Annotated in this window: 47 protein-coding genes and 8 pseudogenes (1 of these 55 only partly in view); 27 read left to right on the top strand and 28 right to left on the bottom strand. The window is 69.1% G+C overall.

All coding sequences use genetic code 11. From position 1 onward, the window contains the following. Positions 1-636: the start of an IS256 family transposase gene (locus OG819_RS34160; protein WP_266647762.1), read on the bottom strand. It extends 726 nt beyond the left edge of the window; 636 of the gene's 1,362 nt are visible here — the first part of the coding sequence; its start codon is at positions 634-636; the stop codon falls past the left edge of the window. A gap of 146 nt (positions 637-782) precedes the next feature. On the opposite strand from OG819_RS34160, the gene cpt reads away from it, so the two are divergent. After that, on the top strand, positions 783-1,313 hold the full coding sequence (gene cpt, locus OG819_RS34155; RefSeq protein ID WP_266652460.1) for a chloramphenicol phosphotransferase CPT: 531 nt from the start codon (positions 783-785) through the stop codon (positions 1,311-1,313). 45 nt (positions 1,314-1,358) lie between these two features. On the opposite strand, the pseudogene OG819_RS34150 reads toward cpt, so the two are convergent. Then, positions 1,359-2,473, bottom strand: a pseudogene (locus OG819_RS34150) (IS630 family transposase). A gap of 312 nt (positions 2,474-2,785) precedes the next feature. Here OG819_RS34150 and OG819_RS34145 point away from each other — a divergent pair. After that, positions 2,786-2,943: pseudogene (locus OG819_RS34145) on the top strand (DDE-type integrase/transposase/recombinase); the annotation flags it as partial. A 143-nt stretch (positions 2,944-3,086) separates the two neighbouring features. On the opposite strand, the gene OG819_RS34140 reads toward OG819_RS34145, so the two are convergent. Further along, a complete protein-coding gene (locus OG819_RS34140; RefSeq protein WP_266638767.1) occupies positions 3,087-3,518 on the bottom strand; it encodes an MEKHLA domain-containing protein in 432 nt (143 codons plus the stop codon). A gap of 68 nt (positions 3,519-3,586) precedes the next feature. Beyond that, positions 3,587-4,585: a ketol-acid reductoisomerase gene (gene ilvC / locus OG819_RS34135; protein WP_266628917.1), complete on the bottom strand. Its 999-nt coding sequence runs from the start codon at positions 4,583-4,585 to the stop codon at positions 3,587-3,589. A 437-nt stretch (positions 4,586-5,022) separates the two neighbouring features. Between ilvC and OG819_RS34130 the strand changes: the two genes are divergently transcribed. From OG819_RS34130 to OG819_RS34115, 4 genes are all read left to right on the top strand, one after another. Beyond that, positions 5,023-5,454, top strand: a complete 432-nt coding sequence (locus OG819_RS34130; protein ID WP_266638465.1) for a cupin domain-containing protein — start codon at positions 5,023-5,025, stop codon at positions 5,452-5,454. A gap of 293 nt (positions 5,455-5,747) precedes the next feature. Continuing rightward, on the top strand, positions 5,748-6,062 hold the full coding sequence (locus OG819_RS34125) for a hypothetical protein (protein ID WP_266638466.1): 315 nt from the start codon (positions 5,748-5,750) through the stop codon (positions 6,060-6,062). A 378-nt stretch (positions 6,063-6,440) separates the two neighbouring features. Further along, entirely contained in the window at positions 6,441-7,031 is a 591-nt protein-coding gene (locus tag OG819_RS34120) for a hypothetical protein (RefSeq protein WP_266638467.1), read from the top strand. 326 nt (positions 7,032-7,357) lie between these two features. Then, on the top strand, positions 7,358-9,325 hold the full coding sequence (locus OG819_RS34115; RefSeq protein ID WP_266638468.1) for a prolyl oligopeptidase family serine peptidase: 1,968 nt from the start codon (positions 7,358-7,360) through the stop codon (positions 9,323-9,325). An 85-nt stretch (positions 9,326-9,410) separates the two neighbouring features. Here OG819_RS34115 and OG819_RS34110 read toward each other — a convergent pair. After that, positions 9,411-9,713: pseudogene (locus tag OG819_RS34110) on the bottom strand (DDE-type integrase/transposase/recombinase); the annotation flags it as partial. A 588-nt stretch (positions 9,714-10,301) separates the two neighbouring features. On the opposite strand from OG819_RS34110, the gene OG819_RS34105 reads away from it, so the two are divergent. Beyond that, positions 10,302-11,246 carry an alpha/beta fold hydrolase gene (locus OG819_RS34105; RefSeq protein WP_266638469.1) on the top strand — a complete coding sequence of 315 codons (945 nt, stop codon included), beginning with the start codon at positions 10,302-10,304 and terminating at the stop codon, positions 11,244-11,246. Between the two features lie 110 nt (positions 11,247-11,356). On the opposite strand, the gene OG819_RS34100 is transcribed toward OG819_RS34105, so the two are convergent. From OG819_RS34100 to OG819_RS34090, 3 genes are all read right to left on the bottom strand, one after another. Then, positions 11,357-11,701 (bottom strand): hypothetical protein, encoded by a 345-nt coding sequence (locus OG819_RS34100; RefSeq protein ID WP_266652458.1) that lies wholly within the window; start codon positions 11,699-11,701, stop codon positions 11,357-11,359. A gap of 760 nt (positions 11,702-12,461) precedes the next feature. Continuing rightward, on the bottom strand, positions 12,462-13,817 hold the full coding sequence (locus OG819_RS34095) for an NAD(P)/FAD-dependent oxidoreductase (protein WP_266638471.1): 1,356 nt from the start codon (positions 13,815-13,817) through the stop codon (positions 12,462-12,464). A 163-nt stretch (positions 13,818-13,980) separates the two neighbouring features. Beyond that, the gene (locus tag OG819_RS34090; protein WP_266652456.1) at positions 13,981-14,370 is read right to left on the bottom strand and encodes a VOC family protein; all 390 of its coding nucleotides are present in this window, start codon (positions 14,368-14,370) and stop codon (positions 13,981-13,983) included. Between the two features lie 2 nt (positions 14,371-14,372). Between OG819_RS34090 and OG819_RS34085 the strand changes: the two genes are divergently transcribed. Further along, positions 14,373-14,558 carry a hypothetical protein gene (locus OG819_RS34085; RefSeq protein WP_266638473.1) on the top strand — a complete coding sequence of 62 codons (186 nt, stop codon included), beginning with the start codon at positions 14,373-14,375 and terminating at the stop codon, positions 14,556-14,558. 133 nt (positions 14,559-14,691) lie between these two features. On the opposite strand, the gene OG819_RS34080 is transcribed toward OG819_RS34085, so the two are convergent. Then, entirely contained in the window at positions 14,692-15,588 is an 897-nt protein-coding gene (locus tag OG819_RS34080; RefSeq protein WP_266638474.1) for a polysaccharide deacetylase family protein, read from the bottom strand. A 713-nt stretch (positions 15,589-16,301) separates the two neighbouring features. After that, positions 16,302-17,222: pseudogene (locus tag OG819_RS34075) on the bottom strand (ADP-ribosylglycohydrolase family protein); the annotation flags it as partial. A 105-nt stretch (positions 17,223-17,327) separates the two neighbouring features. Here OG819_RS34075 and OG819_RS34070 point away from each other — a divergent pair. Together OG819_RS34070 and OG819_RS34065 are read left to right on the top strand one after the other, a co-directional pair. Then, on the top strand, positions 17,328-17,849 hold the full coding sequence (locus OG819_RS34070) for a hypothetical protein (protein WP_266652930.1): 522 nt from the start codon (positions 17,328-17,330) through the stop codon (positions 17,847-17,849). Between the two features lie 248 nt (positions 17,850-18,097). Continuing rightward, on the top strand, positions 18,098-18,562 hold the full coding sequence (locus OG819_RS34065) for a DUF5709 domain-containing protein (protein WP_266638475.1): 465 nt from the start codon (positions 18,098-18,100) through the stop codon (positions 18,560-18,562). 338 nt (positions 18,563-18,900) lie between these two features. Here the strand turns inward: OG819_RS34065 and OG819_RS34060 are convergent, their stop codons facing one another. Continuing rightward, positions 18,901-20,286, bottom strand: a complete 1,386-nt coding sequence (locus OG819_RS34060) for an FG-GAP-like repeat-containing protein (protein WP_266638476.1) — start codon at positions 20,284-20,286, stop codon at positions 18,901-18,903. Between the two features lie 382 nt (positions 20,287-20,668). On the opposite strand from OG819_RS34060, the pseudogene OG819_RS34055 reads away from it, so the two are divergent. From OG819_RS34055 to OG819_RS34045, 3 genes and pseudogenes are all read left to right on the top strand, one after another. Beyond that, positions 20,669-21,461 (top strand): annotated as a pseudogene (locus tag OG819_RS34055) (hypothetical protein); the annotation flags it as partial. 102 nt (positions 21,462-21,563) lie between these two features. Beyond that, on the top strand, positions 21,564-22,931 hold the full coding sequence (locus OG819_RS34050; RefSeq protein WP_266647750.1) for an IS701 family transposase: 1,368 nt from the start codon (positions 21,564-21,566) through the stop codon (positions 22,929-22,931). A gap of 49 nt (positions 22,932-22,980) precedes the next feature. Beyond that, positions 22,981-23,343 (top strand): annotated as a pseudogene (locus tag OG819_RS34045) (hypothetical protein); the annotation flags it as partial. On the opposite strand, the pseudogene OG819_RS34040 reads toward OG819_RS34045, so the two are convergent. Then, positions 23,340-23,810: pseudogene (locus OG819_RS34040) on the bottom strand (hypothetical protein); the annotation flags it as partial. The pseudogenes OG819_RS34045 and OG819_RS34040 sit on opposite strands and share 4 nt — an antisense overlap. Before the next feature lie 300 nt (positions 23,811-24,110). Further along, positions 24,111-24,395 (bottom strand): hypothetical protein, encoded by a 285-nt coding sequence (locus OG819_RS34035; protein ID WP_266652454.1) that lies wholly within the window; start codon positions 24,393-24,395, stop codon positions 24,111-24,113. Positions 24,396-24,654: 259 nt separating this feature from the next. Between OG819_RS34035 and OG819_RS34030 the strand changes: the two genes are divergently transcribed. From OG819_RS34030 to OG819_RS34015, 4 genes are all read left to right on the top strand, one after another. After that, entirely contained in the window at positions 24,655-27,516 is a 2,862-nt protein-coding gene (locus tag OG819_RS34030) for a SpoIIE family protein phosphatase (protein ID WP_266638478.1), read from the top strand. Positions 27,517-27,721: 205 nt separating this feature from the next. Beyond that, positions 27,722-29,275, top strand: a complete 1,554-nt coding sequence (locus OG819_RS34025; RefSeq protein ID WP_266652452.1) for a sugar ABC transporter ATP-binding protein — start codon at positions 27,722-27,724, stop codon at positions 29,273-29,275. Further along, a complete protein-coding gene (locus OG819_RS34020; protein WP_266652450.1) occupies positions 29,272-30,411 on the top strand; it encodes an ABC transporter permease in 1,140 nt (379 codons plus the stop codon). The genes OG819_RS34025 and OG819_RS34020 overlap by 4 nt, the downstream gene beginning before the upstream one ends. Positions 30,412-30,480: 69 nt before the next feature. After that, entirely contained in the window at positions 30,481-31,644 is a 1,164-nt protein-coding gene (locus tag OG819_RS34015; protein ID WP_266638481.1) for a substrate-binding domain-containing protein, read from the top strand. A 54-nt stretch (positions 31,645-31,698) separates the two neighbouring features. On the opposite strand, the gene OG819_RS34010 is transcribed toward OG819_RS34015, so the two are convergent. From OG819_RS34010 to OG819_RS34000, 3 genes are all read right to left on the bottom strand, one after another. Beyond that, positions 31,699-33,789 carry a SpoIIE family protein phosphatase gene (locus OG819_RS34010; protein ID WP_266638482.1) on the bottom strand — a complete coding sequence of 697 codons (2,091 nt, stop codon included), beginning with the start codon at positions 33,787-33,789 and terminating at the stop codon, positions 31,699-31,701. 192 nt (positions 33,790-33,981) lie between these two features. Then, entirely contained in the window at positions 33,982-34,218 is a 237-nt protein-coding gene (locus OG819_RS34005) for a hypothetical protein (RefSeq protein ID WP_266638483.1), read from the bottom strand. A 44-nt stretch (positions 34,219-34,262) separates the two neighbouring features. After that, positions 34,263-35,303, bottom strand: a complete 1,041-nt coding sequence (locus OG819_RS34000; protein WP_266652448.1) for an NAD(P)-dependent alcohol dehydrogenase — start codon at positions 35,301-35,303, stop codon at positions 34,263-34,265. A gap of 95 nt (positions 35,304-35,398) precedes the next feature. On the opposite strand from OG819_RS34000, the gene OG819_RS33995 reads away from it, so the two are divergent. From OG819_RS33995 to OG819_RS33985, 3 genes are all read left to right on the top strand, one after another. After that, positions 35,399-36,016, top strand: a complete 618-nt coding sequence (locus OG819_RS33995; RefSeq protein ID WP_266652446.1) for a TetR/AcrR family transcriptional regulator — start codon at positions 35,399-35,401, stop codon at positions 36,014-36,016. Between the two features lie 173 nt (positions 36,017-36,189). Beyond that, positions 36,190-37,395 carry an NAD(P)/FAD-dependent oxidoreductase gene (locus OG819_RS33990; RefSeq protein ID WP_266652444.1) on the top strand — a complete coding sequence of 402 codons (1,206 nt, stop codon included), beginning with the start codon at positions 36,190-36,192 and terminating at the stop codon, positions 37,393-37,395. Positions 37,396-37,821: 426 nt separating this feature from the next. Continuing rightward, a complete protein-coding gene (locus OG819_RS33985) occupies positions 37,822-41,562 on the top strand; it encodes a S8 family serine peptidase (RefSeq protein WP_266638487.1) in 3,741 nt (1,246 codons plus the stop codon). A 137-nt stretch (positions 41,563-41,699) separates the two neighbouring features. Here the strand turns inward: OG819_RS33985 and pgm are convergent, their stop codons facing one another. Beyond that, a complete protein-coding gene (gene pgm / locus OG819_RS33980; protein ID WP_266638488.1) occupies positions 41,700-43,340 on the bottom strand; it encodes a phosphoglucomutase (alpha-D-glucose-1,6-bisphosphate-dependent) in 1,641 nt (546 codons plus the stop codon). Between the two features lie 232 nt (positions 43,341-43,572). On the opposite strand from pgm, the gene OG819_RS33975 reads away from it, so the two are divergent. Continuing rightward, positions 43,573-44,391: an SAM-dependent methyltransferase gene (locus OG819_RS33975; RefSeq protein ID WP_266652442.1), complete on the top strand. Its 819-nt coding sequence runs from the start codon at positions 43,573-43,575 to the stop codon at positions 44,389-44,391. A 102-nt stretch (positions 44,392-44,493) separates the two neighbouring features. On the opposite strand, the gene OG819_RS33970 is transcribed toward OG819_RS33975, so the two are convergent. Further along, positions 44,494-45,414, bottom strand: coding sequence for a helix-turn-helix transcriptional regulator (locus OG819_RS33970; protein ID WP_266418931.1), 921 nt, complete (start codon positions 45,412-45,414; stop codon positions 44,494-44,496). 98 nt (positions 45,415-45,512) lie between these two features. Continuing rightward, complete coding sequence (locus tag OG819_RS33965) at positions 45,513-45,743, bottom strand: DUF397 domain-containing protein (protein WP_266418929.1); 231 nt, start codon at positions 45,741-45,743, stop codon at positions 45,513-45,515. 202 nt (positions 45,744-45,945) lie between these two features. Here OG819_RS33965 and OG819_RS33960 point away from each other — a divergent pair, with 202 nt between their 5' ends. The 5 genes from OG819_RS33960 to OG819_RS33940 all read left to right on the top strand — a co-directional run bounded on the left by OG819_RS33960 (position 45,946) and on the right by OG819_RS33940 (position 48,656). After that, positions 45,946-46,521: an ATP-binding protein gene (locus tag OG819_RS33960; RefSeq protein WP_266638491.1), complete on the top strand. Its 576-nt coding sequence runs from the start codon at positions 45,946-45,948 to the stop codon at positions 46,519-46,521. Between the two features lie 84 nt (positions 46,522-46,605). After that, positions 46,606-47,079: a hypothetical protein gene (locus OG819_RS33955; protein WP_266638492.1), complete on the top strand. Its 474-nt coding sequence runs from the start codon at positions 46,606-46,608 to the stop codon at positions 47,077-47,079. Between the two features lie 182 nt (positions 47,080-47,261). Continuing rightward, on the top strand, positions 47,262-47,897 hold the full coding sequence (locus OG819_RS33950; protein WP_323139379.1) for a ParA family protein: 636 nt from the start codon (positions 47,262-47,264) through the stop codon (positions 47,895-47,897). Beyond that, entirely contained in the window at positions 47,894-48,118 is a 225-nt protein-coding gene (locus OG819_RS33945) for a hypothetical protein (RefSeq protein WP_266652439.1), read from the top strand. Before OG819_RS33950 ends, OG819_RS33945 begins: the two co-directional genes overlap by 4 nt. Positions 48,119-48,215: 97 nt before the next feature. Further along, positions 48,216-48,656, top strand: coding sequence for an OsmC family protein (locus OG819_RS33940; RefSeq protein ID WP_266638495.1), 441 nt, complete (start codon positions 48,216-48,218; stop codon positions 48,654-48,656). A 63-nt stretch (positions 48,657-48,719) separates the two neighbouring features. On the opposite strand, the gene OG819_RS33935 is transcribed toward OG819_RS33940, so the two are convergent. The 5 genes and pseudogenes from OG819_RS33935 to OG819_RS33915 all read right to left on the bottom strand — a co-directional run bounded on the left by OG819_RS33935 (position 48,720) and on the right by OG819_RS33915 (position 53,508). Beyond that, positions 48,720-49,175 (bottom strand): (2Fe-2S)-binding protein, encoded by a 456-nt coding sequence (locus OG819_RS33935; protein WP_266638496.1) that lies wholly within the window; start codon positions 49,173-49,175, stop codon positions 48,720-48,722. Positions 49,176-49,196: 21 nt separating this feature from the next. Continuing rightward, a complete protein-coding gene (locus OG819_RS33930; RefSeq protein ID WP_266652928.1) occupies positions 49,197-51,284 on the bottom strand; it encodes a molybdopterin cofactor-binding domain-containing protein in 2,088 nt (695 codons plus the stop codon). Between the two features lie 129 nt (positions 51,285-51,413). Continuing rightward, entirely contained in the window at positions 51,414-52,046 is a 633-nt protein-coding gene (locus tag OG819_RS33925; protein WP_266652437.1) for a LysR substrate-binding domain-containing protein, read from the bottom strand. 265 nt (positions 52,047-52,311) lie between these two features. Beyond that, positions 52,312-52,440, bottom strand: a pseudogene (locus tag OG819_RS33920) (LysR family transcriptional regulator); the annotation flags it as partial. A 72-nt stretch (positions 52,441-52,512) separates the two neighbouring features. After that, positions 52,513-53,508: an EamA family transporter gene (locus tag OG819_RS33915; protein WP_266652435.1), complete on the bottom strand. Its 996-nt coding sequence runs from the start codon at positions 53,506-53,508 to the stop codon at positions 52,513-52,515. Between OG819_RS33915 and OG819_RS33910 the strand changes: the two genes are divergently transcribed. Then, the gene (locus OG819_RS33910) at positions 53,457-53,837 is read left to right on the top strand and encodes a MarR family winged helix-turn-helix transcriptional regulator (RefSeq protein WP_266638499.1); all 381 of its coding nucleotides are present in this window, start codon (positions 53,457-53,459) and stop codon (positions 53,835-53,837) included. The two genes, OG819_RS33915 and OG819_RS33910, sit on opposite strands and share 52 nt — an antisense overlap. Before the next feature lie 472 nt (positions 53,838-54,309). Here the strand turns inward: OG819_RS33910 and OG819_RS33905 are convergent, their stop codons facing one another. From OG819_RS33905 to OG819_RS33890, 4 genes are all read right to left on the bottom strand, one after another. Further along, on the bottom strand, positions 54,310-54,687 hold the full coding sequence (locus OG819_RS33905; RefSeq protein WP_266652433.1) for a zf-HC2 domain-containing protein: 378 nt from the start codon (positions 54,685-54,687) through the stop codon (positions 54,310-54,312). A 147-nt stretch (positions 54,688-54,834) separates the two neighbouring features. Beyond that, positions 54,835-55,518, bottom strand: coding sequence for a response regulator transcription factor (locus OG819_RS33900; RefSeq protein WP_266418907.1), 684 nt, complete (start codon positions 55,516-55,518; stop codon positions 54,835-54,837). Continuing rightward, positions 55,490-56,719: a sensor histidine kinase gene (locus OG819_RS33895; protein WP_266652431.1), complete on the bottom strand. Its 1,230-nt coding sequence runs from the start codon at positions 56,717-56,719 to the stop codon at positions 55,490-55,492. Before OG819_RS33895 ends, OG819_RS33900 begins: the two co-directional genes overlap by 29 nt. 453 nt (positions 56,720-57,172) lie before the next feature. After that, a complete protein-coding gene (locus tag OG819_RS33890) occupies positions 57,173-57,544 on the bottom strand; it encodes a hypothetical protein (RefSeq protein ID WP_266652429.1) in 372 nt (123 codons plus the stop codon). Positions 57,545-57,671: the final 127 nt, after the last annotated feature.

Below are 57,671 nucleotides of genomic sequence, written 5' to 3'. Positions count from 1 at the left end.
GACGAAGACGACCGGGTAGACCGCGTCGAGCGGGCGGGTGCGCCACTCGTTCATCGAGTCCAGGGCCTTGTCGGTGATCGTGGAGATCGTCTCCTTGGACGTCTTCATCCCGTACACCTCCTCAAGGTGCGCGACGATCTCCCCGGAGGTCATGCCGCGGGCGGTCAGCGAGAGCACCATCTCGTCCAGAGCACCGGTGCGACGGGCACCCTTGGGCAGGATGCGGGGCCGGAAAGTGCCCAGCCGGTCACGGGGGATCTGCAGCGTGATCGGCCCGACCTCACTCATCACCTTCTTCGTGCGATACCCGTTACGGCCGTTGCCGCCCGAACGCGAGCCCCGCCCGCCGCCGCGCTCGGCCTCGGCGGCCAGATGCTCATCCAGCTCGGCCTCCAGGGCGGCCTGCATCAGGTGCTGCGTGATCGCGGGCAGCAGACCGTCCTCACCGACCAGCCTCAGCCCACCACCGCGGACCCTGTCCTGGGCCAGCAGCGTCAGCGCGTCCAGCAGGTCCAGGCCCAGCCCGTCCACGGACTCCTGCGTTCTCCTCATGCCCGCACCGTCCGCGGCCGCCCCGTCAGTGGCAAGCGACACGCCGCCCACCGTCTCGAGAGAGTGAGTCTTCTGGATCGTCATCAGGTGTCCCTTCCGGTGAAGTTCCCACCTAATTCATGACACTCCCTAGTGCTCTGACCGGGAAGGTTCACCGGGTTGTAGGAGGCGGCAGCGTTCGCGGAAATCCGTTTCGGGGGTTGCTGCGGTGCCTCTACTGTGGCGCGGTGATGACTGAGGTGATCGTTCTCAACGGTGGTTCCAGCTCCGGGAAGTCCGGGATCGCCCGGTGTCTGCAGGCGGTGCTGCCGGATCCGTGGCTGGCTCTCGGGACCGACACGCTGGTTGACGCGATGCCCGCGTCCATGCACGCGTCGGATGCGGGGATCGAGTTCGCTCCGGACGGAGAGGTGGTCGTCGGGCCGGAGTTCCGGACGCTGGAAGCGGCATGGATCGAGGGAGTCGCCGCGATGGCCCGTGCGGGCGCCCGGGTCATCGTCGATGAGGTCTTCCTCGGCGGAGCGGACTCGCAGCAGCGGTGGCAGAAGACTTTGCGTGACCTGCGGGTGCTGTGGGTCGGCGTCCGGTGTGACGGTGCGGTTGCCGCAGGCCGTGAGGTCGCACGAGGCGATCGGGTCATCGGGATGGCCGTGTCCCAGGCGGATGTGGTCCACCGGGGCGTGGTCTATGACCTGGAGGTGGACACCACGCATGCCGAGTCGATGGAGTGCGCACGGGCCATCGCCGCACGTGTCAGGTGATCGACAGCGCGGCTGTCTGCCGCTATGACCGGGGCGCCGTGATGATCAGGCCGCTGTTGCCAGGGGTCGTCGTCCCCAGCGGATGCCCTTCTCGCTGCGGATCCGGGCGCGTTCGCGGCGTTGGGCGGCCAGCAAGTCGGGGTGGCGGGCGGCGCCAGCGCAGGTAACGGTGCAGCTCGCGGGTCTGGACGGTGTGGTTGGGGTGGTGGAAGTTGGCGAGGGGTGAACTGTCGCAGCGGTCCGAAGTGCGCTTCGATCGGGTTGGCCCATGAGGCGTTGGTCGGGGTGAAGCACAGTTCGACCTTGTTCTTCTTCGCCCAGCGGCGGATCTTGTTGCCCGTGTGGGCGGAGAGGTTGTCCAGGATGATGTAGATCGGGGCGCCGTCGGGGCGGGCGGCCCGGATCGACTTCAGGGCCGTGAGGGTGTTGGCCGTGCCTTTGCGGCGGCGGTTGACGCCCCACAGGGTGTCGTCACCGACGGAGTAGCAGCCGTGGAAATAGGTGATGCCGTGGGTGCGGTGGTACGTCGCCGGCAGCCGGTCGGGCCGGCCGCGTTGGGCCCAGCAGGATCCTGCGGTGGGCCGGATGCCCAGCGGGCCGAACTCATCGAAGGCGAACGTGCGGTCCGGGAAGTGCTCCAGGACGTGCTCGATCCGGTCGAGCTTGGCGTCGCGGGCGGGGTCGGTTGACTCCTTCCACGTCTTGGTGCGCTGGAAGGTGACCCCGCGGCGGGCCAGTAGCATTCGCAGAGCCTCACGGCCGATGCGGATCACCCTGCCGTGGACTTTGCGCAGATAGGCGGCGAGTTTGCGGATGGACCAGCGGGTGAAGGGCTGGTCGAGTCTGCGGGGGCGGGTGGTGGCCGTCTGGATGACGAAGTCCTCGTCGTCAGGGCTGAGCAGGCGGGGACGGCCTCCCGCCCACTGAGGGTCCAAGCAGGCCAGGCCGATCTCGTTGAACCGGTGGATCACATCGCGCACCGTGTCCTCGTCGGCTTGGACCAGCTGGGCGATCACCGGAACCCGGTTACCTCCGGCCGAGGCCAGGATCATCATCGCGCGCCGGTAGCGCACCGTACTGGTGCTGCCCCGGCGCACGATCTGCTGAAGCCTCTGCCCTTCCTGGTCGGTCAGTCTGCGGACCTTGACTGGCTCTGCCACCGCGCCTCCACGCACCAGATTGGATGTCGGTACACATCCAACCGCGCGCAAGTCCCGCACCGCGAACGGCAACCCGGTGAACCTTCGCGGTCAGAGCACTAGGTGAAGGAGAGCGACCGGTGAGCGAAATATGCCGGTTCATTCATACAGAGAAGGCGCACATCACCATCATCCGGCTCGCCTGATGCACGAGTACCGTGTCGCCGGGCGCAGCCTCCGCACCGGACGTCGCAGCCTGACCTGCGCCGACCACAGGCCGCACCCACCCCGGACCTCATCGGACGCGATTTCACCGCACCCGCACCGGCCTGCGCGTGGTCGGCGACATCACCTACCGCCCCACCGCCGAGGGCTGGCAGTACCTGGCGACCTGGCTGGATCTCGCGACCCGCGAGATCATCGGCTACTCCATGGCCGATCACCACCGTGCCGACCTGGTCGTCGACGCTCTGGACATGGCCGCCGACCTGGGCCGACTCGGCCCACGCCGCATCATCCACACCCACCGCGAAACCGAACCCACAACGCGCTCCTCCCGCGGCAGGCGGGCTGCCCCGTGCGGTGAGCGCCCGCCCGCCGCACGGGCGGCGGGCGGACGCTCACCGCGCGTCCATCACCTTGGCCGCACGGGCGGGGACCAGTCACGGAAGACCGCGGCCTGCCCTTGTCCGTCTCCCGCAGGATCAGCGAGGTCCCACATCGTCACGTCTCTGATCCAGAACTCTTCGCCGCTCCTGGTCCTACGCAGCCCGTCGTAGCCATCGGCGAAGCCGTGTTCACTCACGGACCGTACGAAGGTGTCTCGGTCTTCCTGATGGTGAGAGGACGCCGACAAACGGGACGGCATGCCGACGAACTCCTCCCACGGGTAACCGAAGCACCGCTGAGCCGTTCGGTTGGCGTAAGAGAACTTAGGGTCGGGGCCCGTGCCGTGGGCCAGGAGCCCAAAGGGCGCCTCGGCGTAGAGCCAATACGCCGCTTCTTGCAGCGACGCCCAGTGCGGTAAGCACAAAGGACGGCCGGTGAGGGTCAGATGACTGCTCATCAGCAGTTGCGCGAAGGCAGGGCCGCCCGCAGCGGGAACTGTTTCAAAAGGGCTGTCGGCCATGAGGCTTACGCCTCGTCGTTGACCCACGACATGAGCTTGCGGAGCTCCTTGCCGGTGGTCTCCAGGAGGCTGTTCTCGTCCTGCGTCTTGTACTCGTTGTACTTCTTCAGACCCGAGTGGTACTCCTCCATCCAGTTCCGGGCGAAGGTGCCGTCCTGGATCTCCGCGAGGACCTTCTTCATCTCGGCCTTGGTGGCGTCGGTGATGATCCGCGGGCCGGTGACGTAGTCGCCCCACTCGGCGGTCTCGGAGACCGACCAGCGCATCTTCTCCAGACCGCCCTCGTACATGAGGTCCACGATCAGCTTCAGCTCGTGCAGGCACTCGAAGTACGCGATCTCCGGCTGGTAGCCGGCCTCGGTCAGCGTCTCGAAGCCCGCCTTCACCAGCGCCGCGGTACCACCGCACAGCACGGCCTGCTCACCGAACAGGTCGGTCTCGGTCTCCTCCGTGAAGGTCGTCTTGATGACGCCCGCACGGGTACCGCCGATGCCCTTGGCGTACGACAGGGCCAGCGGGAACGCGCCGCCCGTCGAGTCCTGCTCCACCGCCGCGATGCAGGGAACACCGCGACCCTCCTCGTACTGGCGGCGCACCAGGTGGCCCGGCCCCTTGGGGGCGACCATGCACACGTCGATGCCGGCCGGGGGCTTGATGAAGCCGAAGCGGATGTTCAGACCGTGGCCGAAGAACAGCGCGTCGCCGTCCTTCAGGTTGTCCTTGATGGACTCCTCGTAGACCTGCGCCTGGATCGGGTCCGGCACCAGGATCATGATGACGTCGGCCTCGGCCGCGGCCTCCGACGGCGTCACCACACGCAGGCCCTGCTCCTCGGCCTTCGCCTTGGACTTGGACCCCTCGTGCAGACCCACGCGGACGTCGACACCCGAATCGCGCAGCGACAGCGCGTGGGCGTGGCCCTGGCTGCCGTAGCCGATGACCGCGACCTTGCGGCCCTGGATGATGGACAGGTCGGCGTCGTCGTCGTAGAACAGCTCGGCCATGGGAAACACCTTTCCCTCACGATGGAAGAAGTTCCCCCCGGGCGGCGTCTGTGCCAGGACTGAGATGGGTGGCACCGCGCCTTCGGGGAGGAAGAAAAAAGGAAACGCCGGGCAAGAGAGCGCCCGTCCACGCTTGATACTGCTCGTGCGGGCGTGTCGGGTATCTGCCCGGCTGACTATGTCCGGCCAACAATGGCCCCAGCCCTCATGGATGGGACCAACTCGGGTTGCGCCCGTTGTTCACCGGCGGAGAAAACACTATCTCACACGTTGCTGTGATGGCCTGGTGAACACTTCAACCATGTGCTCGGTCGTGGCCTAGGGTGAGGCGCGGGCCGGTCGGTCAGCTCCGGATAGCAACCGTGTGACGTCATCGACCGGGCAGTGATCTGCATAGAACCCGACATTCACCGTACTCACCGTGAGATGGAGAGAACATGCGCAATCTTTCCCGCATAGGAGCCGTTGGCGCTCTTATCGCCGGTCTGTCCCTTCCTGGGGTCGCGTACGCCACCCCAGGGGGTCCCGGCGTGACTGGCAAGGTCATCGCCCAGTCCACGATCGGCGGGAACGACTACATTCTGCGAGAAGTCACCATCCCGCCGGGCCAGGCGACCGGTTGGCACTTCCACGACGGCACTCTGTATGCGTACGTCGAGCAGGGGACCCTCAGTCACTTCGATTCCACATGCGCGTCCGACGGCGTGTACGCCAGGGGGAGTTCCCTGGAGGAGCCTTCCGGTAGCGACCACGTGCACATCGGCCGGAACCTCGGCACCACGGACGTCGTCCTGGAGGTTCTCTACGTCCTACCGCACGGCGCGCCCTTCTCCCGCGACGCCGCCAACCCAGGCTGTGGCTTCGAGTAGTCCTTCTCCGTAGCTGTACCGGTGCGCCGGTGTCCACGGCGCGCCGGTACAGCTGCCGGTGCCTGGTCCCCCACGGCACGCGGCTGTCACACCTCCCACGGCTGTTCGGTCAATTCGGGTGGCGGCTTGCGCGCCGTTCGCACGTCCCTCGCAGCCAGAAAGGGAGCACGTATGGCCTCCGGAACCAGAGACTACCTATGCGTGGAGCGGCCCGGCCGCGCGGTGTTCTTGTGCCCGTCCTCACCGACTCCGGTTTCGTACGACTCCCGGCTTGAGCCGCAGAAAGACGTCTGATGCCACGACGAGACCCTGACAAGCACTCCGACCCTGTCGCCGCCAGTGTGTCCCTGGCAACCGAGGCCGCGCTGCTGGAGGCCCGTCTCCGCATGCTCCAAGAGGAAATCGACACGGTCGACGCACGCATCGAGGCCGTCTCCGAGTCGCTGCGTCTGCTGGGCCGCGCGCCATCCGCCTCCGCCGAAGCCGGGGACAGTGTGGACCACGACGGATCACCCGGCCGGAAGGATGTCGACGGAGCAACAGACGGCGCGTGCCGGGACGACGCGTGCCGGGATGGGGCAAAACGTTCCATGCCCTGCTGGCCGTGAACGGGCGGACCGGCAGGCAGAAGAGCTCAAATTGCCGACAGCAAGTGTTTTCATATCCATTGCGTTTGCCACGAACAGTGGCAATAATTGGTCCGATCCTGGTCAGTACGTGCCGGACCATCCTCAGCTTCCCCGGTGGCTCCGCCGTCCCTACCACCTCTGGGGCAGCCTTTCAGCGGCACGTGACCTGCCCTGTTTCGTGCCCCGTCATCGGTGAGGTCAGTCTCTTGTCGAATCCGTGGGGCCCGTCCGATGCATCTACATCCCGGATGAGCCACTGCATATGATGTCGTAGGGGTACCCATTCCCGCGTCCATACCGAGCGACACCGCAGGTGAGCCGGGGCGCGGCACAAAGGGTTGAGGATGAGAGGATCACATGGTCTCTGTAACCCGTACGGCGCATAACATCGAGATCACCGCTGAGAGCCTTCAAGAGGACCTCGCTCGCCTGCAGGTCCAGAAGCAGGCGCTGGAAAGAGAACTGGCCGCGGTCGTGGCGCATCTCGGCTCCGTGCAGCGGGCCCTCAGCGCCCTCGAGGTCTTGATGCTCACGCCGGCCGCCGCGGCCTCGACGGACACGGCCGGCGTCGCGGTCCCGGAACGAGGCCGAACTGCGACGCCGGTCGCACCGCAAACAGACAGCGCCTCCTTTGAGCCCGCGGACGTCACAACGAAGTCCGCGCCGCGAGCTCAGAAGCCGGAGACCGGCAAGGGTGTCGAACGTCCTGCTGCCACCGGCTCCGACTCGGACAGGCAGAAGCAGTACGGCAAGCTCACCGAGCAGATCATGGCGTACTTCGCCGAAGTCGGCGACGTCGACGTACGGGCCCGGGATGTCGCTGCGGCTCTCGGTCGTGACTGCGACAGCGGAAGCATCAACGGGGTCCGCAGCACACTCGACCGTCTCGTCGGTACGTCCCGTGTCCAGCGAACCGGCCGAGGCCTCTACCGCGCCAAACGTTCCTAGGGCCTGACCGTCGCAGGGCCGCAGACAGCAGGCGGTTCCCGCTGCCCGAGTGTGGCATGCGCGGCGTCCGCGAAGGTGATGACCACACCTTTGCCGACGTGGCCTCGATGCGTGGCTCAGTCGTTGCCAGTCGTTGCGGATGGCTCCCTTTCGTACCGTCCATTGCCGGCTTGCGAGGAGGAGGCCTCGGCCTGCGCGGAAGCCGCCGGCAGGAACCGTATCCATGAATGCGCTGCAACCCGGCAGGCATGATCGAGTTGGAGCCCCATGAACATCAGTGCCCGGTCCACCGCGGTCTCTCGCCGGGTGGCTGCCCTGTGAGGACGGTGGCACCCTTCGGATCGTGGCACTCGCCCATCAGCGGTCGGACAGCCACGGCAGGTCTGGCCGCCGGTCAGATCGCGGCACCGTCGTACGTCGGCTTGGTCGGCGACGAGGTGTGGTGGGTGGAACCCCGTCCCGAGGAGGACGGCCGCACGGCGCTCGTACGCCGACGCGCGGACGGTGTGACGGAAGCGCTGCTGCCTCCGCCCTGGGATGTACGCAGCCGCGTCATCGAGTACGGCGGCCGCCCCTGGGCCGCCGCGGGAAGCGGGACAGGAACGCTTGTTGTCTTCGTCCATTGCGGGGACCAGCGGCTGTACGCCTTCCGTGTCGAGCGGGGTGTGCGCAGCGTGCCCTTTCCGCTGACCCCGGTGTCGTCGGTAGGTGGAGGGCTTCGCTGGGCCGAGCCCATCCTTGATCTCCAACGGGGTGAAGTCCGCTGTGTGCTGGAGGAGTTCACCGGTGAGGCTACCGGTGACGTCCGGCGAGTCCACGTCGCGGTACCGCTGAACGGGTCGGCGGCCGCGGACCGCTCGGCCGTCAGAGAGCTGTCGCCCGCAGCACATCGCTTTGTCTCCCAGGCGCGGTTCTCTCCCGACGGACGGCGTGCCGCATGGCTCGCCTGGGATCACCCCCACATGCCCTGGGACGCGGCTGAACTGCGCATCGCCGAGGTGACCGACGACGGCTTCATGCGGCAGGCTCGGACACTGACGGGCGGGCCCGGCGATCCGGTGGCCCAGGCGGAATGGTCGCCGAACGGCACCCTGGTCGCGGCCTGTGAAGACACCGGGTGGTGGAACCTGTACGCGGTGGACCCGGACACAGGTGACAGGCGGTCGCTCTACCGGGCGGACGAAGAGTTCGCCGGCCTTCAGCGCTTGGGACTCCGGTGGTTCTGGCCGCTGTCCGACGGCCGCCTCGCCGTCCTGCACGGAGTGGGAGGGCAGCGGCTCGCCGTCCTGGACCCCGATCGCGGGGAACTCCTCGATGTACCGGGGCCCGCAAACGAATGGCTGCCCCACCTCGATGCCGCCGGGGACCGGATCGTCGGCGTGGCCGCCGGACGCCACTTCCCCTATGAGGTTGTGGAGGTGAACTCGGCTTCGCTGACGGTCCGGAGCGTGGGTCCTGAGCCCAGCTTCACGGTGGGCGCCGAATACCTGCCGGCATCCGTACCCCGGGTCTTCGCAGGCTCTGATGGCCGTGCGGTCCATGCTCAGGTGCATCCCCCACGCAACCCTGGATTCACTGGCCCGCGGAACGAGGTGCCTCCGCTGGTGATCTGGGCGCACGGTGGTCCAGGTCTCCGAGCTCCCCTCGCTCTCAATCCGGAGATCGCGTACTTCACCTCGCGGGGCATCGCAGTGGCGGAGGTCAATTACGGGGGCACCCCCGGATACGGCCGCGTCTACCGTGAACGGCTGCGCGGGCAGTGGGGCGTGGTGGACGTCGAGGACTGCGCAGTCGTCGCGCAGGCCCTGATCGATGAGGGCACGGCAGCCGCCGGACGAGTGGCGATCCGTGGCGGCAGCGCCGGCGGGTTCACCGCCGTACTCTCGGTCGCGGCGTGCGATCTCTACGCGTGTGCCACCCTCTTCTATCCCGTGGTGGATCTTCTGTCCCTCGCCGCAGGAGAGACACACGACTTCGAGTCGCACTACCTGAACACACTCATCGGCCCGAAGCACCGAACGGACCTCTACCGTGCCCGGTCCCCGATCCGTCACGCAGACCGCATCGGCGTACCACTGCTTCTCTTTCAGGGAACGCAGGACGTGGTCTGCCCCCCTCCTCAGGCCGAAGCCTTCGTCAGTGCGCTGTCCTCGCACTCGGGACGGTATGAGTACCGCACCTTCCAGGGTGAGGGACACGGCTTCCGTCGGCAGTCGACACTGATGGCGTGCCTGGAGGAGGAACTGCGGTTCTACGCCGAGGTGTTCGGTTTCGCTGAGCCCCAGGCGTATTGACCCACAGGGTTGTTCACACGGCTGAAGTGAGTTTGCCGGTCGCGCCGAGGCCGGCCAGTGCCTGTCGCCAGGCGGAGGTCTTGCCGTAGGGCCAGGCGTTGTGGGTCAGAACCCGTTCGATGCGGTCGATGCCCGATGCGGCGAAGAAGGTCGCGGCCCGGCGCAGGAAGGCGGCGCAGGTGGCGGCCTTCTCGTCGGGGTGGATCTCGCTTTAGGCCAGGCGGGAGTGGTCCTCGACGACGGAGTGGACGTAGTCGAAGCCCATGCCGGCACGGCGGGCGCGGCCGACCTGGCGGCCCAGGACATTGTGGCCGCCGCCGTCGGGGATGCGGCCGAGCTTCTTGACGTCTACGTGGATCAGCTCGCCGGGCCGGTCGCGTTCGTAGCGGCGGATGACCTGCCCGGTGGGCCGGTCCAGGAACGCGAGCCGGTTGAGGCCGTGGCGGACCAGGATGCGGTACACGGTCGATGCGGGCCTGGACACCTCCACCACACCGGAGGTCTTCGCCATGATCAAGCCCTGCCGGTGTCAACAACGCTCGTGATCAATACACCAAGGGCCCTGCCCTGCGACAAGTCGTCCGCTACGGTCCCGGGTGCCACTCATCGGGGGATCCGTGGCACCCGGGACTTCACCTGCGGGCTCTAGTCGCAGGTGGTGTTCCGAACACCAGTCACGGGGGATGTGACACTGGCGTCCGAAACGCTGTGATGACCCTATCAAAGCTTTACTGTCTTGCCGACCATGTTGACACTGTATTGAAGACAGTGTCAACGACGTTGACAGAGGTGCTCGACACCTCGCCATCTCATCTCTATACGGGGCAAAGTAGAGAGCAAATCTCTTCGGGTGGAAGCAGAAGAAGTGGACGGGGTTACGTCGGGGTGATCGTCTTGCCACCCACGCCGTAACAGTGTGATGACACATTTCACAATGACTTGATCAAGCTCTGTTGTTGGCGCAGCATCTGGAAGTGTGAACGTCTCCCCTGAATCGACACCGCCCCGGCCCCCTGTCGAAGAGCAGGACTCACCGCTGTCCCCCGGCACTCACACCATCGCCGTCCGGCACGGATCGTCTGTCATCGAGCAGCGCTATCACGTCGCCGGTACAGGTCCGGTGTGCATCGCCCACTCCGGAGGGCCCGGTATCGGCTGGGAGTACCTGCGCATGCCCCTGCTCGAGCAGGACCTGACCATGGTCTATGTCGAGCCCGTCGGCACCGGCGCATCCGGTCGGCTGCCGGACGCGCGCGAATACAACCTGGCCACGTACACCCGCTTTCTTCACGCGGTGATCGAGCACCTCGCCCTGCCCGAGGTCGCTCTGCTCGGGCATTCACACGGAGGGTTTGTCGCTCAACGGTACGCGCTTGACCATCCGGAACATGTCGCATCCTTGATCTTGTACGACACCTCGCCGGTGACGGGCGATGACTTCTGGTCTGTCGCGGTGGCCAACATGGAACGATTCGCGCAGCGCCATGTCGCCGAGCACCCCGAGGTGGCCACCTACGTCGCCGGTCTCACCGCACCACTCGGCCAGCTCGACGACGACGGCGCGACCTCGGTGCTGCGCTCCTTCCTTCCCACGTACTTCTACGACTACTGGGGGCGCGAGGACGAGTTCGGCCCCGCACGCCAGATGCTGCGTATGTATGCCGCACCCGCACGGGGCGAAGGCCCGCCGTTCGACGTCCGGGGCGAGCTGGCCGGCGTCAGCGCGCCCACGCTGGTTCTGGTCGGAGAGGCGGACTTCATCTGCGGGCCGCGCTGGGCACAGATGATCCACGACGAGGTCCCCGGGGCGCAGCTCGTGGTCCTGGACAAGACCGGTCACCTGGGGCATGTCGAGACTCCAGAAGCGTTCGCCACGGCAGTGGTCACGTTCCTCGCCTCGGTCCACGGGGGGACCGAGTGAGCTGACGCAGTACTTGCGCGAGCCGGGCCGTGGACCCACCGCTGCCGACTTCCGAGATCGTGCTCGCGGCCTGGCCCAGGAACAGACGCGGGCCGAGCAACGCCGGTGGTTCAGCTGGACGATCCCAGGATCACAGCGACACACAGACAGATCAACGCCACGGTGATCAGGACCATCGCGATCAGCGTCCCTCGGAGCCATCGCCCGAAGCTGTTGTGGTGTAGCTCTTCCACCACGTTGATGCTGTCAGCTATGTGCTCGGTCACCATGTGGGCAACGTATCTCTGCTCTTCGAGATACCACTGCTCGATGTCCAGTTTCTGCTCCTGGGTCAGCCCCAGCACTCGTTCGGTGAATTCTGCTACGCGCCGATGCGCGGCTTCCAGATGAGCCTCCTGGTAGAGAAACTCTTCGATGTCGCTCAGGCCGCGTGCGGCCTCCTGACTTGCGTCCATGGTGTACTCCAAAGGGGAACAAGAAACCCGGTCCCGGCGATACCGGGTCCGGACAGGTCGAATGCCGGGGATGCATGGCAGATCCCGGTGAACCGGGTCGTGGGGTGTGTGCCGGCACGACGTCGCCCGCTCAAGCGGAGGGTCGTAGCTCCTGGGGTCTCATCGGCGACCGGCCTGCCGGATGCGCCGTCGGCATACAGAGCCGCCATCAGTAACGCCCTTCACCGAGCGGCAGCGGTGGGCGATCAGCGCGGCAACCTCACCGCACGACACCGGACTGATCTGAACGGGCACCACGCAGACGGTCCGGTCTTCTGTGGCGGCAACGGCCTCGTGCCTTTGGCCTCTGCCTCTGTCGGCGGTCTCACGGCCCAGAAGGCCGGTGTCGCCGACCACAACGACCTTCATAGACAAACCCTTCGCCTGATGCGGAGGCAGCCCTTTCAGGGAAGCTGCAAGGACACCGTCCACCGCACCGTTTCGGTGGTGCGGCCTTCACATCGAAAGACCGGAAAGCTCGCCTGTCTGTGACACGCGCTCTCGCGGCCGACGCCGTCGCGACGCGTTTCCTGCGATCGTGCGTTCCTGCGATCGTGCGTCGAGGTACGCGTCGCGACATGGCCGCGGTCCCGCAAGCGGGCCACGAGACGGCTGGTGGCGCCCGCGCCCACTCATCAGCAGGTCGGATCAATCACTCCGAGGGCATGCGTCGGCCTATGCCTCCGTGCGGCCCGTCAGCCGTTGGGCCTTTTCGCCACGCTCATCCCGCCATGTGGTCGCTCACCCGGCTCTCGCCGGAGCCCTGCGGCCTGCCGCTCGTGACGAATGCGTCCCGTGGGTGCTGAACGGAGGCCAGGGAGACGAGGTCCCGGCCGTACAGGGCGGCGGTGAGCCAGACGGTGAGAACGCGGACCTTGCGCTCCCAGGTGGGCACGGCCAGGACGTGATAGCCCCGGTGCATCAGCCAGGCGGGAAGTCCCTTGATGACGATGCTCTTGTACTGGAAGATGCCCCGCCCCAGCCCCAACGTCGCCACTACTCCCAGACTGCTGTGGCGGTAGTTTCGGATTCTGCCCCCGTGCAGACTGGCTGCGATGTTCTTGGCGAGGCGCTTGCCCTGCCGTACGGCGTGCTGGGCGTTCGGCACCGTGTGCGCCCCTGGTATGGGCGAAGCCAGGTCGGGGACGGCCGCATCGTCTCCGGCCGCCCACACCTCCGGCACGGGCTCGCTGTCGGTACCCACACGAAGATCGGCGCGAACCACGAGCAGGCCGCGCTCGTCGACCGGCAGATCCGTGTGGTTGTGCACCACCGGGTTCGAGGCGTTGCCCGCGGTCCAGACGATCAGCCCCGAATCGAACTCCTCTCCGCTGGAGAGCACGACGTGCCCGTCTTCGGTGGAGACGAGCTGCGTGTTCAGGTGAACGTGCGCGCCGCGGCGTTCCAAGGAGCGCACCACCCAGGCGCCGGGCTTGTCTCCCACCTCGGGCAGGATGCGGCCCCGGGCCTCGACCAGATGGAAGGACAGGTCGTCGAAGCTCAGTTCCGGATAGGACTTGAGCATCGCGGTCGCCAGCGACAGCAGTTCGCCGAAGCCCTCGACACCGGAGAACCCGCCGCCCACGAACGTCACGGTGAGCAGCTTTCGCCGTTCGGCACCCGGCGGCAATGACGCTGCTTGGTCAAACGCGGTCATCAGGCGGTCGCGAATGGCCACCGCCTCCTCCACGTGCTTCAGGCCGATCGCATGCTGTTCCAGGCCAGGTATGGGGAAGGTGCGGGTCACCGCACCGGCGGTGACCACGAGGGTGTCGTATGGGAGGTCGTAGTCGGCTCCGCTCGCGGGCCGGACGGTGACGGTCCGGTCCGCGTTGCTGATCTTGGTCACGCTCCCCGCGATCAGTCGGGTGCTGCGCAGGTGCCGCCGCATCGACACGGCGGCGTGACGTGCCTCGATCGATCCAGCCGTCACCTCTGGGAGGAAGGGCTGGTAGGTCATGTAAGGACGCGGATCGACCACCGTGACCCGTGCCTCGCCTTTGCGCAGCGTCTTCTGAAGACCCCACGCAGTGTAGAAACCTGCGTAGCCGCCACCAACAATCACAATCTCACGCATGATTCCCTCTGGTTGTTGTTCGACACCAGATAGACCGGGCGAGGCATGGTGGTGTGACAGGCCCTGGCGGCTGAGCTCCGCAGGTACGGCGCCTGCTGGGGTATCCCCCGCTGGGGGGGGGCGTGCCAAGCCCCGCGTCCGCGGCATGATCCGCCGGACAGGCCTAGGCCCTGTCGTCATCGCGGCACAGGCAGAAGGGATGCCCGGCGGGGTCGAAGAGCACTCGGACATTCTCTTGTGGCTGAACCGACGCCAGCGAGGCTCCCATGGCGACTGCCTCAGAAACCGCGTCTTCCAGGTCGCCCACCTGGAAGTCGAGGTGCATCATCGGGCGCTGGTCGCCGTCGACCGGTGGCCACACAGGGGGCTGGTATCCGGTGGTCTGCTGAAACACGAGGTAGATAGCCCCTTGCGGCGCAGCGACGACGACTGTTCCGGGCTCCTTGTGAGCGATCGGCCAATCCAGCAGTTGCGCGTAGAAGCGGGCCAAAGCGTCGGGGTCCGGCACTTCGATCGCGGTCCCCCACCACATGCCGCCTGTTCGAGATCGCATGCTTGAGGCTATCCCAGGGCGCCGAGAGCGAGTACGACGAGCTGACCGTGACGTTGCGGCTGAACCTCGCGGTGACCGCCACCTTCACCGCCTATCAGACCTGGCCCGTGGACGAGTCCTTCGACGACTTCCAGCGGCGCCTCGAACGCTGCCTCCGCGAGGCGGGACCCACCTGTCCCCCCGGCTGACTGCGTCCACCGTGCTGCCGCTGCCCGGCCAACGGCTCGCCGATCGTACTGTCAGGCCGCGGTTCAGCCATACGGACGTCGGCCGCCCCCATGCCGGCCACGGCCGCTCCTTGCCGACGCACCGGACACGTTGTCAGTGCAGTGCGTCCGAAAGGCGGGTGAAGCTGTGGCCGGTGGCCAGCAACCGGGGGACGGCGGCGGCGATGCCTCGGGCGGTGCCGCCCCGGGGGTGGTTCATGTGGCCGATGACGATGGATCCGCCGGGGGCGCCGGCGACGGTGCTACGGACCTGCTCGGGGGTGAAGGTGGCACCACCGTCGCCGTTGACCATGAAGCTGACGAAGCGTTCTCCCAAGGCGTTGACGATCCGTGCCGCGACGTCGTCGCAGTAGGCGGTGCCGGACCGGAAGAAGCGTGGCGGCGCGCCCAGCAACCGGGTGAGCTTGGTCCGGTTGCCGGCGATCTCGTCGTAGACCTCGGCGGCGCTGCGGGTGCCGGGGATGCCGTAGGCGGAGCGCCCTGTGACCGACAGGGGGCGGTGCCGGGTGCCATGGTTGGCGATCTCGAACAACGGCTCGGCGGCCAGTCGGCGGAAGACGGCGGGGTTGGCGTCGATCCAGCGGGAGTTGATGAACAGGGTCGCCGGTATCTCCCTTCTACGCAGGAAGTCGATCAACGCACGGTCGTAGCCGCTTCCGCCCGGGCCTCCGCAGGCGTCGAAGGTCAGGGCGATCACGCGTGTGGCGGTCGGCAGCGCGTGGACCACGGTGGGGGCGTCGAAGCCCCAGGTGTGCGGCACCGCGTGCCCGTAGCGGGCCACGATGTCGGCGCGGGTGACGGCGCCCGACGCGCTGGGTGCGGTGGCCGAGGGGCTGGAGGCCGGGGCGCTCGTGCCGGTTGCGATCGCTGCGGGTGCGGAGGGGGAACCGGTGGCGGACGCGACGCCGTTGGCCGTGCTCTGGGGGCCCGCACAGCCGGCGAGCGCGCTTCCCGCCATGGCCGCCAGAACCGCTCGGCGACTGGGTGTCATCCGTTCCCCTTGCTCGAAGGTCATTGACGGGACACCCCCTTACGGGAACCGTACGCGGCGGAAGAGACATGATCAGTAAGACGGCGGCAAGGGTTCGCCAACAATCCCGTATGGATCACGTGCCGCGCTGGTCGCGGGTCCCGGCAGCGGTGCTCGGCGGTGCGCGCCGCTCGTCGTCCTGCCCCCCAGGCCGGGGTTGACAGCCGCTCCTGGCCCGCCACCCCCTTGGTGGCGGGGCCGCGCCCGCTCGCCGGTCAGGCGGTCCCCTCCGCCGGCCGCTGCTCCCTCGTTGCCTCGGCGTGACGCAACTCCTGGTAGCGATCCCACAGTTCAGGCCGGGAATCGTCCATGTACCAGGCACGCAGGAAGAGTTCCAGGAAGGCGCTCTCCGTCTCGTCGCCGCCTCGGCGGTACAGCTCCGGGTCCGACTCGACCAGCGCGGCTACCGGCCGCCGACCGAACGGGTCCTCGGCCACGGTCACCCGGAAGATGCCACGACCGGTCCAACTGCGGTGCAGCATCAGCTGATCGTCTTCCAGGTACGCATTCCACTTCTCATCCATGCTCAGCGACCGCACACCGTGCCGGACGCGCTGCCACTGCCCCGGAGTCCACACCAGCTCCGGCACCGGAACCGGCTCGGGGCGGCGCAGTGGCGTCACGTCGCGGCCCAGCCCCGCACGGCTGAGGTCCTCACCGAGCTCGTCCTCCGCCACCCACTCCGGCAGCGCCTCGGACGCGGCCCGCCACGCGGCGGGTATCCCCGCCGTGCCCACCCGCGCGGCGACGATCCCCCCGACGATCGCGCAGGTGGTGTCGACATCCCCACCCACCGAGGCACACGCCCACAACGCCTCCGCGAAGTCCTCCAGGTGCCGGGCCGCGCACCACAACGCGAAGGGCACCGTGTCCGCCGCGCTCACCTGCCGCCCGTTGCCCAACCGGTGTGCCGCGTACTCGGCGTGCGGCTGGTCCAGCAGCTCGCGCGCCTCGGCCACCCCCGAACGGACCCGTCCCTCCGGCGTCAGCTCCTCCACCGCCGCCAGCAACTGGGCTCCGGTCACCGGCCGAACGCGCCCGCGTGCCGCGCACGCGGCTCCCACCGCCACGGCGACCGCCCCGGCCACCGCCTCCGGATGGGTGTGCGTCACCCGCGCCGACCGCCCGGCCTGCGCTGCTGCCTCGGCGAGGTCCACGGCGAACCACGCGCCCAAAGGCGCCACCCGCATCGCGGCCCCATTGCCCCACGACCCCTGGCCGTCGAACAGTTCAGCGGCCAGCTCCTGCCACCTTCCGCCCTCGCGGACCAGGCGCAGCAGCCGGTTCATCGCCGGACCGTAGCCGCGGTCGAAGTCATGCCTGCGGGCGAAGCCGTGCGCCAGTTCGTGCTGGTCCACGCTGCCACGCCGGCGCAGCACCTCGAAGACCGAGCAGGCCATCTCCGTGTCGTCCGTCCACGGCCACTCCGCGGCGGGCAACCGCCGCTCCCGCAGGCCGGGGAGATTGTCCGGTACGAAGAACTGGGCGCCGAAGGCGTCACCCACCGCCAGGCCGCGCAGAGCGTCGCGGGAGGCGGAGCGGTGATCGAAGGAAGGGATGGCGGAAGGATCGAGGAAAGGGGGTTCAGTGGGCATCGCCCACATCCTGCCAAGCGGGCCTGCCGCGGCGCCACAGCAATTGCGGGCCCTCTGCACTGGTGGGCTCGCGTATTCAACCGGTGCGTGGTCGCTTTGGCCTCGATGCGCGACGGCTCGGGGGGCGAGTACTCCGTCCTCTTCTCGGCGGCAGGCGCCTACGTCGGCGGATTCGGCCACGAATCGCCGATGAGCCCGTGCGCCCAGGACGGCGAACCCTGGCCGGGTGTGCTCGACGGTGTTCCCTCGGTTTTCAGGCCGTGGGTCGAGGAGCCTGCGTTCACCGACGAGGACAGCGTGCCCCTGGTCACTGCCTGCATATGGCGCGAGGCGTCGGACACGCGGTGGAGACACGGAACGATCGACTTTCCCACCGGCCATGACGATCCTGACGGGGCGAACCGACTGTTCCGACTGCTCGTGAACGGTTCGCCCGAGGCATACCGGCGGTTCGCCGAGGACTACTACGAGGTTCCCGTGGACCTGGAAGCAGTACGCCATGTGTACGCGTCGCGACCACTGACCGCGGACGTCGTGTCGTCGTTGAACACGCAGACCACGCTGTCGGACCTGGCCGGGGAAATCGGCGAGACCGGCTATCCAGGGACGGGTCGCGACTCGGCGTGACCGCTGCGCCGTCGGCGCGGGATGTGCTGTGCCCCGGCTTCCCGCCTGGCGAGCAGCCGGGGGCATGGCGGATGAGAGCCCTGGGCATGGTGCGTTGGGGGAACAGACCTGGTGCGCTGAGAGGCAGACCTGCCGCGTCCTACTGTCCTAACGTGAGTTTCCGACTCCGCCCAGGAGAGTTCCCTCGGGTCCGGACAACCGTGTTCCCGTCAGATTCCTGGCAGGGAGCACCGAACAGTGGAGCGAGCATGGCCTACGAGGCGATGGGTGATGAGGTCTACCAGCCGGACGGGTCGGAGGTACAGGACGACGCCGGGCTGCTGGACGTCTCGGACACCCTCGACGACCGCGGCGTCGACGAGGCGCTCGACGAGGGCTACTCACCCCCGGAGAGGCCTTGGGGTGTGGAGCACACCGGCGTCACGGCGGCGGAGCGGCAGCGCGGGGAGAGCCTGGACGAGCGGCTCGCCGAGGAAATACCGGATGTCGCCGTCCAGGTCGGCGACGACATCGGGGACCTTTGGGACGGCGACGGGGAACTCATCGACGACGAGGTCGGAGACCGGCGGGCCGGCCGCCTGATCGCGCCGGACGAGGGCGCTCACGAAGACACCGAGAAGGATCTGATCGCCTACGACGCGGGCGTCGACGGGGCGGGCGCCTCGGCCGAGGAAGCCGCGATACACGTGATCCCCGACTCCGAGTCCTTCTAGGCCCTGTCAATCAAATTCCCGTCTGCCCTGCCTGGTCCCGCCTGCCCGGGGATCTCACCGACGCACCGCGCCGGTGGTCGGCCGCGCGGCACCGGGCATGATCCCGGCGCGACCGCGGTCGACCGGGCCGTGGTGCTCACCGACGGCGGGCAGGCGCTGTCGCTGACCTGTCACTCCTGCCCGACAAGGTGCCGCAGGGTGGGAGCGACGTCGGTCTCATACGCGGCCAAGCCGGCCTGCGGTCCGCGACCCGCGGAGCTCGCCCGAGCCAGGCCGTACTGATCGAGCCAGGCCGTACTGATCGAGCGAGCGGACGTCGGTACGACGTGAGGCGGGCGTCAGCGCTGGAAGGCGGCGCCGAAGCGTGCGCCAGGGACGGGCGCGGCGAGTGTGTGCGGTCCGAAGCTCACCGACCTGGTCGCGGTGACGCCTGAGGCGGCACCGCGAAAGACCCACACGGCCCCCGAGCCGCTGTTCTCCTCCGGTGCCGAGACAGCGACGTACCCGCCGACGACGGCGGTGCTGCTGCCGAACCGGTCCCCTTTCTCGGCCGTACCGGGCACCCCGGCCGTGTTCTGGCTGAGGACCTGGACCCTGGTGCCGGAGAGACCCGTCGCGCTGCCCCTGAGGACGGCGAAACTGCCGGCGTCGGTCCGGCCGGCGAGGTCCTCGCCGGGGACACCGGCGACGACGTCGGCGTAACCGTCGCCGGTGACGTCGCCGACAGATACATCGGTGCCGAAGCGGTCGCCACTCTCCCCCGCGCCGGGGACGCCGGGAGTGTTCTGGCCGATCAGTGTGGCCCGCGGCGCGAGCCCGTTCGCTGTGCCCCGAACCACGCCCACCAGGCCGCCGCCTGCCGCCGTACTGCGGCCGAAGACGACATCCTGGCGTCCGTCGGCGTCGATGTCACCGAGGGCGATGCTGTCCGCGGACACGGTGTCGGGATAGGCGATGAACGGCCCTGCCACCAGACCGTTCTTGGTCCCCTTCAGCAGTCGCAGACGGGGCGGCGGGGGCGTCCCCCCGTCGTCCGAGTCCCACGAACCGCTGCTGACCACCAGGTCGGTGGTGCCGTCGCCGTCCACATCGCCCGCTTCCATCGCGTAGACAGGGACGTCCAGGTCGACGAGGGGTCCGGTGCGGGCCGCCGCACCGCTACGGCTGAAGGGCCCGAACCGCATCTGATAGGCCGTCGCCAGGTCCAGGTGCCCGTCCCCGTCGAAGTCACCGGCCCGGGTCTCCGCCCGGCCCTGGCCGACCGTGGTGGCGGTGGCGAGGCCACCCACACCTCCCCACACGACGGTCTGCAGCCCGACGTCACGCGCACTGCCGACGTCCTCGCCCGGGGCCCCTACGACCAGGTCGGTGAATCCGTCGCCGTCCAGGTCGGCCGCCGTGAGCTGGCCGCCGAAGTGGTCGCCCGTCTCCGCCGTGCCGGGTATCCCGTAGCGGTCCTGGCTGATCACTTGGCGCTTGACCCCGTTGGGGCCTTCGGCCATGCCGTAGACGACGGCGAAGTATCCGGCGCCGGACTTGCCGTTGACAGTGCCGCCGGGGGCGGCGATGGCGACATCGGTGTATCCGTCACCGTCGAAGTCGGCACGCACGGACGCCGCGGCACCGACGGCGAGGGCGCCCGCCGGGGCGTCTTCGGCGTAGGACACCACAGGGGCCGCCCCCGTCACGGCGATGACGGCAGCGGCGAAAGCGGCAGCGGACACATGGAGTCTTCGGGATGGCAAGGCAAACCCCTTGGAGTGGAGGGCGGTCGGCCGCGCTTCTCATACGCTCGGCAACCAACAAGACCCACGCGGGGCGCCAACGGTTGTACGCCGTCCATTCACCTCGGATTCATCCCGGCCGGACAGCGTCGCCTCCGCTCGGGGCGACGTGCGGCAGGAAGTACCGGCGAGCGCATCGCCGAGTCGTCGGTGTGACTGTCGGAGCCGGCGCGCGGAAAGCCTCCTTCGGGCGACTTGTATGGCCGGTGTCGCGAGCCCGCCGGTCGCTCTCGGGCATCATCACAACTGGTTGCCACATGCGGTGCCGGGGCACACCGGGCTCCGAACGTCGTCGAGTCGCATCCCTCTGCAGGAGATCCTCATGGACTACTTCGACCTCGGGACCTTGACCCGGCCCGTGTCGACCCGTTCGCCGAAAGCGCAGTGCTGGTTCGACCGCGGTCTGGTGTGGAGTTACGCGTTCAACCACGAAGAGGCGGTCACCTGCTTCGAATCGGCGGCGGCCACGGATCCCGACTGCGCCATGGCGTACTGGGGTGTCGCATACGCCCTGGGCCCCAACTACAACAAACCCTGGGAGTTCTTCGACGACGTCGAACTGCGGCACACGGTGGAACGGACGCACGCCGCCGTCGAACAGGCTCACGCGCTCCGTGAAGGGACCACTCCGATCGAGCGCGCCCTCATCAAGGCGCTGCGCGAACGCTATCCCGCCTCGCGCGCCGTGGAGGACTGTTCCGTCTGGAACGAGCCCTATGCCGAGGCCATGCGTGCCGTGTACGAACTCGCGCCCGACGACCTCGACGTCGCCACGCTCTACGCGGACGCGCTGATGAACCTCACCCCGTGGCAGCTGTGGGACCTGCGCACGGGCGAGCCCGCTCCCGGCGCGCACCCTGGAGGCGAAGGCCGTCCTCGACCGCGCGTTGCTGACCGGGACCGGTGTCCGTCACCCGGGCATCCTGCACATGTACATCCACCTGATGGAGATGTCGTCGACACCGGAGAAGGCCCTCGCCGTCGCCGACCGGCTGCCGGGCCTGGTACCGGACGCGGGGCACCTGCACCACATGCCCTCACACCTCGACGTGCTGTGCGGAGACTACCGACGGGTCGTGTCGGCCAACAGTGCCGCGATCGACGCGGACGAGAAGTCACGGCAGCTGTAGTTCGTGAGGCGTGAGGCATCGCCGCTGGCCAGCGTGGTGGGTGGGGTGCCTGCGGCAGGGGTACGGCCACCGGCATCGTGATCTTGTGTGACGAAGAATCAAGAAGCGGTGGCCGCGCAGGCCACGGTAGTACACGCCGGGTGGGACGGGTTGTTCGAGGGGTTGATGGGCCGGTTCGCGAGCTGCTTCCCGCGCCGGGAGACCCGGCTGACCTGCCGGAACATGGTCTCTGGGCTGCTGATGGTCAAGGAATCGGCGAACTGCTGGTCGTTGGCCGAGGCGATCGGCCACAGCGGTCCGCATGTCCTGCAGCACTTCTTGTCGAGGGCCCGCTTCGACACCGAGGCAGTCCGCCGGTCGGTCGCGGCCTGGACGGTGGAGCAACTCGGCGAGAGGGAGGTGATGTTGGTGGTGGACGAGACGGGCGATGAGAAGTCGTCCCTCGACGCGGTCGGCGCGGCCCGGCAGTACTCCGGGGCGCTGGGCGGGATCGGGCTGTGCCAGGTCGCGGTACACCTCTCCTACGTGAGTGCCGAGGGGCACGCGCTGGTCGACCGTCGGCTGTACCTGGGCGAGGCATGGGCGGCGGACGACGAGCGCCGTGAGCTGGTCGGGGTGCCCGACGAGAGGGTGTTCGCCACCAAGCCGCAACTGGCCGGCGACATGCTGGAGGACGCCCACGCCTCGGGGGTGCACACCGCGTGGGTGGCCGCCGACGAGGTCTACGGTGGACGGGAGTTGCGTGCGCGGATCCGTGCGCTGGGCTACGGCTACGCGATCGCGGTACCCACCAGCCACCGGGTCACCACCCCGGGCGCCGGGAAGAAGAAGGTCACCGCGCTGCTGGAGCGGGTGCCGAAGCGGGCCTGGATGCGGCTGAGGACCGGCCATGGCACCAAGGCCGAGCGGCTCTACGACTGGGCGATGATCGACGTGAACCCCGACGATGCGCCGCCCGGACAGGCCGCCGGGCACAGCCAGGTCCTGGTCCGACGCCACCGCCGCACCGGCACCCTTTCCTTCTACCGGACCTGGCACCCCGACCCGCAGCCGATATCGGTGCTGGTCAGCGCGGTCTGCCGCAGGTGGCGGGTCGAGGAGGACTTCCAGGGAGCCAAGGGCCTGGCCCACCTCGACACCGGCCAGGTCACCTGCTGGACGTCCTGGCACCGCTGGAGCCTCATGTCAATGATCGCCTACGCACTTCTGGCCGTCGGCGCCCTCCACGAGCGGCAACGCGCCCACCCCGCCAACTCCGACGACGAGTTGGCCATGGTGCCCGTCAGCCCGCGCGAACTCCTCGCGCTATTGCGGGTCTTCGCCCTGCCAAGGCCCCGCCAGGACACCGATCCGGCACACGCCCTGCGCTGGTCGAACTGGCGTCGCCGACACCAGCATCGCGCGACGGCCTGCCACCGCCGCTGGAACAACGTCACAGCAGTGGCCATCGCATGACAGGAACCTCACGAGTCACGAACTACAGCTGCCGTGGAAGTACCTGCGACGGGCCGGCGCGATGAACTTCTACACGCTTTACCGCTCGCACAACTATCACTTCAAGATCTACGGCGCGATGTTCCTCGGCCAGTCCAGGACGGCGCTGGAGACGGCCTCGCGGCTCGAGGAGTCCATCCCCGAGGAACTGCTGCGCGTGGAAAGCCCGCCCATGGCCGACTGGCTGGAGGGGTTCCTCGCCATGCGGGTGCACGTACTGATCCGATTCGGCCGGTGGGCGGAGATCCTCGCGCTGCCGATGCCCTCCGACCCGCGGCTGTACTGCGTCACCACGGCGATGCTGCACTACGCGCGCGGCGTGGCGTACTCCGCCACCGGGGCGACCGTCGAGGCCGAGGCCGAACGAGAATTGGCGGCCTTCTGCTCCTTGTAGTAGTAATCGTCCCCCGACACCACACTCGCGAGAAGCAGCGTGCCGGCGCTCAGGCTTCCGACGTTCTGCGGGAGCACGTAGAGATACGGGTTCGTCCAATTGCTCGTGTACTTCGCGTACTTGGCGTCGCTCGACAGGTACGCGGGTGCTTTGACATCAGCCAGCTTCTGCCAGCTCGTACCCGCGTCGTCACTCTTGTAGACGGGCATCGTCTGACCCACCGGAGCGGTCTGATCGTTCTCGAACGACGCCACGATCCGGCCGCTCGGAAGCTGGGCCGACTTCGGGTACAGAACGCAGGGGTTCTTGTTGCACGCGGCGGGATTGTCCGCCACGTACAAGTTCGACGGGACCGGCTGATATGCCGACGCACTCACGGCGGAGGCGATGACGAACGCCGAGCCGATGCCGATGGCTGTCACTGACGCGAGAGCCTTCCGTGCCAATTTCTGCATCAATGCCGGTATCAATGGAATTCCTCTGGGCGTTTGGTTGGCGGCCATCCTGCGAAAGGGGCGGTGCGAGGTCCGGCACGGGTCGACAGCTGCCAGTGGTCGACCGGTGCCGTCCGCGCCTGCTCGACATTCGTTCGCTGCACGAAGTCCGTATCGTGGAATACCGATTGACGGAGTGTGAGGCGGTCAGCCCCGCTTACTCACGGATGAGAATTCCGCTCAACGAGGCGTGAGCCGGATGGAGACAGTATTGGGACACGACGCCGTCATGTCACCGGCACGTTTCCGAAACTATTTCGCGAACCGACCGTCACCGGGTGTTGACCGGGCGGCGACCCAGGCCGTTGGTGCGGCCCGCCGCGCGCACGGGGCGAGGGAGGGCAGTGCCGCGGTGAGCGGGCGAGGCGGGGGCCGGAGCAGCCCATGAGCGGTGTCCGGTGGCGACACCGTCGGCACCTCGGGGTCGCCGAAATCGCCGATGGACCGGAAGATCGCTACGACCCCGTGGCTGACAGCGTCCAGGCCCTCCGTGCACAGGCCGTCCGGATCCTCCCCGCCCTGGTCCACGGCGGGCACCCTCCGGCACCATCCGTCCACACGGGAGAGCTCGGGCACATCTCCGTCATGAGCGAGCCCTTGGAGCGGCCTGCCCGCCGCCCTCTGATCACTCGGACGGCACGGGCTCGCCCGGCGACCCGGTCCCGGTCCGGTGAAGCCCCTGCGGTCACGGCGCGTGCGAGGAGCATAAATCGTGACTGATATGCGCAATAACCGTATTCTCGTGGATACCAAGTTATTTTCGACTTGGTTGCCGAAGGCGCCAGTGAGGCGAAGCGTGGTTCTGTCCGGCGGGAAACCGATGCCGCCGGGGCGCGCGACAGGCGGCACAGAGCCTGCCCGTTCCCGTGAGCGGTTTCTTCAGGGTGAGCCGGTCGACGCGGACGTGCGCACATCGATCTTGAGTTCGTGGCGGCGCAGTCGCTCCCTCGGCCTCTCGCCGGACCAGGCCGACCTTCCCTTCCGGGAAGATTTCGACCGGGACGGCCGGATCGTCCGCGCGGCCGTCCCCGTGCTCGACCAGCTGCAGGCCATGTTCGCCGGCAGCAAGATGAACATCTCCGTCGCCGATGCGAACGGGACGGTCCTCCTGCGCCGTTTCGGAGAGGCGTCGCTGGCCAGAAGTCTCCCGGCGTTCCAACGCGTCCCCGGATTCGTGTTCGCCGAACGGGTCGCCGGCACCAACGGCATCGGTCTCGCACTGGCGGAGCGGCAACTCATCCGGGTACACGGTGCCGAGCACTTCGCCGAGCGTTCTCAGCGAAGCGCCTGCCGCGCGCTTCCGGTCCGCGATCCGCTCAGCGGTCGTATCGAGGGCGTCTTGTGCTTCGGCTATCCCAGCAGCGCCGAAGACCCGGCGCTGGCGATCACGCTGCGCAAGGCGGCCCGGGCCATCGAGCGGCGGCTGCTCGGGCAGAGTTCCGCGCGTGAGCGCGCGCTGTTGCGGGCGTACCTGGACACCAGAGCCGAAGCCTCCGTCGGCCTTCACCGCACCATCGGGGTGGACGAACTGGCCCCCGTGCTGCACCCCCATGACCGGGCGGTCCTCACGGAGCGGGCCGCCGAGCTGATCTCCAGCGGGCAGCGGGCCGCCGTCGACGTGTACCTGTTCGACGGTCGGCGGGTCACCCTCGTGAGCCGTCCGATGACGAGTGGCTCAGGGGTGGAGGGTGTCGCCATCGAGGCCGTTCTCCCCGGCTCCTCAGCGCGAGTGCCTCTCGCCGCCCCGAGCCAGGTCGACGTGCCGCCGGGTTTCCCCAGCGACCTCGCCATGGTCACCACCGCCCCGCCGCCCCGGCTCGCTCCTGCCGTGGCGGCGCCCGGGCGTCTGTCCATCACCGCGCTGTCCAGACGCCTCCCCGACGTCGCGCGCGGCCTGTTCGGCACCGTCGGCAGGGGTCGCGTCGTGGACGACCAGCCGGACTCCCCGCCCCAGGCCAGAGAGCTCGTGATGGTGGGGGAACCGCGCGTGGGGACGTACGCCGTTGCCGCACGCCGCCGCCTGGAACTGCTGTCCGAGGCCAGCGCCCGCATCGGCACCACCCTGGACGTGCGCCGCACCGCCCAGGAACTCGCCGAGACGGCGGTGCCACGACTGGCCGACTTCGTCACCATCGACCTGCCGGAGGCCGTACTGCGCGGCGAGGAGTCCGCCGACCCCCGCAGTGACCTGCACCGTACGGTGGTCCACGGCATCCGCGACGACCTGCCCTTCAGCCCGGTGGGAGAGCAGGTCGACTTCGGCCTGACCACGCCCCAGATGCGCTGTCTGACCAGCGGGCAGGCAGTGCTGGAACCGGATCTGAAGGCCGCTGCGGGCTGGCTCGCCCAGGACCCCGAGCACACCGAACGGCTGCTCACCCACGTCCACTCCCTCATCGCGGTCCCCCTGGCCGCCCGCGGCGTGGTCCTGGGCATCGCCAGCTTCTACCGTGCGCAGGACCCCGCCCCCTTCGGTGACGACGACCGCTCGCTGGGCCTGGAACTCGCCAACCGGGCCGCCCTGTCCATCGACAACGCCCGGCGCTACACCCGCGAACGCACCATGGTCCTGACCCTGCAGCGCAGCCTGCTGCCGCACGATCTGCCCGATCAGGACGCCGTCGAGGTCGCCCATCGCTACCTGCCCGCCGAATCCGACGTGGGCGGGGACTGGTACGACGTCTTCCCCCTCTCCGGCACCCGTATCGGTCTCTTCGTCGGGGACGTCGTCGGCCACGGCATGCTCTCCGCCGCCACCATGGGCCAGCTGCGCACCGCCGCACGCAGCTTCGCCGAACTCGACTTCCCCCCGGACGAAGTCCTCACTCACCTCGACAACCTGGTGGGACGCCTGGACCGGGAGGAACCCGCCGCCGGTACCGGCGTCATCGGCGCGACCTGCCTGTACGCCATCTACGACCCGACCTCACAGCAGTGCACCATGGCCCGGGCCGGCCACCCTCCGCCCGCGCTGGTGCGGCCCGACGGCACCGTGTCGTTCCCCGACCTGCCCGCCGGGCCGCCCCTCGGCCTCGGGGGCCTGCCGTTCGAAGCCGCCGAGATCCACCTCCCCGAGGGCAGCCAGCTGCTCCTTTACACGGACGGGCTCATCGAGGACCGGCACCGCGACGTGGACATGGTCCTCGACAAGCTGCGCGGCGCCCTGGCCCACCCGGAGCACACACCGGAGCAGACCTGTCAGACGGTCCTGGACACCGTCGCGCCCGCCCACCCCGGTGATGACATCGCCCTGCTCGTCGCCCGCACCCACGCCCTGGACCCCCACCGGATCGCCACCTGGGACCTGCCCGCCGACCCGTCCCGGGTCAGTGAAGTCCGCGCCGCCGCCCTCCGGCAATTGGCCGACTGGGGACTCGACGAGACCGCGTTCGCCGCCGAACTGATGCTCAGCGAGCTGGTGACCAACGCCATCCGCCACGGCGCCGGGCCCATCCGGGTACGCCTGCTCCACGGCCGCACCCTGATCTGCGAGGTCTCCGACACCAGCAACACCGCTCCGCACCTGCGCCGGGCGGCCAGCACCGACGAGGGCGGCCGTGGCCTGTTCCTCGTCGCGCAGCTGGCGCAGAGCTGGGGTACGCGCTACCTGCCCGAGGGCAAGGTCATCTGGGCCGAATGCGGGCTCGACGGCGCCTGAGGGACCGAGCACGCGAATCCGCTCGTCATCCAGCGGACTCCACCACCGGCCACGCGCGAGGCGACCGTCGGACACGCGGATCGCCTGGGCGGCCCACTGACTCGCTGGAGTCGCGGAAGCGGGCAAGATATCTGAAATACTCCGATTCGCCCCATTGGTATCGACGATGAACGTCGGGAAGAACCAGCCAGACGACCCCTCGGAGATGTCCGTGCATGACGCTCCCGGCACTTCCCCGAAGGACGTCCCGCCTTTCGGGGCGGAACCTCTGGTCCGCATCCGCGGGCTCGGCAAGCGGTTCGGCGGGACCCTCGCACTGGCCGGGGTCGACCTCGACGTCCACGCCGGCAGCGTCCTCGCCCTCCTGGGTCCCAACGGCGCCGGAAAGTCCACGCTCATCAAGATCCTCGCCGGCGTCCACCACGCCGACACAGGGCGGATCACGGTGGACGGGCACCCGCTCGGGAGCCATGCCGCCACCCACAGCATGTCCTTCATCCACCAGGACCTCGGCCTCGTGGAGTGGATGACGGTCGCCGAGAACATCGCCCTGGGGACCGGGTATCCCCGACGCGCCGGCCTGGTTTCCTGGCGGCGGACCCGGGAGCGCTGCGCCGACGCCCTGAGGATCGTCGCCGGACATCTCGACCCCGACGCGTCGATCGCCGAACTCGCCCCCGCCGAGCGCTCGCTGGTCGCCATCGCCCGAGCCCTGGCGGCACACGCGAAGCTCATCGTCCTCGACGAGCCGACCGCCCGGCTCCCCGCCGCCGACTGCGCCCGGCTCTTCCGCGTGCTCCATGCCCTGCGCGACCGGGGGCACGGCATTCTCTACGTCAGCCACCGGCTCGACGAGGTGTACAAGGTCGCCGACACCTTCGCCGTCCTGCGCGACGGCCACGTGGTCAGCCACGGCCCGCTGGCGGGCCGCAGCCCCGCCCGTCTGGTGCACGACATCGTCGGCGAAGAACTGTCCGACCACCGGCCCGCCACGCTCCCGGCCGACGCCCGGACCGTCCTGACCCTCGACGGCGTACAGACCGCGGGCGCGGGACCCGTCAACCTGGAACTCAGGGCCGGGGAAGTCCTGGGCCTGGTCGGGCTCTCGGGCGCCGGACACATGGACCTGGGCCGAGCCCTGGCCGGTTCCCGGCCCGTCCTCGACGGGCGGGTCCTGCTCGGCGGTCAGCCGTACAGCCCACGTACGGTCACAGATGCCGTCCGCCTGGGTGTGGGCTTCGTGAGCGGAGACAGACAGCACGAGGGCTGCGCGGCCGAGCTGACCGTACGGGAGAACCTCCTGGCCAACCCCCGCGCAGGCGGCCTGTCGGCACTGAGCTGGATCAGCCCCCGCCGCGAACGCGCGGAGGCGGCCGGTCTGATCGAACGGCTCTCGGTGCAGCCCCGCGACAGCGAGGCGCCCATCGCGACCCTGTCCGGCGGAAACCAGCAGAAGGTTGTGATCGGCCGGTGGCTCCCGGTCGGCCCGCGCCTGCTGATCCTCGAGGAGCCCACCGCGAGCGTGGACATCGGCGCCAAGGCCGCGCTCTACCGGCTGCTCGACGACGGGCTGGCCGCCGGCCTTGCCGTCCTGCTCATTTCCACCGATTTCGAGGAGGTCGCGGGCGTGTGTCGACGCGCCCTGGTCTTCGTCCGCGGGTCCGTGAGGGCCGAGCTGAGCGGTCCGGCCCTCACTGTCGCCGGGCTCATCCGGGCGGCGTCGGCCATGCCGGTCTCCGGAACCGCGACCACCGCATGACGGACTCTCCCTCCGCTCCCCCACCCCGGCCGCAACGACCCGGGCCGCTGCGCCGCTTCGGCCGACCGGGCAGGCCACCGCGACCGCGCGGACCGGGCGGGCACCTCATCGGCAGGTACGGTCTCCTGGCTCTCACCGGCTTGCTCTTCCTGATCTTCTCCCTCGCCCTGCCGCGCACCTTCCCCACGCTGGACACCGTCGACGCGATCCTGTCCACCCAGTCGATCCCGGCCGTTCTGGCACTCGCCGCCACGGTCCCCATCGTGACGGGCAACTTCGACCTCTCCCTCGGCTACGGCCTCGGCCTGGCCCACGTCATGGTGATGCGCCTCGTCGTCAACGACGGGTGGCCCTGGCCGCTCGCCTGCCTCGCGGTGATCCTCGGTGGGGCGGTCGTGGGCATCCTCAACGGTGTCATCGTCGAGTTCGGCCGCATCGACTCCTTCATCGCCACGCTCGGGACCGGCAGCATGCTGTACGCCGTGACCGGCTGGATCACCGACGGTGCTCGGATCGTCCCCGGCCCCCAGGGCCTGCCGACCGCCTTCACCGACCTCTACGACTCCACGTTCCTCGGTCTTCCCCTCCCCGCCTTCTACGTGCTCGGACTCGCCGTCGCGCTCTGGCTCGTGCTGGAACGGCTGCCGTTCGGCCGGTGCCTGTACGTCATCGGTTCGAACCCACGCGTCGCCGACCTCATCGGTATCCCGACGCGCAGATACTCCGTCCACGCGTTCACCGCGTCGGGACTGATCGTCGGCCTCGCCGGTGTGCTGCTCGCGGCCCAGCAGCAGATTGGCAATCCCAGCGTCGGCCTCGACTACCTGCTGCCCGCCTTCGCCGCCGCCCTCCTCGGCTCCACCGCGCTCAAACCCGGCCGCCCCAACGCCATGGGGACCGTCGTCGCCGTCGCCGTCCTCGCCGTCGGCCTCACCGGCATCGGTCAGATGGGCGCCGGCTTCTGGACGATTCCGCTGTTCTACGGTGCCACCCTGCTCGTGGCCGTCGGTCTGTCCGGCTACTCCGCCCGCCGCCTGCGCACCGGCGCCGTGGCGGCCCGCGACTCGCCCGCCGCGGCGCCCCCACCGCCGTCCTCGCCGACGGGGGACGGCGGTGCGGCGGGGACCGCTCCATGATCCGCGCCATGGGTGTCACCGGGTGCCCTCGGCCGCATCGTCCCGCCCATTCCTCCGCGAGGAGCTCCCGTGCACGGCAACCGCAGAGCCACTCCCGGCGTCATGAAGGCGCGGTCCGTCGTCACCACCCTGCTGGCCGCGACAACGGTCCTCGCGGGCTGCGAACGCGGTTCGTCGAGCGGCCCGGGGGACTCCCCCACGCACCCGAGCGGCTGCCCCGCGGTCCGGGCCCGTGCCCAGGCCGCCATCAGAGAGGCGGAAAGGACCGACGTCCCCTGGAGCGGGCCGACCAGCGGCCCTACGGCCGTCTCCGGCAAGACCATCGTCTACGTCGCCCAGACCATGACCAATCCCGGCGTCGCGGGCGCCGCGAACGGTCTGCGGGAAGCCGCACGGGTCATCGGCTGGAACGTCAGGGTGATCGACGGCGAAGGCACGCCCGCTGGCGTCCAGGCGGCGATGAGCACGGCCTTGGCCCTCAAACCCTCGGGCATCGTCATCGGCGGCTTCGACCCCAACTCGACGTCGCTGCAGCTCTCGCAGGCCGACAAGGCAGGCATCCCGCTCATCGGCTGGCACGCGATCGCCGCCCCCGGACCCAGCCGAAGGCCGAAACTCTTCACCAACGTCACCACCCGGGTCGAGGACGTGGCCGGCATCAGCGCCCAGTGGATCATTTCGCACTCCGACGGCCACGCCGGGGTCGTGCTCATCACCGACGCCTCGATCCCCTTCGCCAGGAACAAGTCCGAGCTGATCCGGAAGGACCTCGCCACCTGCTCGGGCGTGAAGCTCCTGTCGTACGAGAACATCCCCATCTCGGACGCGAGCAGCCGCACTCCCCGGGAGATCTCCTCCCTCCTCTCCCGCTTCGGGAGCGCGTGGACCCACTCCGTCGCCATCAACGATCTGTACTTCGCCGACGCGGCCCCCGCCTTCCGTGCCGCGGGCCAAAAAGGCTCCGGGCCCCCCTTCAACATCGGCGCCGGCGACGGCGACCCCTCCGCCTTCCAGCGCATCAACAGCAGGCAATACCAGGCCGCCACCGTCCCCGAGCCACTGTCCCTGCAGGGCTGGCAGATCGTCGACGAGTTCAATCGCGCCTTCTCAGGCCGGCCCGCCAGCGGATACGTGGCTCCCGTCCACATCACCACGGCAGACAACAGCCACGGGGCCACGGCCTGGGACCCGTCGGGCTTTCGGGACGCGTACCGGAAGATCTGGGGCAAGTAACAGCCGCACGACGCCGACCGCGGCCTCCCCCGGCCGGGCAGGCCCCGCATGTCGTCACTGCTCACGTACCGCGCGGGCTATCAGCAGAGCGACGTCGTCGCGGTCATGCGGATGCCGCAGGCCCTCAAGCAGCCGGTCGCACGTTTCCTCCAACGGGCATTCGGCGACGTCGAGGGCGTGCACAAGGACCGCGAGGCGTTCGTCGATGGGGTGATGGCGGGTTTCGACCAGACCGTCCGTGTACAGGACCAGCCCGTCTCCCGGACCGAATTCGACGGCGGTCGCTTCGAACGGGACACCGCCGACTCCGAGCGGGATACCGGCCGGCAGGTCGAGCAGCCGGGGTCGCTCGCCGCAGCGCATGAGGACAGGAGGCAGGTGGCCGGCGTTGGCGATGAGGCACTCCCCGCGGTGGGGATCGTAGGCGGCGTAGAGGCACGTGGCGATGTACTGCTCCAGCCCGGAGGTGATCGAGTCGAGCTGCTCCAGAACCCGGGCGGGCTCCAGATCGAGGCTGGCGAAGGCGGCCGTGGCGGTACGCAGGCGCCCCATGGCCGCGGCGGCGTCGATGCCGCTGCCCATGACGTCGCCCACGACCAGGGCGGTCTTGTCGCCGCCGAGCGGGAGGACGTCGTACCAGTCGCCGCCGATCTCGTAGGCGGCCTGTGCCGGGACGTACCGGGAGGCGACCTGCAGGCCGGGAAGGCTCGACGGGTGGTCGGGGAGCAGGCTGCGCTGCAGGGTCTCGGCGGCGGTGCGCACGCTCTGGTGCGTGCGGGCGTTGTCGATGCACACCGCGGCGCGGAATGCCAGCTCGGTGGCGATGGAGAGGTCGTCCTCGTCGAAGGGCCGCGGATCACGAGCACGGGAGAGACCCAGGAAGCCCAGGACGGTGCCGCGTGCGGTCAGCGGGACGGCCATGTAGGAGTGCACCCCGGCCCGGGCCAGCAGCGTGGCGGCGCGGTCGTCGCCGGCGATACGCGTCAGGTCTTTGCCGTCGGCGTGGGGGATCAGGATGGGGCGGCCGGTGCGCACACATCGGGTGGCCACGCGATCGGCTGCATAGGAGGTGGTGTTCCCGGGCGGATCGGCGGCCCGGACGGCTTCGGTGGGGTAGGCGGCCTTCACCGCGAGGGCCCGGAAGAGAGCGGGGCCTTTGTCGGAGGCAGGGCAGTGCTCGTCGAGGACGGAGTCGAGGACGTCGACGGCGACCATGTCGGCGAACTCGGGAACGGTCACTTCGGCCAGCTCCCGGGCTGTCTCCTCGACTTCCAGGGTGGTGCCGATGCGAGCGGAGCCGTCGGCGATCAGGGCCAGACGCCGCCGGGTCTCGGTGGCCTCCATGGCCGACCTGTAGCGCTCACTGACGTCCACCACCAGTTCGGCCACCCCGAGAACACGGCCCTGGGTGTCCTCCAGCCGGTAGACCGAGATCGACCACGCGTGGCGTTGTTCCGGATCGGCCGGGGTGAAGCCGACGACGGTGGACTCGTCGAGCAGGGGCACCCCGGTCTCGAGGACCCGCCTCATCGCGGCCTCGATCCCATCGAACTTGTCGGCGCTCATGATCTCGCGGTAATGGCGGCCAAGGTGCTCTTTCGCGGGGACGCCATGCATCCGCTCCAGTGCGGGGTTGACGGCCAGGTACCTGAGGTCGGTGTCAAGGATCGCCAGCCCGAACGGGGACTGGGAGACCAGTCGGGTGGACAGGGCGACATCCCGTTCCACCTCGCGAAGTGTGGGTGAGTCGGTGCCGAGCCCCAGGGCGTAGAAGTCGCCGCGGTCATCCAGCAGCCGCATGTTGCGCAGCTCCACCAGCCGTGTGCTGCCGTCCTTGCAGCGGATGGGAAACGTGCCGCCCCAGCTCTGGCCGGTCTCCATGACCTCGGCGAACTTCTTGATCACCCAGTCCCAGTCCTCTTCACGGACCAGGAGCAGTGCGGCGTACTGCCCGAGCGCCTCCTCCGCGGTGTACCCGTACAGTTCCTCTGCCTGGGGACTCCACAGGACGATCCGCCCGTCCGCGTCCAACAGTGTCGCCGCGACGCCGAGAAGGTCCATCAGCCCGCTCGGCTGCAACGACTCGCGGTCCCGGCGGGGGCGAGCCCAGTCGATGCCGGACGGATGCCATTCGGCTTCGCTCATCACAGGCACTCCTTCCGCGGCCGGCGGCACGCGGGGCCAGACGCCGACCTGGAGCGCGGCCTGCCTGTCTCCACAGGCGCGTCGCCTTCCATGGTCCCCCACGACCGCCGGACTACACACCCGGACCGCACGACACGGCCTGCACGGCCCCGACATTGATGATCAAAACGGCCGCAGCGGAAAGGAGAGCCCTCACCCCGCACACCCCCGCCGTCGCACCGCGTGATCGGTGCCGGAGCGTACGGGTGACAGGTCCTTGCGCCGGCGCCGGACCGAGAACGCCGCGCGATGGATCACGGCGACGCCTCCGGGCTCCACGACTCCGGTGATGTCGGCCTCGAACGAGGTGCGGCCGCTCTCGCGTTCGGCGACCCACACCTCGTTCACCCGGACCACCGCGCGGTGGACAGCCGCGCCGAGCCGCAGCACGATCCGATCGCGACAACCGGACGAGGTGCCCGCGACGTGACGGCTCAGTCCAGGTCGGACATGTCGAGTACGAAGCGGTAGCGGACGTCGTTGCGTCCCAGGCGGTCGAGGGCCTCGTTCACGCGCGCCGAGGGGAGGAGCTCGATGTCCGCGGTGATGCCGTGCTCGGCGCAGAAATCCAGCATGGCGACGGTCGCGGGCCTGCCGCCGCTGCCCGCGGAGCTGAGCTTCTTGCGTCCCACGAGCAGGTCGATGGTCTCCACCGTGACGGGTCCGAGGTGCCCGAGGTTACTGAGCGTCCCGTCCATGGCCACCAGGCGGAGATAGGGGCCCAGATCATGCGGGGCGGAGATGGTGTCGATGACGACGTCGAACCGGTCACGGGCGTCGGCCATCCGTTCCGGGTCCGTGGAGACAATGAGACCGTGGGCGCCGAGCCGACGAGCGTCCTCGGCCTTGTCGGGTGAGCGGCTGATGACCGAGGTGTCGGCACCGAGCGCCACGGCGATCTTGACCGCGAGATGTCCCAGACCCCCCAGTCCCGCCACGGCGACGCGACTGCCAGGCCCCACGCCCAGGGTGTGCAGGGGTTCCCAGACGGTGATCCCGGCGCGGAGCAGAGGCGCGGCAGCGGCCGGATCCAGACCGGTGGGAAGCCGGTAGGCGAACCGTTCGCGGACGACGTACTCGCGGGAGTAGCCCCCCAAGGTGGTAGATCCGTCGCGCCGGTCGACACCGCCGTAAGTCAGGGTCGGGAAGGCATGGCAGAAGTTCTCCTGGCCGGCCCGGCACATGGAACACTCCCCGCACGAATCGACGATGTTGCCGACCGCCACGGGGTCACCGACGGAGAAGCCTGTGACGGCAGACCCTGTCTCGGCCACCACGCCCGTGAACTCGTGCCCCGGCACCAGGTGACTCCCTTCAGCGTCGTGGCCGCGGACGGCGTGCAGATCGGTGTGGCAGACACCGCAGTAGTCCACCCGGATCGCGAGGTCGTCCGCGCGCAGGTCGCGCCGCTTTATCGGTGTCCGTCGCAGCGTCGCCGTCGGGCCGTCCGCCTGCCAGCCAGTTGTTGTCCGCACGGTACAGCTCCTTAAACAGACTGTTCGGTCTATCCAAAAATAGACACACCCGCCCCGTCAGGCAAACCAACTGTTCTGTTTGGTAGCCTACGGACATGACAGACCGGCCCCTGAGCTCACGCGGAGCGGCGACATACCAGCGAATCCTCGATGTGGCGACCCGCGAGTTCGCCGAGCACGGGATCGCCGGAGCGCGTATTGAGCGGATCGCGGCCGCCGCACGCACGAACAAGGCGCAGCTCTACGCCTACTTCGGAAACAAGGAAGGGCTCTTCGACGCCATCTTCTTCGGCTCGCTGGAGCGCATCGTGAACGTCGTGCCGATCGATGCCACCGACCTTGCGGACTGGGCCGTACGCCTCTACGACGAGTACCTCCGCCGCCCGGACCTGATCCGGCTGGCCACCTGGGCACGTCTGGAACGCCGTTCGACCGGACACTTGGTGGACGACCCCGACCGCCTCGACGACCGAAAGCTGCGGGCCATCGCCGAAGCCCAGGCCGCCGGCCTGGTCCGCCCGGGAGACCCGTTCGACGTGATGGCCATGGTCATCGCCATGTCCATGGCCTGGTCACCGGTCAGCAACGTCTACGCGGCAACCGCCGAGGAGCCCCCCGAAGTGCACGAGCAGCGTCGGACCCTGCTCCGCGAGAGCGTCCACCGCGCCATGGCAGCCTACCGAAACGGGAGCCAGGACATCGGCCCCGGCTGATCTCCACGGTGCGGCACACCGCCGGTCCCGCCTCACGCCCGCTTCCCGCCATGAACACCCGTTCCCCGTAGAGGAGTTCGAGGGACTGCCCGGGAACTCACCCCAGTTCCCCACGCGTTCGACACTGCACAGGTGCAACGCGCGCGAACCGAACGGGTGCCAGGGGATACGACATGACGGAGATTCTTGTCATCGGAGGCGGTATCGCCGGTACGGCGACGGCCTTGGCCCTGCACAAGGCCGGTTTCGACGTCACCGTGTACGAGGCGCACCCCGAGTCGGCCGAGGACATCGGTGCCTTCCTCACGCTCGCGAGCAACGGCATGCGCGCCCTCGCCCAGATCGACGCCTCCGCCGCGGTCACCGAGGTCGGCTTCCCGCTTCGTTCCATGAGCGTGCTCGACGCAGCGGGTACCGAGGTGGCACAGATGCCGCTCGGAGAGGCCCACGACCCGCTTCTCACGTACCGATGCCTGCGCCGTGGCGAGTTCAACGCCGCCCTGCAGGCAGAGGCCACGCGCCGCGGCATCGGCCTCCGGCGCGGCGCCCGGCTCGCCTCCGTCGAGGACGGTCCGCACGGAGTCACCGCACGTTTCACCGACGGCTCCACCGCGACCGGTGACCTGCTGATCGGCGCCGACGGGCTGAACTCCACCGTTCGCGAATCGATCGCCCCTGAGACGCAGCCCTGCTTCGCGGGTGAGAGCGTCTTCTACGGCTGCGCCAGTGAGGCACCCCTGGTCGCGGAGACCGGGCGTTTCATGATGGTGAGGGGCGGCGCGGCAGCCTTCGGCTGTGCGATGTCGCCCGGCGGAGAGACGTTCTGGTTCGTGCGTCTGGCCGGTGCCCCCCTGTCCGCCGACGACATCACGCACGGCACGCCCGGCCACTGGCGTGGGCTGCTCGTGCCGTTGCTGCGCGGGGACGCCACTCCCGCCGCGGACGTGGTCGCGGCCACCACCGACCGCATCATGGTCACCAATGCGACTGAGGTACCGACCGGCACACCATGGCGCCACGGACGGACTCTGATCATTGGCGACGCTGCCCACGCGGCCTCCCCCGCGACCGGGCAAGGAGCCTCGATGGCGCTGGAGGACGCTGTCGTACTCGCGAAGTCGCTGCGGGACGCGCCCGACACCGAGTCCGCGCTCTCCCTCTACGAGGCCCTCCGCCGCCCGCGTGTGGAGTACAACATCACGATGAGCGGCAAGATCTCCCGCGGCCTCCACTCACCTTCACGCACCGACCGGAGAACGCCCGCTCCCCGCCCCGGGGACAGCGACCTCATCCAGCACCTGGACTGGGACTTCGACATCTCGACCACGGGCGAAGACAGTTCGGCGGCAGCAGCGCGCGGCGGTCGGGACACCGGTTGACGGAGCCGCCGGGTCCGGCCTGCGGGGAGACGAGGTCCGCGCGGTAACGCGACCGCGCCCGACAGCTTCTGGAGACCACCACCAGGCCGTTGCCGTCGACGATCACGAACGCCTTGGTGACTGCCATGGGACGGCGTCCACCAGGGGTCTCACTTCGCTGTGCGGCCTTCTGTCACCCACCAGCCGCCCTCACCAGATGGCGCAGGTCGGGTCACCGACGACACCTGTAGGGCTTCCGCCCGTCGGGGCGAGTTCGCGGGATGCGGAGCCTGGTCGGGCGCCGGGCCTGACTCCAGCTGCCGCTCACGTGACCATGGCGCAATTGCGGCATGTCACATCAGCGACAACAGCGGTCCAGTGTTCTCGCTCGACAGCGACCCCATACTCCGGATGATCTACCAATTTCACTTCTCCTGAGGGGTCTCTTTGCGTTTCACTCCCGTTCCCAGACCAGGCCCGATCGCGCTTGCCGCGGTCGTCGCCCTGGCGATGGGCGTTCTACCCGCCACCGCGTCGCCCGCGGACTCGGCCGGTCCGTCGCAGGTCAAGGACGCCGCGCACCAGCCGCTGACGAGCGGTGGCGCGCACACCGTCACCCTCATCACCGGCGACAAGGTCACGATCGGCACCGCATCGGACGGCGCCGAAGTCCGGTCCTTCACAAGCCCGGACGGAACGGCCGCGGCCTTCCACCGCTCGGTCGTGGACGGTTCGACGTACGTCTACCCCGATGCGGCCCTGCCGTATGTCACCGCGGGGACGCTGGACAAACAACTGTTCAACGTGACGAAGCTGATCGCCGACGGCTACGACGACGACCACGCCGCCCGGTTGCCGCTCATCGTCCGCTACACCGACGCCGCCGCCAAGTCCCGGACCCAGCCGAGGGTGGCCGGCTCGACGGTCGTGCACCGGCTGGACAGCGTCCAGGGCGCGGCCGTCGCGGAGGACCGCAAGCAGGCTCCGGCGTTCTGGTCCGCGCTCACCGGCGGTTCCACCTCGGCGGCGGCGCGATCGGCGACCCCGGCCCTCGCGGGCGGCGTCGCCAAGGTCTGGCTGGACGGCAAGGTGAAGGCCGACCTCGCCGACTCGACCGCCCAGATCGGCGCGCCGCAGGTCTGGTCGCAGGGGGACACCGGCAAGGGTGTCAAGGTCGCGGTCCTCGACACCGGTGTCGACGCCGCGCACCCCGACCTCGCGGGGCAGGTCGACGCCAGCGCAAGCTTCGTCCCGGCCGACCAGACCATCACCGACTTCGTGGGCCACGGCACCCACGTCGCGTCGACGATCGCCGGAACCGGCAGCGCCTCCGACGGCAAGGAGCGGGGTGTCGCGCCCGGCGCCCGCCTGGAGATCGGCAAGGTGCTGGACCCGAGGGGCCAGGGACAGCAGTCCTGGATCATCGCCGGCATGGAATGGGCCGCCCGGGATCAGCAGGCCAGGATCATCAGCATGAGCCTGGGAGGCGGCAACGGGGACCCCCACGATCCGCTGAGTACGGCCGTCGACCAACTCAGCGCCGAGACCGGCGCGTTGTTCGTCGTCGCCGCCGGCAACGGCGGCAGTACGCAGACCATCAACAGTCCCGGTGCCGCGGACTCCGCGCTGACCGTCGGGGCCGTCGACTCCGCCGACAAGCTCGCCGGCTTCTCCAGCCAGGGCCCGCGCAACGTCGACGCCGGGCTGAAGCCCGAAATCACGGCGCCAGGCGTGAACATCATCGCGGCCCGCTCCCAGGACAGTTCGAGCGGCTCGGGCTACTACACCACGATGAGCGGCACGTCGATGGCGACACCGCATGTCGCCGGCGCCGCCGCGCTGCTGGCCTCCGTCCACCCCGACTGGACCGGCGAGCAGTTGAAGGAGGCACTGGTCAGCAGCGCCAAGGCCACGCCGTCGTACACCCCGTACCAGGCGGGCGCCGGCCGGGTGGACGCCAACGCGGCAGTGCACGCTTCGGTCTTCGCGACCGCCGGCGCATCCTCCGGCTTCCACTCATGGCCCCAGAAGCCGGGAGAGACCGACGCCCAGAAGGTGACGTACACCAACGTCGGCGACGCTCCGCTCAGCCTCGACCTGGCCGTCGACTCCCGTGCCCCGGCGGGCTCGTTCACCCTCTCCGCCGCCAAGGTCACCGTTCCCGCGCACGGCACCACCTCGGTGACCCTGACCACGGACGTGGAACGACTGCCGGCCGACCAGGCGATCAGCGGCGTGATCACCGGCACGGACGGCACCGGAGTGGTACGGACCCGGACTCTGATCGGCGCCGAGAGGGAGGGGCCGAAGTACGGCCTGACCATCGTCGCGAAGGACCGATCGGGCAAGCCGCTCACCGGCATGGTCACCGTCACCGCGGAACGCCTCATGACGACGGTCGAACTCGACGCGTCGGGCACCGGCACGCTGCGGCTGCCCACACGTACCTACAGCGGATGGCTCATCGCCACGGTGCAGGGGGCCAAGGGGCCCCATTCCCTGGGGATGGCACTGCTCAGCTTCGCCGGTCTCCAATTGGACCGGGACCGCACCGTCACCCTCGACGCCCGCAAGGTTCGTCAGGTCAAGGTGAACGTGCCGAAGGAGGCCACCGCGGTCATATCGCGGCTGGACGTCCGCCAGGAGTTCTCCGACAGTTCGACCTCCACCTGCACGATGCTTCCCGGTGATAGGGACTACGGTTTCGAGGCGTACGACAGCGTCTGGGCGCTCCCGACCGCCGGGAAGGCAGCCGGGTTCGCGTTCGGTGCCCGCTTCCGCCTTGAGCAGCCGGCCCTGACCCTGGGCACGAAGACGAAGACCTACAAGGACCTGCTGGTCGAGCGCGCGGCGACGCCGTTGCCGGCCGGCACGCGGAAGCTGACGGCGGTCTTCGCGGGCGAAGGGACGGCCGAAGACCTCGCCCGGCACGACGTCCACGGCAAGATCGCGGTGGTACGGCGAAGCGACTCCGTGGGGATCAAGGAGCAGGCGGCAGCCGCCGCGGCAGCGGGCGCACGGGTGCTCCTGGTCGTCAACGACGGAGACGGCCGGCTGAGCCCCTGGGACAACATCACCGGGAGCACCCTGCACCCGCCCGCGCTGACGGTGGCGACGCTCGGCGCCGACCAGGGCGGTCCCCTGATCGACGCGCTCCAGCGGAGCAGGGTCGAGCTGACGGTCACCTCGCACCCCACCACCGACTACGTCTACGACCTGGTGCACCACTGGGCGGGCGGTGTCCCGGCGGATCCGACCTGGACGGTGAAGCCGAGCGACCTCGCACGCGTGGACGTCTCGTTCCGTAACTACCGGCGGGAGGGCCAGGCGTACGAGTTCCTCAAGACCATGTCCGCGGACTGGGACGACGTCTGGGTACCGCTCCCCGCGCCCACCCAAGGGCATCGGACGGACTGGGTCGCAGGGGACTCCGACTGGCTGGACGCGGCCGGTATCTACGGCGAGACCGGTCAGTTGTCGATGGACGTCCTGCACTACCCGGCCGGGACGACCAGCAAGGTCAGCTGGTTCGGGCCGATCCAGCGCCCCCGGATGAGTGTGTCGGGCGGCAACCAGCCAGGACGCTACCTGGACACGATGCTGGTCCCGGCGCCCGGCTGGGGCGACTCCGGCGCGGGCCATGTCGGCGACGCCTACGCCAACTTCGACGTCAATGACCGGGAGACGCTCTACCAGGGCGATCAGGAACTCGACTGGAGCAACGCCGAGAAGCTGCTGGTCGCCGGCCTCGCGCCGGAGCGGCTGCCCTACCGCCTGGTGGTCGACAACAGCCGTGGCAACTGGACCAACCCGTACTCGACACACACGCTGACCGAGTGGAACTTCACCTCCGCCGCCACCGACGAGGCCACGCCCCTGCCTCTGATCCAGCTCGACTACGGGGTGGACACCGACGCGGCGGGTCGGGCTGACCGGCACGCCGACCTGACGGTGACCGCTTCCCCCATGGAGGGCACGACGGCTGCCATCGGGAAGGTCTCCCTCGAGGTTTCGTACGACGACGGGGCGACCTGGCAGCGGCCGGACCTGCGCCACAACGGCGCCGGATGGCGGACGGCCCTGCGCGCGCCGAGAACGGCCGGCTTCGTCAGCCTCCGCGTCACCGCCCGGGACAGTGACAACGACACCGTCTCGCAGACGATCACCCGGGCCTTCGGCCTGCGCTGACGTCACCTGACCCAGCAACCTCGCCGGGCGGGACCACAGCTCGCGGCCTCACCGGCGAAGAGGCGAATCGCGCAACGGACAAGGGCTGTTCACAGGAACAGCCCTTGTCCGGATCCAGTCAGGTCACACGCGCGGTGTCAGCCGCTCAATGCCGCCGAGACCACGGACTTCGCCTCCTCCTGTACCTGCCGCAGATGATCGGCTCCGAGGAACGACTCGGCGTAGATCTTGTAGACGTCCTCGGTACCCGACGGACGGGCCGCGAACCAGGCGTTGGCGGTGGTCACCTTGATGCCGCCGATCGGCGCGCCATTGCCCGGAGCATGGGTGAGCACCGCGGTGACCGCTTCTCCGGCAAGGGTGTCCGTGCTCACCTGCGCGGGCGAGAGCTTCGCGAGGAGGGCCTTCTCCTCACGGGAAGCCGGGGCGTCGATGCGCTCGTACGCGGGGGCACCGAAACGCCCGGTCAGCGCGGTGTAGTGCTCGGAGGGGGTCTTCCCGGTCACCGCCGTGATCTCGGAGGCGAGCAGGGCCAGGATAATGCCGTCCTTGTCGGTGGTCCACACCGAACCGTCGCGGCGCAGGAAGGACGCGCCGGCCGACTCCTCCCCGCCGAACCCGATCGAGCCGCTGACCAGACCGTCCACGAACCACTTGAACCCCACGGGGACTTCGACCAGTTGACGGCCCAGGTCGGCGGCGACCCTGTCGATCATCCCGGACGACACCAGCGTCTTGCCGATCCCCGTGTCCGCGGGCCACTGTTCCCGGTGGGAGTACAGGTAGGAGATGGCGGCGCTGAGGTAGTGGTTGGGGTTCATGAGCCCGGCGTCCGGTGTGACGATCCCGTGGCGGTCCGCGTCGGCGTCGTTGCCCGTGGCGATGCGGAAGCGGTCGCGCTGCTCGATGAGCGAGGCCATGGCGTAGGGCGACGAACAGTCCATACGGATCTTGCCGTCCCAGTCCAGCGTCATGAATCGCCAGGTGGGGTCGGTGAGCGGGTTGACCACGGTCAGGTCGAGCGCGTGCTCTTCGGCGATGCGCCCCCAGTAGGCGACCGATGCCCCGCCCAGGGGATCCGCGCCGATCTGCACACCGGCCGCGCGGATCGCGTCCAGGTCCAGCACGTGCGGCAGGTCGGCCACGTAGGTGCCAAGGAAGTCGTAGCGGCCGGTGCCGGGGGCAGCCAGCGCTCTCGTGTAAGGAATGCGCCGTACGCCCTTGAGGCCGCCCTCGATGAGTTCGTTGGCCCGGTCCTGGATCCACGAGGTCGCCTCGGAGCCCGCCGGGCCGCCGTTCGGCGGGTTGTACTTGAAGCCACCGTCGGCGGGCGGATTGTGGGAGGGGGTGACCACGACCCCGTCCGCGAGGCCCGAGGACCGTCCGCGGTTGTGGGCGAGAATGGCGTGCGAGACCGCCGGAGTGGGCGTGTAGCCGTCCGCGCTGTCGAGGAGCACCGACACATCGTTGGCCGCGAATACCTCCAGTGCGGTGACCTTCGCGGGCTCCGACAGCGCATGGGTGTCGGCGCCCAGGAAGAGGGGACCGTCGATGCCCTGGCCCTCGCGGTACTCGCAGATGGCCTGACTCGTCGCGGCGATGTGGTCCTCGTTGAACGCCGTCGCCAGTGACGACCCGCGATGTCCGGACGTACCGAAGGCCACGCGCTGGCCGGGTTCCGCCGGGTCGGGGTGCAGCGCGTAATACGCTGTGACCAACCGGGCCACGTCGACGAGGTCCTCGGGACCGGCCGGAGTGCCCGCTCGTTCGTGCTGCATGTACCCGCACCTCCACCTCGGTTTTTCATCACTTGCGGTCCCATGTTTCCTCACCGGGCGGCGCAGCCGCACGGTGCCACGGCGATGACTGGAGACGCGCCGGGCCAGCGGGTCCCGCGGATGCTGTCCCGGAGATCCTTGGTCAACAGGCTGGTATCCCCAATTGCCCATTGCCTAGGATGTATTGTCTGTCAAGCCAAGCCAGTAGAAGCCGCTTGGAGCTGGGGGAACGATGCAGGCTGGAAAGCAGTTGTCCACGAAGATCGACGCCACCGTACCCACGGCCGCTCGCATGTACGACCACTATCTGGGCGGCAAGGACAACTACGCGGCCGATCGGGCAGCCTGCGCCGAGCTGGACAAGGTCGTACCCAGCACACGCGCCTTGGCGCTGAACAACCGGCGCTTCCTGCAGCGGGTCGTCGGGACGTTGGCGGCCGAGTACGGAATCAGGCAGTTCCTCGACCACGGGTCCGGTCTGCCCACCCAGGACAACGTCCACCAGGTCGCGCAACGCGTTGATCCCTCCTCGCGCGTGGTGTACGTCGACAACGATCCGATGGTGCTGGTGCACGGCAGGGCTCTACTGGACCAGAACGACCGCACCACGGTGATCCATGCGGACCTGCGCGACACGGAGAAGATCTTCTCCCACCCGGACACCCAGCGCCTGATCGACTTCTCACAGCCGGTGGCCGTGCTGTTCAACTCGGTCTTCCACTGCATTCCGGATGGGGAGAGCGACGGTCCGCCCGCAGTGGCCCGCCGGGTGGCTGAACAGCTCGTGCCCGGCAGCTGCATGGTGATGTGTCAGCTGGTCAGCGAGGACGCGAAGGTCCGGGAGTTCGTCACCGATTTCATGGATCAGGCGACCCAGGGGCATTGGGGCAGGGTCCGTCAGGAGAAGGACGTGGCGGAGTGGTTCGAGGACCTCGACGTCCTGGAGCCTGGCCTGGCGGAGGTATCCACCTGGCGGCCCGACAGCGAGGTCGCGCCCCGTCAGCTCACCCAGGAATGGGTCGAGTTCGGCGGCGTCGGCCGCATCCGATGAGACCGATGAGGGTTGTCCCTTTGCGCTGATGCAGCGGGACGGCCACTCGAGAGGCACGTCACGTCGGCTCCACCGGGCTTCGGACGGTGGAGCCGGAGGCGGTCAAGAGGCGGAATAGCGCCCTGCGGTCGTCTCCTGCAACAGCGTCAGCGACTCGCGCGGGGTGAGGGCTTCGTCTCCCAGACGGTCCAGAGCCAGTCGGTACTCCTCGGTCTCGTCCCGGTCCTCCAGGAAGTTGGCGCTCCTGATGTGCTCCAGGTAGACGATGTCGGGGAGATCGAGGCCGCCGAAGCGCAAGTACGTGATCGGGATGGCGGGCGCGGACGCGTTCGTCACGTCCAAGGGCACAATCTGCAGCGTCACCTGGGGACGCTGAGCCATCTCCAGGAGGTACTCGAGCTGCTCACGCATCACCTCACGGCTGCCCAGCACGCGCAACAGGACCGACTCGTCGATGATCGCCCACAGTTGAGGGCCGTCCTCGCGATGCAGCAGTTCACGTCGGCGCATGCGCAAATCGACACGACGCTGCACCTCACCGGCCGGAGCCGTCGGCAGGCCGCGTTCCACAACCGCTCTGGTGTAGGCCGGAGTCTGCAGCAGACCGGGGACGTACTGGATCTCGAAGGTGCGGATGGCGGCAGCGGCCTCCTGCAGCCCCACCAGCCGATCGAACCACTCGGGCATCAACCGCTTGTCGTAGCGCTGCCACCACCCCGGCTCACCGGCCCGCTGCAGCAGCTGGAGCAGAACCGACGCCTCGTGGTCGCCGGTTTCGTAGAGCTCCAGCAGCGCGCGGACGTCCCCTTCCGTGGGCGGCCGCCGGCCCTTTCCGGCCTCGATGCGCGACAGCTTCGCCGGGCTGAACCCGATGGCCCGAGCTGCCTGTTCCTGCGCGAGGCCGGCGTCTTCGCGAATGCCCGCAAGCTGGACACCGACCAGCATCTTCAGCAAGGTCGGAGCGGGCTCGGTCCGCTTCAGATACGGTTCCAGGCGGGAGACACGAGGTGACTCGACGGACATCCTGACTCCCTGTAGAACGGCAGACGACGGAGTCCATCCTCGCATCCCGCGGTCTTCTGTCGCACGCGCCGGCAGAAGTGGAATCGGTCGATTCCGCTTCACACCAGATGATCGAACTCCCCCTCCTTCGCCCCGGCCAGGAAAGCTGCCACTTCAGCCGATGTGTAGATGAGAGCGGGCCCGTCGGGGTCGCGCGAGTTACGCAGCGCTACACCCCCCTCGGCCAGGGATGCCACCTCGACGCAGTTGCCCTCGGCGTTACTGTGCCGGCTCTTCACCCAGCGGACGTCCAGTGAACTGGCCCGCATTCCGTTTCGCACTGACGGCACCGCACTCTCCTTGCTCACGTTCCACCACGGTGTACAGGTCGGCCGCCCACCGGGTCGGACCGAACCCGTACGGCCCTGACCCAGCCACCGCCCGTGCAATTTCCCGTGAAATTGCACGACGGGCGCTGTCGGGATGGATAATAGCTGGGGCGTCAACCGCACCGTTGGCGCACCGGGCCTGACGTCGCATCAGGGAGATGTCGTGTCGTTACCTGCACGCCAAGCACCAGGCTTTGCAAGCGGCAAGGCTGCGCCATCGTCGGGCCGAACCGCTCCGGCCGGATCGCTCCTGGAAGGAACGCGCTCCTCCATCTCGGGTCAGGGGCAGCCCGGGACGAGCGAGCCCGCGCGGACCTCACCCAGAACCGCCAGCCTGTGCATCACCGACACTCGCCAGGGACTCGCCCAAGCACGCGCCTTCACCCGCCGCACCCTTGACCACTGGGCGTTCGACCAGCGCAGTGACGACGCCGTCCTCGTCGTCAACGAACTGGCCACCAACGCGGTGCTGCACGCGGCACCGAACTCCCCCGACGGGCAGAGCGGCGTGCGGCTGAATCTGACTCTTCGACGCGCCCATCTCGTGTGCGCCGTCACCGATCAGTACGACGGCCCGCCCGTCTACCCCCGCACGGACGCCCCGCTGGAAGTCCACGGACGCGGCCTGCGCATCGTCGAAGCGCTGTCGGAGCACTGGGGCTGGACTCGCTCCCGTGCGGGCAAGACCGTCTGGGCCATGCTGCCGACTCCCCCTTCCCGGTCGACATCACCGCCCTGACAGGGGCCGCCATGACACGCGCTGCATCGGCAGGCCATCCCGGCGCACGGCATCACTCACGCAACGCCTCTCGTGGGAGCGGACATGGAGACAATCCTGAAGAACCTGAGACACGTCCCCTGGCGCGAGCTCCAGGATTCCACGGGGTCCGCCACGGGCATCCCCCTCCTGCTCGCCACGATCACCTCAGGTGACGAGGCCACCGCGGTCGCCGCGCTCGTGCGTCTCCGACAACGCATCTGCCAGTACGGCTTCGTCGTGGACCAGGCCACCGCGGCCACGGTCCCCTTCCTGTGCGAACTCGCCCAGCTCCCTCAAGTCCCCTGCCGTGTGCAAATCCTTCAGCTGCTGAAGAACATCGCCGACGCCCGGCAGTGGGAAAACACGGCCATCGCCTACCCCAAGCTGCTCAATCGCCGCGAGAACTACGTGGAGTGGGAACGCGAAGCCCGCCGAGCCGTACGCGCCCACCGCGGGACCATCCAGGGCCTGCTCGGCGAACCTGACAAGGAACTCGTACAAGCGGCCGAGGAACTGGCCTCCGCACTCGCCGACTGACTCGCCGCTCAATACCGAGGACTTGGGGAGTCTAGCGGCTCCTCGCGCCGCCCGGGACAGCCGGGACCCGCACGTTCCCGCGTTAGCCCCTCCGAATGATTCATGGCGCCGCAGGGTGAATAAGGAGTTCGCGTGCCGCGCCGACGTCGGCCGGCCGCTCGTGGCCACTAGCGTTGCGTCTTGTGTCGCTGAGCTATGCCTTTGTGAATCTGAAACCCGGAGTGGGAAAGACGACCAGCGCAGTATGGCTGGCCCACGCACTGCACGAGTCGGGCCTCTCACCCCTGCTGGTGGACAGTGACCCCGCCTCCTCCGCTCTGCGTTGGAGCGAACTGGCAGGAGGCTTCCCGTTCCCTGTGATCGCCTTCCCGGTGGGCGATGTACACCGGCGCGTGAACGACTTCCTCGGCAGCCGACAGGCCGTGGTGTTCGACGCCCCGCAGCTGGAGGACCACGCCCACATCGCCCGGAGCATCATGAGGTACGCGAGCGAGTGGATCGTGCCGCTGACCCCAGCCCCCATCGAGCTGGATCGCATGGCGCCCATCGGCAGCGAGATGAGCGACGTACAGTCGTTGCGGGCCCAGCCGGCCCGCGCCGCCGTCCTGCTGAACCGCACGAATCGGCCCGATGCCACGCGCACCGGTCCCGACGCCGACGCCCGCGAAGCTCTCACCGAGCGGGGCTTCGACGTGTTGTCCACCCATATCCCGCGGCTCGATCTGTACGCCCAGTCGTTCGGCAGCCCGGTCGAGGTGAAGGGCTCGGCGTACATGGACCTCGCAGACGAACTCATCAAACGTCAGGACAAGGCGTGAACCAGCGCAAGGACACCTACCGAGCCGCATTGCAGCGCGGACCGGAGGCCGCCGCACCCCGTGCCGTCAAGGTCACTCAGCTGCACACCCGATACATCCGGGTGACCATCGAACTCGACCCCGCCCTGCCGCGCGAACTGACCCGATGGGTGGGACCACCCGTATCCGCGATCCTGCGGGCCGGCGCCGCCGTACTGCGCCCCCTGCGAAGCACCCCGTAAGCCGAGGTCGTGCAGACCTGGGCCGCCCGGGGCCGTTTCTTCGCGTTGCGCAGTCGGCTGGACCGGGTGTCGCAACCTTCGCGTTAGTGTCGTCGGCATGACCGACAACACCCTGCGCTCCGTCACCATCGAGCGGACCCGTACCGGCCACTTCACCGCGACGAACCCGCGCGGCGGCACGATCAGTTTCGGCACCAGCTCCGATCCCGACGGCGGCGCCGACTTCACCCCGGTCGAGCTGTTGCTCGCCGCGATCGGGGGCTGCACCGCGGCCGACGTCGATGTCGCCACCGCACGCCACGCGGAGCCCACCGGGTTCACCGTCAGCGTGACCGGCAACAAGATCAGTGACGAGTCGGGAAACCGGATGACCGACCTCGTGGTCACCTTCTCCGTCGCCTTCCCGGACGGCGACCTCGGCGACCGCGCCCGCACGATCCTCCCCCGGGCGGTCAAGACCTCCCACGACCGGCTCTGCACCGTCAGCCGAACGGTCGAGATCGGCACGCCCGTCACCGCGACGATCGCGGACGCCTGACCTCACCCGGAACCGGGACCGAACGCGACCGCGTGCCTCAGCCGTAGAGGCACCCGCGGCCGGTCAACCGTGGGCGGAGGCTTTCTTGATCGCTTCACGGATCCGGGAGTACGTGCCGCAGCGGCAGACGTTCTCGATACGGTCGATGTCGTCGTCCGTGGGCCGGGGCGTCTTCTTGAGCAGGGCCACGGCGGCCATGATCTGGCCCGGCTGGCAGAAGCCGCACTGAGCGACATCGCAGTCGAGCCACGCCTGTTGTACGGGGTGCAAGGTGTCGCCGTCGGCCAGGCCCTCGATGGTGGTGACCCCGCGGTCCGCGCAATCGGCGACCGGGACGACGCAGGGCTGGATCTCCGCCCCGTCGAGGTGGCTGGTGCAGGCACGGCAAACGCCCACGCCACAGCCGTACTTGGGCCCGGTGACGTGCAGCATGTCGCGCAGTACCCACAGGAGCGGCATGTCGGCGGGGGCCTCGACGGTGACCGGCTTCCCGTTGAGGACGAAGGAATAGGAGGGCATCAGTACCTTCTCGGACAGCGATCAGAAGTTGATCGGGAAGCGGCGGGGCTTGGTGCGGGTCGCGCGGGCATAGGCGTTCGCCACGGCGCCAGCCGCGGCCGGCACGCCGAGTTCGCCTGCCCCGCCGGGCTCCCGCCGTGACGGCATGATGTGCGCCTCGAATCGCAGCGGGGAGTGCTGCTGGCGGGCATAGCGGAAGTCGGCGAAGCTGCCCTCGCGCACCGCACCCCGGTCGATGTGCAGTCCGGCCCGCAGCACGGTGGAGATGCCGTCGACGGCGGTACCCATGAGCTGGGCCTCGAGTCCGCGCGGGTTGACGGCCGTTCCGACATCGGCCGCCATCACCACCTTGGTCACCCGGGGATTCTTCGGGTCGGTGGCGTCGATCTCGACCAGGCAGGCCACACAGGAGCCGTATTCCTCGTGGACAGCCACACCCTGCGCGTGGCCGGGCGGCAGGCGCCGACCCCAGCTTCCGGCGGTCGCGACCTTGTCGAGTACGGCTTTGACCGCCTTGCTCCTGAGCGTGCCGCGCCGGAAGGCCACCGGGTCCTTGCCCAGCCTCGCGGCGACCTCGTCGACGACGATCTCCTCCGCGGCGCGCATCGTCCCGGAGTCCACCGACCGCCAGGCCCCGAGGGGCATCGCCAGCTCGACCGAGCCCGAATCCCCGGAGACGCGCCCAAAGTTGTAAAGGCCACTGTCGCTGGGCAGCGGGCCGGCGGCCACCGTGCTCACACCGCCCTGAGCGGCCAGGCCCTGCTGTACGTACGACTCGCTCACCTGGGCCATCGCATGGCCGAAGGCCACCACCCTGCCCTGCGCGTGGCTGGCGCGGATCCGGTGATGGGAGGCCGGGCGCATCCGGCCGTGCCGGATGTCGTCCCCGCGGCTCCACATCAGCTTCACCGGCCGCCGAGCCGCCTTCGAGATCAGGGCCGCCTCGATCGCGGCGTCGTAGTTCAGCCGCCGTCCGAACGAGCCGCCACCCCGGACGACGTGGACCCGGACCTTCGACTTCGGCAGTCCGATCGCCGAGGCGATGCTTTCCCGCGCGTCCATCGGTGTCTGGGAGGAGAACCAGATCTCGGCACGGTCGGCGCGTACGTCCGCCACCGCGGTGAGCACCTCCATCGGGGCATGGCTGACGAAGGCGAACTCGAACTCGAACTCGACCTGCGCCGATCCGCGCGGCGCAGCGCCGAGCGAGGGAACCGCGGCCCGTAGCCGGGACCGGATGGCGGCGTCGGACAACGGTGCCATCGGCCCGGGCGCCCAGGTGATGCGCAGAGCGTCGCGGGCCTTGAAAGCGTGGTGGAAGGACTCCGCCACCACGGCGACACCGCCGCCGACCTTGACCACCGCGTGGACGCCGGGCATCGCACGAGCCGCCCGGTCGTCGACCGAGACGAGCCTCCCGCCGAGCGTCGGCGGCCGGGCCACCACGGTCGGCTTCGCCCCGGCCACCTCCAGGTCCCCGGCGTACTTCGCCTTGCCGGTGACGATGTCCCGCGCGTCGATCCGGCCCGTCGGCCGTCCGATCACCTTGTGCTGGGACGCGGGCTTGGGCTTGCTCGACACGTCGGGCCGGTGGATCCGGGCGGCGCCCGCGGTCAGTGACCCGAAGGTGGCCGTACGGCCGTCGGGAGCGACCACCATCGTGTCGCGGGTACGCAGGCTCCGGGCGGGCAGGTGCCAGCGCCGGGCGGCCGCGGTCACCAGCCGGGCCCGCGCGGTGGCGGCGAGCGCGCGGGCGGGGCCGTACAGAGAGCTGACGGAGTTCGAGCCGCCGGTGTACTGGTTCCCCTTGGCGCGAGCCTCGGCGAGCGGGATGTCGACATCGGCGAGCCGGGCGTCCAGTTCCTCGGCGATCATCATGGCGACCGCGGTCGTGATGCCCTGGCCGACCTCGACGCGCGGCAGTCGTACGACCACCTTGTTGGCGGTGGTGACTTCCAGGACCAGCATCTCCTCGTCGGCGCCGGTCGCCAGGACGCGGGACGGCCCGTCCATCCCTGCCGCGGTGGGCTCGACGTCCTCCGCCGACGACGTGTCGCAGCCGATGGGCGCGACGACGGTCAAGGTGGACGCCGCGAGCGAGTAGACCATGAACTTCCGGCGGGACAACTGACGGGCCAACAGGCGCTCCTCTCCGCGTACCCGGGCGGGTTCCCTTGGTATGAGGGGTCAGCGCTCTTCAAGGTTGCGTGGGGCGGCCGGGTTCCCGGCGTCCTGGCATCACGACGGACGGCGCGAGGCAGCTGACGCCCCGTCGCGTCGGCTGCCGTCCCTGTCGTCGAGCGCCGTGGCCGTCTCGTGCAGCAGGTCCAGCACGGCCCGAAGGTCGGGGTGCTTGCCGGTGCCCGCGCGGCTGACCGTGAAGACGGTCCGGGACACGGGACGGACCAGGGGGTGGAGGCTGAGGGGCGCTGTGTTGTCCGGCAGAGCCATACGGGGGACCAGGACGGCGCCCGCGTCGACGGCGGCCAGAGCCGTCAGCACGGAGAAATCACTGCTGGAGGCCCGGATGTCCGGGACGAAACCGGCCGCGCCGCAAGCCCGCTGGATCATCTCGTAGCAGGAGGTCTCCGGGCCGGGGGTCAGCCACGGCAGATGCGCCAGACGGGACAGGTCCGCGGGCTTCCCGGCGGCGAGTCCCTCCACTGCGGCCCGGTCGGGGTGCAGGGCGAGGAGGACCGGTTCTTCCATCAGGACTGTTTGCTCCCACACGGCGGGGACACTGCGTGGCAGCACGCTGTAGCTGTGTACCAGGGCGAGGTCGGTGGAGCGTTTGTGGAGCTCGTCGAGGGCTTCGTCGGGCTCCTGAACGGAGAGCCGCAGCGAGAGATCCCGTCCGAGAGAAACCGGCATGGCTGTCAGCGCCAGGGTCGGGGTCCGGGTCGGGGTCGGGGTCGGGGTCGGCGAGACGTTTGAACACGGGCGGAACAAGGGTGCGGGCGGCGGAGGCGAAGGCGCTGATCCGTACCGTGCCTCGGCGGCCGCTCTGCAGCGCGGCCAGGCCGGACTCGGCTGCCGCGAGCTCTGCCAGGATGACCTCGGTGTGGGCCACCAGGAGTTCCCCAGCGGCGGTCAGACGCAGCGTGCGACCGTGCTTCTCGACGACGGGCGTGCCGGCCTCCTTCTGCAGGGCGGCGAGATGCTGGGATACAGCCGGTGCCGTCAGATGCAGCGCATCCGCCGTGGCCGCGACGGTTCCATAGGCGGCCAGGTGTTGGAGGATGCGCAGGCGGCGTACGTCAAGCACCAGCGGCTCCTTGCTCGAATCGGGGTCGGAGGCGTCCGGGAACGCAGGGGCGCCCCGGTGCGGCGCGCGCTTTCACCGTGACGGTGCCGGCAGGGTGGCCGCCTGCTGGGCGGCAGGCTCGGCCCCGTCCACGGCGGGGACGTCGGTGGGACTGTGGCTCTGCTTGTGCCGGCTGATCAGGATCACGCTCGCGACACTTATGGCTCCGCCGACCAGTGCGATGGGACGGGGTACCTCCGCCAGCCAGACGAAGGAGACGACCAGTGCCACCGGCGGCACCAGGTACAGGGCCGCGGTGGAGACCGCCAGTGGCAGCCGGGCAACCGCGTAGGCCCAGATGACGAAGCCGAGAGCGGACGGCAGCAGGCCCAGGTAGGCGGCGGCGGCCGGGGCGTGGACGGCCGCTTGCCAGGCGGCGGGGACCAGGGGCAGTGCGAAGACCGTACCCGCGACCATCGCGTATGTGGCGACCTCCAGACCTGTGCGGTGGCGCAGCAGGGGCTTGCTCGCGAAGTGGTACACCCCTTGGACCAGGGCTGGCGCCAGGATGACGAGGGCCGCGACGGAGAACCCGCTGGTGCCCTCGGCCAGGCTGACGACGGCCGCGCCGGTCAGGCCGACGACGCTGCCGATGACGATGCTGCGGGTGAGCCGCTCATCGAGGAAAAGACTCCCCAGCAGCACGCTGAAGACGGGGGCGATCGCGATCAGCAGACTCGCGGTCCCGGCCTCTACATGCACTTCGCCCCAGTTGAGCAGGACTTGGTACGCGGTCATGCCGGTGGCCCCGCACAGAGTGATCAGCGGCGGATCGCCGCGTCGCGGCAGCCGTACCTTCGCGAAGGGTGCCACGGCGAGCAACGCGACGGCGGCGATCAGGAGCCGCAGGAGTGACAGCGCCGCCACTCCCAGGCAGTCGATACCCACCCGGATGGCGGGAAACGCCGAAGCCCAGAGCACAACGGTGCCGACCAGGGCGAGGAAGCGGGGAGAGGTGATGCGTGCGGACATGGCCCATGCCCACCAGTCGTCCGCGCCGTGGGCATGGGCGCGGACGAGGGTTTTCACTGCCGCCGTGGTGGACGTACCGTCCGCTCCGGCGATCTTCAGGCGCAGCTCCTTACCTCGGAGCGACCTACGACAAGGCCCTCGCCCCGGTCGGTCTTCGTGCCACGCAGTTCAGCATCCTGCAGCAGCTCCGCGCTCACGGAGAGATGACGATCACCAACCTCGCCGACACGATCGCCATGGACCGCACCACGATGGCCTCGAACCTCAAGCCCCTCGCGCGCGAGGGCCTGGTGACCATCGAGCCGTCGGCAGCCGACCGCCGCGCACGGATCGCCACCATCACACCGGACGGCATCTCCCGAAGGAAAGCGGCGCTACCCCTGTGAAAGGCCGTGCAAGCCCAGTTCGAGGACAACTTCGGCGGCGACGAGGCAGCCCGACTGCACGCATCCCTGGCAGCCGTTCTCCGCACGGGCTTCCAGCCCTGGGCCGAATAGGGCACGACGCATCGTTCGCCGCCGAGAGCTGGGCGAAGCCCAGCAGGCGGCGGCGTCCGAGCCGGGTGGATCGGCGCCCGCGCGCTGGGGGTGCTGCCCGAGGGTGTCCGGGCAGCCGTCCCACCCCGCCGAGGGGACCTGGCAGGAGGCCCCGAACGAGCCCAACAGCAGACGGCGGGCAGCGGGCAGCGAACGGAAGCGGTTCTGGTCCAGTCGGCCGCGCAGGACAGCGGGGAGAAGGCGGTCGTCCGACTGGTGTCGGCTCCAGTCGCCGCGAGCCGGCCGAGGGGTCCGGCGCAGCCACTCAATAGGCCTCCTTGCCGTTCCGCCCCAGGCATGTCCTCACATCCGCGAGGTCCGCTCACCTGATGTGCGACGTGGTCCTGTTGACCCATTGAGACAGCGTGAGCTGCCTGGTCGGGGCCGACCGGTGTGGCCTGCGGTGACGAGGGAACGCGTGGCCGCAGTCAGGTCCGTTGGCCGGGTGTGTCCGCGCGTTTCGGCCTCTGCCGCAGGCCAGGGCGTCGCGCAGAAGAGACAGGTGTGCGGGCACGACTGCGAGACGATCGCACTCGTCTCGGCACGTGGTGCAGGTAGCCAGGTGAGCCCGCACCGCACTTGCCTCATCGGGTGCGAGGGACTCGCGTTCGTTTCGGGCCAGAAGTTCACGGATCGTCCGGCATTCCTCGACGGCCGTGTTCTCGTCGGACTTCTTGGTCAGGCAGTGGGCTTCGGTCATGGCGAAACCTCCGTTCAGGGTTTCACCTTCTCCCAGGAGCGGCCCTCAGCGCGTCGTCCCCACGCAGCGACTTCCGGCTACCACGGCTGCGGTATGCGGTACGTCGGCCTACGGCCGGGACAGGAGAGGGACGCACCGTGCCGACGACTATGCGGGCTCTGGTTCCGTAGCCGGACTGACCAGCCCGCACTGGTAGGCGATGACCACGAGCTGGGCGCGGTCACGAGCTGCCAGCTTGGTCATGGCCCGGTTGATGTGGGTCTTGGCGGTCAGCGGGCTGACGAACAGGCGCTCGGCGATCTCGTCGTTGGACAGACCCAGTGCGACCAGGCTCGTGACGTCGCGTTCCCTCGGTGTCAAGCTCTCCAGCCGCTCGTGCACGGCCGCCGGGCATGGATCCGGCTGGGCCAGAAAACGAGTGATCAGCGCGCGCGTCGCTGACGGGGACAGCAGCGCCTCGCCGTCTGCGACCGTGCGGACGGCATCGAGGAGCTCCTCGGGTCGTGCACCCTTGCCGAGAAAGCCGCTCGCACCCGCTCGCAGTGCGTCGGCGACGTGCTCGTCATCTTCGAAGGTGGTCAGGATGAGCACCTTCACCTCTGCGAGGTCCTCAGACTCCGTGATGAGCCGTGTCGCCTCGAGGCCGTCCATCTCCGGCATGCGGATGTCCATCAGGACCACATCGGGGCGCTGCGCACCGGCCAGCTCGACTGCCTCGCGGCCGTTGGACGCCTCGGCCACGGTCTCCATGTCTTCCGTGGCGTCGAACAGCATGCGGAAGGTCCCCCGCAGCAGGGCCTGGTCATCGGCAAGCAGTACGCGAATCGTCATCCTCATGTCTCCGATCCCGCGCCGGGCTGGGGCGCAGCGGCAGTTCGGCGGTCACGGTGAACCCGCCCTCGGGGCGCGGTCCCGCATGCAGCGTGCCCCCGATCGTGGTAGCCCGCTCACGCATCCCGATCAGCCCGTGACCGGCCCCCGGGCGAGGATGGTGCGGTCCGGCGCACCCGTCGTCCTCGACGGTGATCGTCAGCCGTTCACGGTCGTAGTGCAGGCAGAGCCGGGCATGGTCGGCCCCGGCGTGCTTGCGCACATTGGTCAAGGACTCCTGCACGATGCGGTACGCGGCCAGTTCGACCGCCGGCTCCAGCGGTTCGGTGGTGCCCCGCCGCATGTGGCTCACGGCCAGTCCGGCGCGTTCGAACGACGCCAGAAGTGCTGGTACCTGCGCAAGGCCCGGCATCGGGTCGCGGGGCGCCACCGGCTCGTCGGACTGCCGCAGCAGTCCTACCGTCACCCGTAGTTCGTCCAGCGCGGAGCGGCTGGTGTCCCGGATGTTCTCCAACGCCGTCAGGATCTGTTCCGGGCGCTGGTCCAACAGATGAACGGCGACGCCTGCCTGGGCGTTGATCAAGGCGATGTGGTGCGCGACGATGTCGTGCAGCTCGCGTGCGATCCGAACACGTTCGGCTGCCACTCGCTGCTGTGCTTCCTGCTCGCGAGTACGCTCGGCCTGCTCCGCCCGTTCCTCCACGGCCGCCACATAGGCGCGCCGCGAGCGCAGCCCGTCCCCGACGGCGGCCGGCAGGGCCGTCCAGGCCAGCATCGCAGCCTTGTCCGGGTCCAGCCACGAATTCGAGGACCACACCGCGACAGCGCCCACCATGACGGCAGCCGATACAGCTGCCGCGGTCCAGGCAGTGCGCCGGTCGGTCAGCACGGCCACGTTGTAGACGGACACCAGAACCGGGCTTGCCACCAGCGGGCTCTCCCGGAACCCGAGCACCTGAAAAACCACCCCGCAGCCAACGGCGACGACCAGTACGCCGAACGGGTGGCGCCGTCGCCAGATCAGCGCGGAGCAGCCCACAATAGCCAGCACCACGGCGGACCAGCGCAACACGAACTCGTGCTCGTGCGGGTCGACCGAGGCAGCCACGACCGACAGCACGCACAGCACAGCCACGCCCAGGGCGTCGACCGCGCGGTTCCCGGATCGCCGTTGCCGCCTCCAGCTGTTGAGTACCGTCATGCCATCACCGTAGGGTCGGTGGCCGGGTCGGGCATCATCTCGCCACGGCAGGTGCCACCCCCGGAGCGCCATTGTCTGACCCGCGGATTCGAGCTGTGTCCCCCGGGACGTAGCCAGGCTCAGGGGCAGACCGAGCGTTGGCCAACGGAGACCGGCATGCCAACAGCGCCTTCTGCACCATCGTCCGTGGTCCGCATGCAACGCGGCCCGCGGACCAGGGACTACGTCGCCAGACGCACCGCGGAGGGCATGTCCACGAAAGACGTCACGCGCAGGTCAGGCAATGGCGCTCCTGGGTGGCACCTGCCGTGGTGGCATTCAGTAGGACACAGCCTCGCCACGACGACAGAGGAGGCTGGTCCGTCCACGGTCCAGGGGTGGGCGATGCCTTCGACGCGAGCGTTCGCCACCGTCGTTCGCGGTTCCGAGTGCGGTCCCCGGGCAGTGAATGGGCTACCGGTTGAGGGTCACCGAGTTATAGGGCGTCAGGTTGAAGCTCCCGATTTCCTGCACCTCGAGCGCCACATGGCAGCCGACGCCGTTGTAGGCGGTGCACAGGCTCATGCTGGCACCGCCGTACTGGTTGTTGAAGACGTAGTGGTCGCCATACTGGTTGCTCAGGTTGTGGGCGCCGTAGCTCCAGTACACGTTGGTCGGGTGGGGGTCGAGGTACGGGTTGCGGTCCTGGCCCCAGATGCAGACGGCCCCGTACGGGCAACCATTCCAGTCGCCTTCGGCAGGCTTCGCCTGCGCCGCGCCGCCGATCGCCACGACGGCGGTCGCCGCGATCGCCGACGCGGCGACGCCGCGGAAGATTCTGCGCATGTCATTCCCCCATGTCTGAACCGGTCGCCGGAAAGGACATCACTATCGGCTGCGCGCCGTCGCTCTTGCCATCGTTTCGACGGTGCCCGAAAGGGGTTTGGGTTGGCGATACCGCAGGATGAAGTGC

Origin of the sequence: Streptomyces sp. NBC_01549 (assembly GCF_026339955.1) — a bacterium.
GTDB lineage: Bacteria > Actinomycetota > Actinomycetes > Streptomycetales > Streptomycetaceae > Streptomyces.
The sequence above is the reverse complement of the archived record's forward strand: the minus strand, read 5'-3'. Positions and strand labels throughout refer to the sequence as shown.

What these genes read in the sequence shown, in the direction of transcription:
- cpt (WP_266652460.1), top strand. Translation starts at nt 783, where the DNA reads ATGACTGAGGTGATCGTTCTCAACGGTGGTTCCAGCTCCGGGAAGTCC.
- OG819_RS34140 (WP_266638767.1), bottom strand. Translation starts at nt 3,518, where the DNA reads ATGAGCAGTCATCTGACCCTCACCGGCCGTCCTTTGTGCTTACCGCAC.
- ilvC (WP_266628917.1), bottom strand. Translation starts at nt 4,585, where the DNA reads ATGGCCGAGCTGTTCTACGACGACGACGCCGACCTGTCCATCATCCAG.
- OG819_RS34130 (WP_266638465.1), top strand. Translation starts at nt 5,023, where the DNA reads ATGCGCAATCTTTCCCGCATAGGAGCCGTTGGCGCTCTTATCGCCGGT.
- OG819_RS34125 (WP_266638466.1), top strand. Translation starts at nt 5,748, where the DNA reads ATGCCACGACGAGACCCTGACAAGCACTCCGACCCTGTCGCCGCCAGT.
- OG819_RS34120 (WP_266638467.1), top strand. Translation starts at nt 6,441, where the DNA reads ATGGTCTCTGTAACCCGTACGGCGCATAACATCGAGATCACCGCTGAG.
- OG819_RS34100 (WP_266652458.1), bottom strand. Translation starts at nt 11,701, where the DNA reads ATGGACGCAAGTCAGGAGGCCGCACGCGGCCTGAGCGACATCGAAGAG.
- OG819_RS34095 (WP_266638471.1), bottom strand. Translation starts at nt 13,817, where the DNA reads ATGCGTGAGATTGTGATTGTTGGTGGCGGCTACGCAGGTTTCTACACT.
- OG819_RS34090 (WP_266652456.1), bottom strand. Translation starts at nt 14,370, where the DNA reads ATGCGATCTCGAACAGGCGGCATGTGGTGGGGGACCGCGATCGAAGTG.
- OG819_RS34080 (WP_266638474.1), bottom strand. Translation starts at nt 15,588, where the DNA reads ATGACACCCAGTCGCCGAGCGGTTCTGGCGGCCATGGCGGGAAGCGCG.
- OG819_RS34070 (WP_266652930.1), top strand. Translation starts at nt 17,328, where the DNA reads ATGCGCGACGGCTCGGGGGGCGAGTACTCCGTCCTCTTCTCGGCGGCA.
- OG819_RS34065 (WP_266638475.1), top strand. Translation starts at nt 18,098, where the DNA reads ATGGCCTACGAGGCGATGGGTGATGAGGTCTACCAGCCGGACGGGTCG.
- OG819_RS34025 (WP_266652452.1), top strand. Translation starts at nt 27,722, where the DNA reads ATGTCCGTGCATGACGCTCCCGGCACTTCCCCGAAGGACGTCCCGCCT.
- OG819_RS34020 (WP_266652450.1), top strand. Translation starts at nt 29,272, where the DNA reads ATGACGGACTCTCCCTCCGCTCCCCCACCCCGGCCGCAACGACCCGGG.
- OG819_RS34010 (WP_266638482.1), bottom strand. Translation starts at nt 33,789, where the DNA reads ATGAGCGAAGCCGAATGGCATCCGTCCGGCATCGACTGGGCTCGCCCC.
- OG819_RS33995 (WP_266652446.1), top strand. Translation starts at nt 35,399, where the DNA reads ATGACAGACCGGCCCCTGAGCTCACGCGGAGCGGCGACATACCAGCGA.
- OG819_RS33990 (WP_266652444.1), top strand. Translation starts at nt 36,190, where the DNA reads ATGACGGAGATTCTTGTCATCGGAGGCGGTATCGCCGGTACGGCGACG.
- pgm (WP_266638488.1), bottom strand. Translation starts at nt 43,340, where the DNA reads ATGCAGCACGAACGAGCGGGCACTCCGGCCGGTCCCGAGGACCTCGTC.
- OG819_RS33975 (WP_266652442.1), top strand. Translation starts at nt 43,573, where the DNA reads ATGCAGGCTGGAAAGCAGTTGTCCACGAAGATCGACGCCACCGTACCC.
- OG819_RS33970 (WP_266418931.1), bottom strand. Translation starts at nt 45,414, where the DNA reads ATGTCCGTCGAGTCACCTCGTGTCTCCCGCCTGGAACCGTATCTGAAG.
- OG819_RS33955 (WP_266638492.1), top strand. Translation starts at nt 46,606, where the DNA reads ATGGAGACAATCCTGAAGAACCTGAGACACGTCCCCTGGCGCGAGCTC.
- OG819_RS33940 (WP_266638495.1), top strand. Translation starts at nt 48,216, where the DNA reads ATGACCGACAACACCCTGCGCTCCGTCACCATCGAGCGGACCCGTACC.
- OG819_RS33935 (WP_266638496.1), bottom strand. Translation starts at nt 49,175, where the DNA reads ATGCCCTCCTATTCCTTCGTCCTCAACGGGAAGCCGGTCACCGTCGAG.
- OG819_RS33930 (WP_266652928.1), bottom strand. Translation starts at nt 51,284, where the DNA reads ATGGTCTACTCGCTCGCGGCGTCCACCTTGACCGTCGTCGCGCCCATC.
- OG819_RS33925 (WP_266652437.1), bottom strand. Translation starts at nt 52,046, where the DNA reads ATGCCGGTTTCTCTCGGACGGGATCTCTCGCTGCGGCTCTCCGTTCAG.
- OG819_RS33910 (WP_266638499.1), top strand. Translation starts at nt 53,457, where the DNA reads ATGCCCACCAGTCGTCCGCGCCGTGGGCATGGGCGCGGACGAGGGTTT.
- OG819_RS33905 (WP_266652433.1), bottom strand. Translation starts at nt 54,687, where the DNA reads ATGACCGAAGCCCACTGCCTGACCAAGAAGTCCGACGAGAACACGGCC.
- OG819_RS33900 (WP_266418907.1), bottom strand. Translation starts at nt 55,518, where the DNA reads ATGACGATTCGCGTACTGCTTGCCGATGACCAGGCCCTGCTGCGGGGG.
- OG819_RS33895 (WP_266652431.1), bottom strand. Translation starts at nt 56,719, where the DNA reads ATGACGGTACTCAACAGCTGGAGGCGGCAACGGCGATCCGGGAACCGC.
- OG819_RS33890 (WP_266652429.1), bottom strand. Translation starts at nt 57,544, where the DNA reads ATGCGCAGAATCTTCCGCGGCGTCGCCGCGTCGGCGATCGCGGCGACC.